The sequence below is a fragment of the Vibrio penaeicida genome (assembly GCF_030689305.1).
Classification (GTDB): domain Bacteria; phylum Pseudomonadota; class Gammaproteobacteria; order Enterobacterales; family Vibrionaceae; genus Vibrio; species Vibrio penaeicida_B.
In genome coordinates, this window is record NZ_JAUYVM010000004.1 from 57,672 (window position 1) to 115,342 (window position 57,671).

Consider the following 57,671-nt stretch of genomic DNA (forward strand, 5'->3'; position numbering starts at 1 on the left):
GAATAAACGGGTTGAAAATTTCTGCATGTCGGCTTGGGTCGATACCTATTCCTGTGTCTGAGACAGAAACTATTAGTGTAGGCTGCATATTTTCTGGTTGAGTGTTCAAGCTTACCTCAACGGTAATACTCCCTTTATCAGTAAACTTGAGAGCATTACTGGCTAAGTTTGTTAAAACTTGTCTAATTCTCCCGCTATCGCCTAACAGCCATACGGTATCGTCAATTGAATGTGTGCACTTGAACTCAACAGACTTATCATCGCAAAGTGGGGTGTACGTGTTTTCGATTTCGTTGATGAGCGCTAGCAAAGAGAAACTTTCTGGGGCTAACACCAGTAAACCGGCCTCGATTTTTGAAAAATCTAGCAAGTCATTCAGCAGTGACATCATATGAGAGCCAGAGTTTTGCAGAGTATCGAGGTATTCTTGTTGTACATCCGTCAGCTCTGTTTTGTTAATTAGCTGCGCAATGCCTAAAATGCCGTTCATTGGGGTTCGTATTTCATGGCTAATGCTCGCGAGAAAATGGGATTTGGCAGCATTCGCTTTTTCTGCTTTGTCTCTTGCGTCTTCTAATGAAGCTTGCAGACGCTGTTTATCCGATATATCCCTTTCAACTGCAATAAACCCTTCAATTACACCATGTTCATCCAATACTGGATTAATATCGATGTCTATCCAATAGGGCTCACCTGATTTGTTGTAGTTAAGAATTTCTTCTCGTATACCATTGTGGCTGCTTATTGCGTGTCGGATACGGCGCTTTGTCTCTGCATTGGTATCTTTGCCCTGGAGTAAACTCCCTGGTTTCTTCCCTACGACTTCTTCCGCTTCATATTGCGTTAGATGAGTAAATGCGTTGTTTACCCAGGTAATCTCTCCACTTACATCGGTGATGATTACGACATCTTTAGCGTACCTAGCCACTTTTGCTAATCGTCGTGACTCTTGTTCTTGAATCTTAAGCTGTTTAGAGGATTCAGCCAATTTCTGGCGAGAGAGTGCTAGCTCTTCAAATGGTTGAACAAGCAGTTTTCTCCCAAATAAATAAGCACCAATTAAACAAACAACAAACGCAATAAATGTCGTACTTACAAGGTTATATAGCAAAGAGCTCCTTTGTTGATTCTCAAGATCGGTATTGATGCCATACAACAACGTTAGACCGAACTGATTAACCGGAACTTCGAAAACGCGCCATGGGAAGGCTTGTGACGGGCGAGGGTTAACGTTTGTTTCCAGTTGCTGAAGCGCAATCCAACGCTGGCCGTCTTTCGTAAGACCAGAAAAGAAGTCTTTACTATTAAATTCAAACTCCACCATGAACACGCCTTCGACGGAGTTATTGTAAGTAATAGGGACATACATCCAGAAAAATTGCTTTTTGTTCTTTTGAACAAGAGAAACAATGAGCGAACCATTGTCGATAAGGATTTTATTAACGTAATCCAAAGAAAGTTGATCACGATACGAAAAATCTATCTCGTTGAACACGAGATCACTTGCTATATCGAACAACGCAACTTTTATCGAATCATTGAAAATACGTTCTTTCTTTATGTGGTCGAATATTTCTAGTATACTAACCGAGTTCCCCATGGCGGCATTGACCAAAGCCGGAGAAGAAGACAAGTGCTTAAAGGCTGTTTCCCTATCTTGAATGTATTGCAAAACATGCCGTTTAGCTGATTCCTGTTCAAGTTTGGTTGCTTCTGACTGAATTGATGTGAGTGCGACTCTACTTTGATGGTTAATTACAATACCGCCAATCCCTGCAAATAGCGCAGCGACAATTGTAATGAACAGTATAAATAGTTGTCTTGCCGATAAAGACTTAAGCAAACGCAAACTCCTCAATTCGCTTTATTGTTTTTGAATCACAGAAATGTTGTTTGTTTGATTGAACTTGGCCATGCACAAGTCTTCTAGCCCCAGAGCCTCGTGGGCATCTGGATTATCCGTTGAAAACACATGGAATGGCTTGTGATAGGTTTTGACTAACCCTTTTACGGGAATGTCGATATTCTCAAGCGCTAAACGAAGCATGGAGCGGTTGGTTTCCATATCATCACTAAGTGATATTTGAGACAAAGCCTGAATCAAAACCCTAGATAAATCGTAGCCATGAATGAACCCAGTGGGTGCATTTATATCGGTAGCCGATTGGATTTCTGATGGGAATAGCTGTATTGCTCGTTTGAGTACGTTGGATGAAAACGCTGTCTGCGATGATGATAAAAATGAAAAGCACGTTTGAATGACGTAAAGGTCTAAACGAGAGCGAACAGTATGAGGGGCTTTCTCTGCAAAATCGCCTCCTGTAATTCCCCAATGGCTCACAACTGGCAGCCTTTCCCCTAACGGAAACGAAGCCATTGCATTAACAATTTGAACGCCTTCAGAAGCATTAGAAACCATTAAAATGCAATCAGCATTCGCTCGTCTTATTTCTCGAATCTTAATTCGAGCACCAGATTCATTGATTCCCCAGTTAAACCAAGTCACGTTGGGTTCGGCTAACCCAAAGTTCTTTATAGCAACCGTCATGTTTCTTTGGTTTGATTTTCCCCATGGAGTTTCTTCCAGTAATAGGTGAGGGGCTTTGCACTTTCTGTTTTTTACAGCAAAGCTTGCCATCCTCTCACCTGCTTTTTTGTCGTCTACCGAGAGCCTAAATACCCAGTTTTCTTTACTCGGATAACGCGTAATGGGTGCACCAGCCGCCCAGGGTACAAGAATCAGTATTTTGCTTTTGTTTATGTACTCGCGATATTTGATCAATGGTGGCGAATGTAATCCGGCAAATAAGACCAATGCGTTGGGATCGTTAAGAAACTTCACCATGTTTTTTTTACTTCGGACAGAATTACCCTTGTGATCTAGCACAACGAAATTAACTTCGCGACCCTGAATGGTGTTGTCCACTTCTTGGAATGCCGTTTTAATGCCCTGTTCAATAGAACGTGCAGATTCAATGTAGTTGGAGCGATCTGCGTCAAGGTAAATGTTGATGGAAGATGCGCCAGCAGAAGAATAAAATGGTACGAAAAGTGTAGCGAAAAGACCCAATAATCTGTGTGAAAAATTCATATACCTAACCGTCTTATGTACATAAAAGTTTTGATTTTTCTTAGAGTATAGAAGCTATTCTGGCATCCATTTGGATATATACACCTGAATCAAACCCAGTTAGAGCTACACAGAATAAAAGCAGGTGCGCGAACACCTGCTTTTTTGGGGAGATTGAATGTGGTCTAACTGTATAAGTTCAGTTTAACGTAGGGGGAGTCGTCCTTTAATCCAGAATATCGCTATTTGCGTTGTGCTATTTCATAAGCACCCTCTGTGTAAACTGCTTACTCATTTCTTTACCGTAAATAGCGTTAAAAGGTTGAGTAGAGCGGCTGCGCATCTCTTGGGAGACGAGTGCTTGGCTGGCGTCTGAATTGGGGTGTTGTGGTGCAACGCCGAATTTCGCATTCAAGGCGGTCTGAGTCTCTGCACTGGTTAGCCAATGCAAGAAAAGTACAGACGCCGCTTTTCTTTGGCTGTTTTTGGCAATAGCGGCAAAATTAGCGCCACCTGACATACCAAATTTAGGGATGTAGAATTTCAGGCGTGAGGTTATTGCTCCTCGCCTTTGCAAACCAGCTAGGTGATCTTCCCATGCAGGAGCAAGAACAATCTCACCATCGTTGATTCGTGTTAGGCTGTCGGCGTTAGAAGCGGTAATCACCATGTTATCTTCATACTGATTGAACCAATCCCAAGTTTTACTCCATTTTTGAGTCACCGATGAACTGAGTTTTTTGCCTTTCGGTTCCCCAGAATAATTTCTTATCGCGGCTTCAATAAACCGGCCACCAGAACCACCGCCATTTGGGTCGTTCACGCCAAATGATTTCGAGTAGGTTTCCATGTATTGGCTCAGCTGCTCAAAGCTTTGAGGTAAGTCTTGTTCCTTGATACGTGAAGGATCGTACGCAATGCCGGTTTGGTTACCCCAGAATGTGACCGCGTAACCCTCTGAGTCAAACCCTTCACTTTCCGTGTTAAGGTTTGTAATCTCAGGTAATACATCCAGTTTTAAAAGCACTTTTTCTGGAGAGAAAATCTTAATATTCGAAGCCCCTAAAGCAATGACGTCAAGCTTTCCTTTTTCACGCTTACTTTCCGCAATCAGCTTGTTTCGGTTTCCGTCTAATGTGCCTTCAGGGATTCGAACTTTTATACCGTATTGATCTTCGAAGCCTTTTACAAACTCACGCCATCCAGGTTGCAGGTACCATACCGCAAAGCTAACCGTACCTTCTTTCTTTGCCTGATCTTCTATTTCTTTCCATGTCATCTTAGTGACGTCGTATGCAGATGCCGACGTCGCGACACAAGCCAGCATTCCAGCTAGTAGCGCTTTTAAGGGGGTAAATTTCAACATAATTTCCTCGTTTACTAAGCTTTGCCCGTGGATTGGGACAAGTAATTTCCTTTTAAAAGTTGCTCAATAATGAGCATAAGTATGACGTTAGGAATCACTAGAAATAGTGACACCACAGCCGCATCCGGACGGATGAATGAGTACCCCAGAAAGGAATACAAAATGGTTGGAACGGTAATAAAGTCGGGGGCACCCAATACGTAAGCCATATTGAATTCCTCAATACTGATCACCAGACAAAAGATGAGTGAAGCCAGCATGCTCGGTTTCAGCATCGGCATGAAGGCATGACGAAAGGTGGTAAAGCGGCTAGCTCCCATATCTGCACATGCATCGATAACATCTTGAGGTACGGCTCTAAACCCAGCGCTTAAAATACGAATTGCGTAGGGAAGAGCGAGCACCGTATGTGCGATAACAATGCTGACATAAGGTTCTGAAATACCCAGTTGGAGAAGCATTCCGCTGAAGAAAATAGCCAGTATCATTGAAGGCATAACCATTGGCAGTAACGTTAGAATCTCTGCCGTTTTCTTGCCTTTGAAATCCAACCGCCCAAACGCATAGGCTGTCGGTGTCGCGAGGCAAACCGTAAGAAACGCAACGGCGGGAGCGACGGTGTAACTGTTGATAAGAGCTTCTTCGAGAGAGGTGGTTTCCCAAATCTCAGACCATCGGGCAAAAGATAAAACTTGTGGTAAAATATCGGGGAAACTCCAGGGATGAGCAGGGTCGACCAAAGACCAAAGCACAGCCATTGCGAAAGGAATTCCGAGCCACAATACATTGACCACAACGAAAAAACCGATACTTAGATAGATGACCCATTTGTTGTTTTTAGTCATTACGAATCCCTCCCTTGAATGGTCGTAATAACGGAACGAGTCTTGGTTGCGAAAGGTTGGGTGACTAAGGTAATGACGACGGCGGAAATAACAGCAACAAGCATGATAACCATGGCGATAACAGCGGCTTTTTCCCATTCGTAGTACTGCGTCGCGGTAAAGTTCATCAGCATCGAGAGCGAGTAAGCGTTTCGTGAACCCGCGATGGAAGCAAAAGCGAAATCACCAAGGGCACCAATAAATATCAATATCAAAGACGCTTGCAATGCGGGAATGGTGAGCGGGAAAACGATCTGCCTAAATTTTGAAAAACGAGAGGCTCCCAAATCGTCTGCAGCGTGGAGAATGTCACTCCGAATACTATTAATAGCACCGCCCAATAAAATGAGTGCAAATGGGACGTTTTTCCAGATTTGCAATAGGATCACACTCCAACCAAACTTATCGTTTGTTAAGCGAAGTGGCTTATCGAGAAGACCTAAAGCCATCAGCCCTTCATTCAAAATGCCGTGATACGAGATGACATTTATAAGTAAGAACGCGGCGACTAACCCCGGTACAAACATTGGAGCACGCAACACACCGATAAGCAGTGGTTTTGCGGGTAATGGCTTACTTAACCACATGGCAATGGGGTAAGCGATTATGATCGCGCCCAAACTTCCTAGAGTAGAGGTGCGTAATGAATAAGCGAGAGAACGCAGTAAAATTGGATCGGAAATCATCTCTTGCCAAAAAGTAAACGTAAATGATGATTCACCTGTAAGGCTGACCATGCCGAAGCTTTGGGCGACAACGGCATAGAGAGCGCTGCCCATCAAGAACAGAATGACCCCTAAGCCTGGAATAAGAAGAACATAGGCTTTCACTGCTATACCTCCTCCAAAAAACGAATCGCGTTTCTAGGTAGTTGAAACGAGACTTTATCGCCAGCTTTGCAGGTCATTTTTTGATGGAGCTGAATTCGAATTTTTTGACCGCTAGGTTCGTCGGCTGCTCGTCCGAACAAGTCGGTGACATTTCCAAGGAAAGCAAGGTTCTCCACTTGAATTTGGAACTGGTTTTCGTCGTCGTTAAGTGCTGCATGAGCCGACTCAGGGCGCCAACAAATGTAAATGTTTTCTGAAATGGGCGAGGTGTCGGATTGAGTAATAAAGATGCCAAGTTCACACTCGACTCTGTATAAATTGTTGGTATCGGTATGAGAAACCTTGGCCGGAAGAATGTTTGCGGCTCCAATGAAGTCTGCTACAAATCGGTTTTTAGGTTGAAAATAGATTTGTTCAGGCGAGCCTATCTGTTCAATACAGCCTTTATTCAGCACTACGATTTTGTCGCTCATGGCCAACGCTTCAGCTTGATCATGCGTGACATAAACTGTCGTGAGGTTTTGCTCTTTCTGGAGCGATTTGATTTCAAAACGAACACTTTCACGAAGCTTCGCATCAAGGTTTGATAATGGTTCGTCAAACAAGATCACATCTGGGCGCATAACCATAGCTCGTGCTAGAGCAACGCGTTGTTGCTGACCACCGGAAAGTTGGGATGGCAGCTTATCCTTATGATCTTCAAGTCCGACTTGGGCGATTGCCTCAGCCAACCTTGTGCGTTGCTCCTCTATCGGCATCTTTTTCTGAACCAACCCAAAACAGATGTTGTGGGAAACACTCAAATGCGGAAAGAGGGCATAAGATTGAAAACACATTGCTGTGCTTCGTTTCTCGGGTGGTTGTTGGTCGACTTGGTGCCCGTTGATATGAATTTCGCCAGAATCTAAAGGCAGAAAACCACCAATCATTTTTAAAAGAGTGGTTTTTCCACACCCGCTTGGACCCAGAAGCGTAACAAACTCTCCGGCTTTTGCTTCAAATGAAATACTGTCTGAAGCAACAAAGTCTCCAAACTTTTTAGTTACATCCTTAATTTGCAACATCGGCTTTTTTCTTCCTTATTAAACTTGCCTACAAAGAATAATCCTAATCAATGAATCTGGAAAATATTGTGACGAGCTTCTATTTATTGGACAAATAAAGACTTCATGTCAACTTGAAATCTTGTATATACCTGATATTTAATATATTTTATTGATGATAAAATAATCAACAATAAGAGATTGAACATCAATCATAGATGGATTACAGTTTTATTAAACTTTTTAACAAAGAATAAGGTTGCTGTATGTCATTTAATTTCCATGTGGCTCATTTGGGAAAGGTCCTCGTTAATAGTCATAGGGGGTATTGCCATGTTTATCCAGAAAACACGCTTCCTGCATTTGAGGGAGCACTGCAAGAAGGAACGCATTCCATTGAGATAGACGTAGCGATGACCACAGACAATGAAATTGTTGTTATCCACGACCATAGTGTCGACCGCACCTCTAACGGGACGGGGTATGTTGAGCAAATGAGTTTTTCAGATTTAAGCACGCTCGATTTTGGAGGTTGGTTTGATCAATCGTTTGCCGGAACTAAAATTCCAACGCTTAGAGAATGTTTAGTGTGGGCAATGGATAGTGGGGTTGGATTGGTTGTTGAGGTTAAACAACGTAAGCGGCATAAGGAATTTATTAGCGAGCTAGATAAACTGCTAAAATCGTTGCCCGGTAGTATCGAACACATTCAGCTCCTTTCGTTCGACCACGTTCTACTCAATATCGCAAAAAGCTCGATAGTAAATTTGAACATTCAAGTGGTGACGTTGGCACGTTACAATGATCAGCTTGCAGCGGTTAAGGCATCTAATGCGGACTGTGTTTGTGTTGAGTACCCTCATGTTCATGTCGATGATCTACAGGCGTATAAGAACGAAGGGTTGTGTGTCAGAATGTTTTTGCCGACGATGAGTAACGGTTTATCTCCTACTGAACATTTCAATCAGCACTTTGGTTATGATGTTCATAATGAAATAATCGGTTGGTTACGCGACGGACTCATTGATATGATCAGCCATGATGACATAGCAATGCTGAAATCTTTGGTTTACGAAGCAGGGCTTGAACCCGTCTAAAATATCGAATGTTGAACATAGAGAATATAGTGTAACCGAGAAAGGTCAGCAGACACTCGCTCAATAAGCTCACGTGATTTATCAAGTAAAAGCAGTATATAGGAATCAGTATCGGAACATGTTGTCTCCAATTAAACCACTTCAACTTAGCCTAACAGAAGGGCAAAAAAAGGTTCTTGGCGTTGTTCGTCAACACGGTTCTTTGCCCAGAACAAAGATTGCCGAGTTAACAGGGTTTGGCACAGGCTCTGTGACGACTCTTTGTAAAGAGCTATTGAGCTTGCAGCTTATTCAAGAAAGTGAGCGAGTTAAGGGCGGGCGTGGGCAGCCAGCAAAGCCCGTTTCATTGTCGCCTTATGCGGCTTTTACGTTTGGTGTGGCTTTTCATATAGCAAAGATTGACTTAGCGCTTGCCAATTTTACTGGTGAGGTATTGGATCGTGTCGAAATTTTTTACGACGAATCTCAACCCGTAAAGGACACCATTGTTCTCATTGAGAAATCGATAGAGAAACTAACGGTAAAGCATAGATTAGTGAATGCTCGAATTCTGGGAATAGGGGTTTCGATGCCTGGTCCACATATGTCTGATGGCAAATGTGTGCACACCATCGATCAGATGAAACACTGGAGAAATGTTGATTTAGCGGCGTTATTCGGAGACCAGTTCGATTATCCGGTCTGGATCGATAACGATTGTAAGGTGGCAGCAGTCGGTGAATATTATTCCGGGCTTTGGGAAGATACAAAGCATTTGGTTTTGATAGAAATTGGTCACGGTATTGGCGGGGCTGTGATCATGGATGGAAAACTCTATTCAGGCAGGCACAACAATGCGGGTGAAATTGGAACATTTTTTAATCGGCGTGACAAATTGAGACCGTGCCTTCGAGAACTGATCATTGAACTTCAAGATGCAGGGTTAGATGTAGTGAAGTTGGAAGATATTCCCGACATCTCTCACCCAATTGTCGCGAATTGGATTAAACGTTCCGCGGAAAAGTTGATGCCCGCACTGTTGCTTACTTTGAGCTGGTTTGATCCAGAGTGCGTTGTTATTGGCGGCACCTCACCGAAGGCAATAAGCGATGCATTGATTAAAGAAATGGATTTAACTACTGAGTGGAACAGCCGCTTTGATTACCCCGTAGCGGAGATCGCGCCTTCTAGAGTTGGAAAGTACTTGTCTTCCTACGGGGCGAGTATGTATCCCGTATTTCAGACTCTTTCTTATCAAGCTTAGTGCTTTTCTTATCAAATTCAGTGCTTCCTTTTTCGAAAATAAAAAAGACCCAATGGCAATGCTATTGGGTCTTTCTTCTATGTTAGCTATTTAGCAATTATTCTTAATAAAATTGATTGCACTTCAATCGGTAAGGGAAAAGTATTTACGCTTTTGCCGTTTCCAAGTTTTCAGCTTTTTTCTCGTTATACATTTTGAGAAGGAAGTATACATTCACACAAGCGATAAATCCGTTGGTAACGACAACAGGCATAGCGTCGATCATTAGGCCATAGCTTGTGAAAAGTGCACATCCAATAAAGTTAAGTACTCGAAGCAATACGATGTCTTTCATCATTAGCGAGATCGCTACCATGATCGACGATGCGTAACCTAAAATTTCTACAGTGCTAAATTCCATTAATTGACCCTCATAGTCTCATCGGTGTTACAGCTACCAATTCTTCTCTTCATGAGATGGTGGGGGTTATCCTTGCCCCGAATGGTCATTTTGTTTAACTATAACAAGAGCTGAATAGGTCTGGAATACAAGGTGTTAAGGAAAGTGAAAGTAAGCGATTACGCAAACGTTAAACGTTAAAAATAAATGTTGTATACCGATTTTTGTTGAACGAATCAGTAAAACTTGATGCGGAGATTTTAAGAGGGAATGAAACAAAAACCCCTGCGTAGCAGGGGTTAGAAAGCGGTTTTGGATAAGCGAATCGGCTTATTTTTTACCTTGAGTTTGCTTATCTGCTTCTGTTAGCTCGCGGATCTTGCGGCTAATGTCGCGGCGGACTTTAGAGATTTCTGCGCTCTTAATGATGTGGTCATCAACGCGATCTTCATAATCAGCTTTCATGTTTTTGATGATAGCAACGATTTCATCAGGCTTCATTTCTGGCTTGATGTAGTCCAGTAGGTTTTCTAGTAGATCAACACGCTTAGTGTTATCACGAATTTTCTTATCGTTGTCCTGCAACTCACGCTTTAGTTTGTTTTTACGACGAGCTTGGTTAACGATTTCAAATACGTTGTTCATAGGATTTTTTCCCCAAAATCAAAACGAGTAACTTTTTTTGATTAAAACATAATGCAGGAACGCTTAACAGACTTTAGATCAATCCCTTGCATCTTATGATGAAAATTTAAACATACACTCTGAGAACAGTTGTGTTGAACTCCTGAACCGCTATATCATCTTCCTAAGTATTTAAACAATTACCGCGAAACTATGACACCTATAGATGAATGCGACACCAAAGAGAACTGCGCTTCCACAAGAACTAAGCTCAGTTCCTCGTATAAAACAGGTCGTCAGTTGCAAGAAATTACCGAGATAGAACTGAGCCGAAGTAAAATAGTTGTTCTATCTTTGGATGGCAAGCCACAACGAATTCCTTTGGTAACTAACCACTAGATAAGGGTTAGTATCAGGGGGTAGAACAAAAAGGAAGGTTGAATGAGCATTGAATTGAACGCTATTGAAGCTCGCGTGATTGGCTGCTTAATAGAAAAGGAAGTGACTACGCCAGATCATTACCCGCTTACTTTAAACAGCTTAACGTCTGCATGTAATCAAAAGAGCAATCGAGACCCTGTACTCTCATTATCTGAAGGTGATGTACAAAACGCATTGGACTCACTTATACAACGTAGGCTCGTGACCGACGAAAGCAGCTTTAACTCTCGTGCTGCGAAGTATCAGCATAGGTTCTGTAATACAGAATTTGGAAGCTTGAAGTTTACTGCGCAAGAAAAAGGGATAGTTTGCTGCATGCTACTCAGAGGAGCACAAACGCCAGGAGAACTTCGTACGCGCACAAACAGGCTTTGTACCTTTACGGATGTAAAAGAGACGGAGAGTGTACTGGAAGGGCTTGCTGCACGTGAAGAGGGTGCATTAGTTGTAAAACTGCCTCGTGAGCCAGGAAAACGTGAATCTCGCTATCAGCACTTATTCTGTGGTGAAGTTGATATCGAATCTCTTGCTACTACTTCAATCGAGTCTTCTGGCGACGCAACGAGAGTAGATGCGCTAGAAAGTGAAGTGGCTGAGCTTAAATTGGAAATTTCTGAGCTTAAGGATTCTCTTGCTCAGCTTCGAGCGCTAATGAATCAATGATAAGTGAAGACGCTTGGTTTGTTTACCTTGTAAGAGACAAAAACGCGTCTTTGTATTGTGGCGTAACCGATCATGTCATACGTCGGTTTCGCCAGCATCAACTGGGTAAAGGGGCAAAGTTTTTACGCGGAAAAATGCCCTTAACACTTGAGTGGTTCTATGTTGCAGACTCTAAAAGTGCGGCGTTAAAACTAGAGTACAAAATCAAGCAATTGCCAAAAGCACAGAAAGAAAAACTCGTTTCTGGTGAATCCCTTCTTACTTTTCTAAATTAACATTCTTTTACTTATCCGGTTCAACCTTTCTAAAAGGCGTTATAGATCACATTAAATAGCGGTCGTAACTCAAGTCATACATTACACTAATCTATTGAAAGAGAGATTATCTTCATATCATTTATGAAAATAGTTGAGCTATATAAATAATAATTGGAATAGATTATGAATAACAAAAATGCAGTGGTTTTTGGCTTATCTTTGTTGTCGCTGTCTGTCAGCGCAGCTAATCATGTCGCCGATGGACGTGGAAACGGTATGGGGAATACTGGGGTTGCCTCAGGGGAATACCTAGTGGCTCCATTCTACAATCCGGCGCTTTCTGCGGTCAGTGAAGATTCAGATGACTTTGCTTTGCTTATTCCCGCTGGTGGAGTGAAAGTACGGGATACCGATAACGCAATAGAACTCATAGATGACGTGCAAAATACCTTTGAAAAAGTACAGTCAGCACCTAGCACAGCTTTACTCCAAGAGCTAAACGGTCAACTAGATTCATTGTCTGGTCACAAGCCCCTTACCGCGTCTGGAAACCTCGGAGTGGCGGTAGCAATTCCTACTCAAGTTGTGTCTGTGAACCTATTTACTGCCGGTTACGTTGAAGTCATTGGGGTAACAAACGTAGCGTCGAAAGTCTCTGATGGTCTTACGGATACGACGCAGCGAGTTCAAAACACCGATGTAGATTTAGTTGCTTTTGGCTACACCGAAATAGGGGTAGCGTTAGCTAAGCAACTTAACGTTGGTGGTCAGCAGTTTTCTTTTGGTGTAACTCCTAAGTTTCAAAACCTGACTACTTACTCGCAAAACATTAATGTTAATGACTTCAAAATCAATGACTATGATGAAGGAGAAACAACAGAGTCAGCATTCAACTTAGATTTGGGCGCGGTATGGTTACTCGGTGACAATTTTAGAGGAGCGTTAGCCATTAAAGACGTTCTAAAACAATCAATAACTACTGAAACAAACTTTGTATACGAACTGTCTCCACAGATAACATTAGGGGGAGCTTTTGTTTCAGAGTTCTTTACATTAGCTGCAGACGCTGATCTGACGGCTCAAACGCGTTTTGTAGGAGTCGATGATGATACTCAGTTTGTCCGACTCGGAGCAGAAGCTAACGCTTGGGACTGGGCTCAATTACGATTAGGTTATGAGATTGATACCAAAAGTACTGTAGACAACTCTGTCACATTTGGGCTAGGTTTCAGTCCATTTGACGTGGTTAACATTGATCTCGCAGGTAGCTACGCAGGAAACAATCAGTTTGGCGCTTCAGGCAGTTTAGCTTTCACTTTCTAAATTTTACCTCTAGTCAGTGTCTCACCTGAAAGCCAGTTATAAAACAACATTGGAAATGTAGATTGAATGATCCAAGTTGTTTTATAACTGGCTTTTCTACTGAAAAACGACCAAGTGTGGTATTCATTTTTACAAAAATAATTGAAGTAATTTCTCCCATTTGCTCTCAAATCAGCAACTTTTAATATCAAAGTTTTGAATGAATAGGGAATGAAAAATCTATCCTAAGATTATTTTTCTCCATTTCCGTATTTATATTAAAGTAAATAACTCTTAATTATATACTCCTTTATATTTTATAAATAATAGATGCGTTTAACCTAAAATTAATATCTGATGATATAACTATCACTGTAATTGGATGAAGAATAATGAATTTATTTATTCGCATCTCTTTAATGTGTTTTATAACAATGAATATATATTTTGTGATTTTAAATAATACATCTATATATAACGTTTGTAACCTTATGATTAATATAGGGTTTGATTAAAATTCGCACGATTATGTTTCTCAAATGTAAAATATAAGTTTCTTATTCAGTTTTTCATTAACATAAGTGCATGATATTTGAGATAGTGATCTTGTTTTAGTGATAAACCAAACTTTGTAAGTAGATTTATTAGAAATGTTGCTTATTTTAAATAACAAGAAATAAAAACGTCATAGAATTCTATTAAATTAAAAATAAATCTGAATCTTTGAACGTATTAAATAGATTAAGAATAAATCTCATTGAGACGTTAAAAATAACGTCAGTTGGTTTTGACGTCTTGCGTCACGCTTGTTGTAAGAACGGAGTCATTAATGGAAAAACTCGCTTTGATCACTGGTTCCAAGGGAGGAATCGGGTCGGCTATTAGCACTCAATTGGTTAGTGAAGGTTATCGTATTATTGCGACTTACTACACTGGGAATTATCAATGTGCAAAAGAATGGTTCGATGAGAAGCAATTCACTGAAGAGCAAGTCTTGCTCTTTGAACTTGACGTAACGAACACTGCAGAATGCAGTGAAAGGCTTGAGAAACTTCTCGTAGAGCAAGGTACGCCAGATGTTGTTGTTAACAACGCTGGAATTACCAGAGATGGCGTCTTCAAAAAAATGTCGGCTGACAGTTGGTTTGAAGTTATCGATACCAATCTAAACAGCCTATTCAATGTTACCCAGCCTCTTTTTTCTGCAATGTGCGAAAAGGGTGGTGGGCGAATCATCAATATTTCCTCAGTAAACGGTCTAAAAGGTCAGTTCGGACAAGCCAACTACGCTGCTGCAAAAGCAGGGATGATTGGGTTTTCTAAATCACTGGCTGCCGAAGGTGCGCGTGCAGGTGTAACAGTTAATGTTGTTGCTCCTGGATACACGGCTACGCCTATGGTGACGGCTATTAGAGAAGACGTACTTGAGTCCATTAAGAGTGGAATCCCGATGAAGAGACTCGCAACGCCAGAAGAGATCGCAAAAGCGGTTAGCTATCTTGCAAGCGACGCAGCTGCCTACATTACCGGTGAAACATTGTCGGTGAATGGCGGTTTGTACATGAGTTAATTCAAAGTTACTAAGGATTCTACAATGGAAAAAGTTTATATCGTCGCGGCAAAGCGTACTGCCATTGGCGCGTTTGGCGGCACTCTGAAAAATACACCTGCTGGTGAACTGGGTGCAGTAGCAATCAAAGGGGCACTAGAAGCTGCCAATGTTCAACCTTCAGACATTGATGAAGTAATCGTTGGAAATGTAGTTGCTGCTGGTCAAGGCATGAGCATAGGGCGTCAAGCCGCCATTTTTGCTGGTGTGCCAGAAACCGTACCTGCATACACGGTTAACATGGTGTGTGGCAGTGGTATGAAAACGTTGATGGATGCGGCTTCTCATATCCGAAGTGGTGATGCAGAAGTGGTTGTTGCTGCGGGCGTTGAAGTCATGTCACAAATTCCTTTTGCTGCCCCAACAAGCTTACGCCAAGGGCACAAAATGGGTGATCTTAACTTCAAAGATCTGCTTGTTTCAGATGGCTTAACCGATGTTTTCAACCAATACCACATGGGTGTTACTGCTGAAAACATTGCTAAAGAAGTTGGTTTAACTCGTCAGGTTCAAGACGAATATGCGTTGTCGAGCCAACAAAAAGCCGTTGCTGCGATTGAGGCAGGGAAATTCAAGCAAGAAATCGTTCCTGTTGAAGTTAAGAACCGCCGTGAAACGATCACATTTGATACCGACGAATACCCAAAAGTGGATGCAAGCCTAGCTGGGTTGCAAAAACTACGACCTGCTTTCGATAGAGAAGGTACGGTAACCGCTGGTAATGCATCCGGTATTAACGACGGTGCGAGTGCATTGGTCGTTGCATCGGAGTCTGCTGTAAAGCGCTTAAACCTGACACCTCTATGCGAACTGGCTTCTTACGCACAGACAGGTCTAGATCCCAAAGTCATGGGGTTAGGACCGGTTAAAGCTGTGACATCAGCCCTAAGTAAAGCTGAACTTTCTATCTCAGATGTTGATGTGTTTGAGCTAAATGAAGCGTTTGCTGCTCAAGCTCTCGGCGTTGTTCATCAACTTGCTGAGCATCACGAAGTTGAAAAAGACGTGATTCTTTCAAAAGCAAACATGAATGGCGGCGCAATTGCACTAGGTCATCCTCTAGGGGCGTCTGGAAACCGAATCATTGTATCTCTAATCCATGAAATGGAACGTCAGGGCAGCAGCTCAGGTGTGGCATCGTTATGTATTGGCGGTGGAATGGGAACGGCTGTGGTACTTAAACGCAGTTAAAGACTGTTTTACTCATTGAGGTTACTACCTCAAATGAATTGAAATCGATTCACTCAATGGAAAATTGTTTATCAGGAGAGACACCATGTACACAGATATTTTTAAAGCATTCACTGACCAAACTGAAAAAACTTTTGAACCTTACACAAAGTTCAACAAACTAGTTGCAAAAAACGCTGAGGTAGTGACTGAGCTACACCTAAATGCCATTCGCGCATACAGCGAGCTTGGTCTTTCTCAGATGAAAGCAGCAAGTGAAGTAAGAGATGTAACTTCTTTGGCTTCTTTCAGCAACCAGCAGCTATCTGTACTTACTCGCCTTTCTCAGCAGCTAACAGAAGACAGCAATAAACTGCAGTCTATTGCCACTGAATTTAAAGATGATGTTGAGACTATTACTGCAGACAATCTGAAAGCTTCTACTCCAGCTTAAGATAATGGCGCCACCCTATTGGGTGGCGTTTTTTTGATCCGATGAAAGGGTTTTATCATGTTTCAAAACTTCTTATCGGACTACCTTGTTAAGCTCCAAGAGAGCAACCAGCAATGGTGGAAAGATCTTGAGCAAGGCAAGGCAGCCGTAAACACTCCTCTAAACAAGGCAATGCAAGAAATCAGCCTTGAAGACACCACCGAATTACTAGAAAAAGCCGCTCAACAACCAGCAGCAATGCTGGAAGTTCAGACCAAGTGGTGGGAGCAGCAACTGGAAATTTGGCAAAAAGTAGCACTCCAAGCCAACCAAGGTTCGGTTATAGAATCTGAAAAAGGCGACAAACGCTTTCAGGACAAAGCGTGGCAAGAAGACGCTTATTACAATTTCATTAAGCAATCTTACTTACTCTTCAGTCGTACCTATATGGACACGATTGACGCAGTTGAAGGATTAGACGAGAAAACCAAAGAAAGGTTGAATTTCTTTTCTCGTCAAACGATTAACGCAATGTCACCAAGCAACTTTATCGCAACTAATCCAGAGTTACTGAAACTGACGATGGAGAAGAATGGTGAAAACTTGGTAACAGGTCTTCAGCACTTCAGAGAAGATGTTGAAGCAAGTGCAGACATCCTTAAAATTCGCATGACCAATACCGATTCATTCCAAATCGGTGAGCATGTCGCTAATACCAAAGGGGAAGTGGTTTTCCAAAATGAGCTATTTGAGCTCATTCAATATCGCCCTCTTACTGAGCAAGTCAATGCGACACCGCTACTAATTGTTCCACCATTCATCAATAAATATTACATTCTTGACCTAAGAGAGAAAAACTCATTGGTTAAGTGGTTGCTTGAACAAGGCCACGCCGTTTTCATGATGTCTTGGCGCAATCCAGGTCCATCACAGGCAAACGTTGAGTTTGGTGATTATGTTACCGAGGGTGTCGTAAAAGCAGTCAATGCCATTGAATCTATTACAGGTCAGGAGCAAATTAATGCTGCTGGATATTGTATAGGTGGAACGGTATTGGCTTCTACAGTTGCATACTATGCTGCGAAAAGAATGAAAAAGCGCATCAAATCGGCGTCTTTCTTCACGACGCTATTAGACTTCTCACAACCAGGAGAAGTCGGTGCGTATATCAATGACACTGTAATTCGAGCGATTGAAGCCCAGAACAATCTACAAGGTTACATGGATGGGCGTTCATTGAGCGTGACATTCAGTCTATTGCGTGAAAACAGCCTATACTGGAACTACTACGTTGATAACTACCTGAAGGGCAATAGCCCAGTAGATTTCGATTTATTGTACTGGAACAGTGATAGTACAAATGTGGCGGCTAAAACACACAATTTCCTACTTCGTCAGCTTTATTTAGAGAACAAGCTTGTTAAAGATAAAGGCGTAAAAATTGGCGGTGTTTGGATTGATCTGAATAAAATCCGTATCCCAAGCTACTTTATCTCCACGAAAGATGATCATATTGCTTTGTGGCAAGGTACTTATCGTGGTGCGCTTAACACTGGCGGAAACAAGACGTTTGTACTTGGTGAGTCAGGTCACATAGCGGGTATTGTTAACCACCCCGACAAGAAAAAGTACGGGTATTGGACAAACGATAATCTTGATGACACCGCTGAAGAGTGGATGACAAATGCTGAACATCATGATGGTTCATGGTGGCTGCATTGGAACAAGTGGTTGTTGAGCTTTAACCCAGAAGAACAGCGCGAGCCATTTAGCATTGGTAATGAAGACTACCCAGTACTGGGACTCGCTCCTGGAAACTATGTAAAACAAACGCTGCCAGTGATTGAAGACATAGTAAAAGAGAAAGAAGCGGAAACCGCTTAATATCTCGAAAAAATAATACTAACAACACAGTTGGCTTAAAACAAAAACTCCCACAATAGTGGGAGTTTTCTTTTTAAGCCATAAAGGCTTCAGCAAGCAAAGGTTTCTATCAACTTACTTTTTTATCTTTTCCAAGTGATAGAAGCCATAAAGACACGGCAGCGACCCCTAGAAAACCCCCGATGATGATGACTGGCATTGCAGAATAGCCCAATACATGCCAGATAATTGATTCTAAATTACTCATCTAAATCTCCTTATTGCCAGCCTTCTACGCCGTGCATATCTGGTAATTTGTGCGCGATACCTTTATGGCAATCGACACATGTCTTTTCACCAGAAGCCAACGCCGTTGAGTGCTGGTTGGCACTTCTTGTGCTTTGCTCAGAGAAGTCCATAAATTCAAATTCGTGGCAATTTCGACATTCCAAAGAGTCGTTGTTCTTAAATCGAGACCACTCTCTTTCAGCAAGGTAAGCTCGGCGATCTTGAAACTTCTCTGGTGTGTCAATTGTCTTTAACACAAAGTGAGCAAACAACTCTTTAGATGCTTGAACCTTTCGGACAATTTTGTCACCCCAATCATGGGGGACATGACAATCAGAACAGATAGCACGAACACCAGAACGGTTAGAATAGTGAATAGTTTCTTGAATTTCAGCAACGATTGGTGCGTGACAACCAGAACAGAACTCTTCCGAGTTTGTAGCTTCCATACCCGTGTTGAACGCTCCCCAAAAGAGTAAACCACCTGCAAAACCCATAAAGAGTACAACCCCAACGGCTGCCTTACTAGGGCTTATCAATCTCTTCCAAAACGCTTTTAGTATTTTCATAATTCGCCTCTTATGGAGTGACTAATCACTTATTCAGTGAGTCGACACTCTTAAACTCGTTTTCTACAAGCGGCTTTGCGTTTGCTTGAGGAACATGACATTGCAAGCAGAAGTAACGTCTTGGTGACATGTCTGCCAACACGGCATCTTCGCGGTTTACGTAGTGGGTGACACTGACCTTCGTGGCACCCATTTCTTTTGCATTTTTCCAACTGTGGCAAGCGAGACATTTATTGGCGTTCAAAGACACTTCATAACCACGAATGTTATGAGGGATCAATGGTGGTTGATAAACATAGCTGCTTTCCAGAACTTGTTCCCTAGGGAACTTTTTAAAATCGTCTGCAGGGCGAGTTGTTTCCAATTCGCTTACACCGCGAAGGGATTCGACGCCCCCGATTCCACCTGGGTTTTCAAGTTCAGCAACCGCTGTTCCGCTTAATACTGCGCCCACCGACAGCAGTGTTAACATGAGTTTTTTCATTCTAAATCTCCGCCTTGTAGCTAAATTCTGATCAGACCGCCGCAATGGCGGTCAGTGTTATCTTTCGACTTTGCGTTACGCAATCTTGGTGATTTTCACCGGACATTTCTTAAAGTCGGTTTGCTTCGATAACGGATCAGTCGCGTCAAGAATCAGCTTATTAATTAGGATTCTAGCGTCGAAGAAAGGCACAAATATCAAGCCCTCTGGTGGACGATTTCGACCTCGGGTTTCTACCCGCACTCGAACTTCGCCGCGTTTGTTGGACATGAGAACCTCTTCGCCACGGCGAAGACCACGTGCTTTTGCGTCAGCAGGGTGGATGTAACAAACGGCATCAGGTGCTGCTTTGTAGAGTTCTGGTACTCGTCTTGTCATTGTGCCTGTGTGCCAATGCTCAAGAACTCGACCAGTACATAACCAAAGATCAAATTCAGAATCAGGTGCTTCAGGTGGAGCTTCGTACGGCGCAGAAATAATCAGTGCTTTACCGTCTGGCTTACCGTAGAAGTCCCAACCCGATCCTTTTTTCGCATATGGGTCGGAGCCTTCTTTATAACGCCATAACGTTTCTTTGCCATCGACGACAGGCCAGCGAAGACCACGAACTTGGTGATAAACATCATATGGTGCGAGGTCGTGACCGTGATCGCGCCCGAATTCCGCGTATTCTTCAAACAGACCTTTCTGTACATAGAAGCCGAAATGGTGCGCATCGTCATTTAACTCACGAGCTTCTTCTATTGGGTATTTATCTACCTGCCCATTAGCAAACAACATGTCATACATGGTTTTGCCTTTGTATTGAGGCGCTTGGGCTAGCATTTCTTCGGTCCAAACTTCTTCCATTTTGAAGCGCTTAGAGAATTCCATTACCTGCCAAAGGTCAGATTTTGCCTCGCCGACGGTGTCAACTTGTTGGTACCAAGCTTGAGTACGACGCTCTGCGTTTCCGTACGCGCCTTCTTTCTCAATCCACATAGCCGTAGGTAAGATGAGGTCAGCTGCTTGAGCCGTTGCCGTTGGGTAGGGGTCTGAACACACTATAAAATTGTCAGGATGGCGATATCCAGGAAGTCGCTCATTGTTGATGTTTGGACCCGCTTGCATGTTGTTATTACACATTACCCAATATGCATTTAGCTTACCGTCTTTTAGCATGCGATCTTGAAGAACTGCGTGGTAGCCGGGTTTTGGTGGAATAACGCCCGGAGGAATGTTCCAAATTTTTTCTGCGTATGCACGGTGCTTAGGATTTGCAACGACCATATCAGCCGGTAGGCGGTGAGAGAATGTACCTACTTCTCGAGCCGTACCACATGCAGAAGGTTGACCTGTTAGTGAGAATGGGCTGTTCCCCGGAGTAGAAATCTTGCCCGTAAGAAGGTGGATGTTGTAGATCAAGCTATTCATCCAAACGCCACGAGTATGTTGGTTCATTCCCATCGTCCAGAGTGACATCACTTTGGTGTCTGGGTCGGCGTATTGTTTCGCCAATTCGATAAGCTTCTCTTCAGAAACCCCCGACATTTCAGAAGCTTTTTCTACGGTATAAGGTGCGACAGATTTTTTGTATTCTTCAAAGGTAATAGAACTCATTTTCCCTGAATTAGGGTTTTGAGCTTTCATTTGTAGAGGATCGTCATCGCGCAATCCGTAACCGATGTCTGTCGTCGCTTGCTTGAAATTGGTGTGTTTGTTAACAAAATCCCAGTTAACAGCATCATTTTCGATAATGTAATGCGCAATAAAGTTGGCGATAGCAAGGTCGGATTGCGGTTCGAATATGTAGCCTTTATCGGCAAGTTCGAATGAACGGTGGTAGTAGGTAGAAAGGACGTTAACTTTGACGTGTGGAAAGCTCAAACGACGATCCGTAATGCGAGTCCAAAGTACTGGGTGCATTTCTGCCATGTTTGAACCCCACAGTACGAAAGAGTCTGCGTGTTCAAAGTCGTCATAACATCCCATTGGCTCATCAATACCGAATGAGCGCATGAACGCGCCAACGGCAGAAGCCATGCAGTGACGAGCATTTGGATCAATGTTGTTTGATCTCAGACCCGCTTTCATCATTTTGGCTGCCGCGTAACCTTCCATCACGGTCCATTGACCAGAACCAAACATTCCGACCCCAGAAGGTCCGCGTTTTTTTAGAGCATCTTTCCACTTTTCTGCCATGATATCGAATGCGGTATCCCAAGAAACAGGGGCAAAGTCACCGTCTTTGTGGAATTTTCCGTCTTTCATCCGCAGTAGAGGTTGAGTAAGACGATCCTTTCCGTACATGATTTTGGAAAGAAAGTAACCTTTGATGCAGTTAAGACCTTTGTTAACAGGCGCTTCAGGGTCACCTTGAGTTGCGACCACTTTGCCGCCCTGAGTTCCCACTAATACTGAACAACCCGTCCCACAAAAACGACAAGGTGCTTTGTCCCATGTGATTTTAGTTTGATCGGAGCTGGCAATCAGATTGGTGGCCGATGCAGGTAGCGTTACACCTGCGACGGCTGCTGCCGATGCTGCTGCATTTGCTTTCACAAACGCACGTCTTGTCATTTTCATACTTCACCCTCTAATTGGGAATGTTGCGTTCCAGTGTTTTCATCCTTGTCCTCTAGATCAGTTTCGATTTGGTGATAAACCAATACTGTACTCAGGACGTCCGGCAAGTTATTAATTGCGTCAATGGTGTCTGTGATGAAGCCTTGGTTTTCTGTTTCCAAAACCACCACAATTTTCCCTTCAGGGCTGTCTCCAAAAACTTCTGCGTTTTCAAACTCTTCAATTCGAGATTTTGTTCGTGACAGATGTTCTGGTGACACGTGCACCACTAAGCTGGAAATATGCACTTCATTTAGTGACATAGTTATCTCTCGTTATTTTGTATGCTCACATTGATGGATGAAGTTGGGCACACAGAAACGCACGCACCGCAGCCATTGCACTCATCAAGGTTTAATTCAGGTTGGGCGACTTTACCTACGGCGAGTTTGAATTGAATCGCCATGGTTTCGCATTGGTCACCGCAAGATCGACATTCGACATTTTTGGAGGCAAGGCAATCTTTATTAATGATTGCTTTGGCTTGCCATGCCATTTCATTCTGGCTAAGAAAAAGAGGTTCTGGACATGCGTCGGCGCATTGATAACAAAACGTACATTCACCAAGATCGAAATCAATGGTGGGAAATCCGCCACTGCCGTGTTTGATGATTTGTGTTTCGCATTCATTTACACACTTATTGCAGCGTGTACACTGATCGGTAAATTCGTTAGCGCCACTCAACCAAGGCAGCCGAGGGTGAGTCTCAGCTTCTTGCTTTCGTGAAAAAAAACGCCTGCGGAATTGATCAACCAAAACAACCTCTTATATAAGCCATTAAAATCTGTTAACAGATCTTCATTACTGCACATAAATAGTTTAGTTTTAGTCACAATTGATTAAATAACCCTAAAGGGGTAATCGGAGTCTAAACTGTTTTAGATCAATAAAAATATCAACAATTCAAGCGCTAATGGCTATGAGATGGATGGCAATTTGTTCAAAATAATTGGTTCACTAAGAAATCTACCGAGGTTATTGTTTTGAACTTGGAATCGAGACGAGAAAACAATTTTGTTTAACTTACCCAAAAAACCAGTAACAAGCACCGTCGCGCAAGCTTTGTTACTCATTCTATTGCTCTCGATAACGACGACGAGCTTTGCGATTCTTACTTTGGCTTCAAGCCTTAATGACGCAGAAGCTGTGAACGTTGCAGGTTCTATGCGAATGCAGAGCTATCGCCTCGCGTATGACATTCAAAGTGATTCACTTGATTTCAATTTGCACGTTGAACAATTTGAAAGTTCTTTGTTCTCACCTTCAATGTCGGCTCTTCGACACTGGACGGTTCCAGCCGATATTCAGCAAGAATATATGCTGATCATTCAAAGATGGCAGCAACTCAATACCTTGCTACATTCCCAACAGAACGATGTGTACTTAAGTCAGGTCGCCGATTTTGTACAGCAGATCGACGAATTTGTACTCGGGTTACAGGAATACTCTGAACAGAAGTTGATTACGTTATCGTGGATAGGTGGAGTGGGGTTAGGTGGCATCCTCATTATTTCTACGTTTGTAGTGCGTTACGTAAGAAGAGAAATAGTTAACCCACTAAACAGGTTAAGCCATGCGAGTTACGAGATTCAAAATAGGAACTTTGACGTGGCGCTTCATGTGTCTGGGGATAATGAACTCTCTAGGCTAACGGAAACATTTAACTCAATGGCCACTGAGTTAGGTCATCTCTATCGTGGCCTAGAAACTGCGGTGGAAGAGAAAACTCACCGACTGCGCCATGCCAATCAATCGTTGCAGGTGCTGTATCACTGTTCACAGGCACTTAACGTTTCTCGGATTACAAAAAGTCACATCGAGAAAGTCATAGATTTTATGTTCAGCTTAGAGGGTGTCGCCGCGGTAAAGTTGACATTAGGCGATCCACAGCAAAGCGAAGTGATTGAAAGAGGTATAGCTAAGCCAAATAACAAATGGAACCGCACATCGCTAGAATTGGATAATCAGGTATTGGGAGCACTAGAAACTCAGTTTATGCTGCCGTGTCCTGATCAAGAGTTGATAAACAGCATCATTCAAGTGCTCACCCAGGGTATCTATTACTCTCAGACTCAAAAACAAGAAGAATACCTCATTCTAATGGAAGAAAGGGCAACGATAGCGCGTGAACTTCATGATTCACTCGCTCAATCCTTATCTTATCTTAGGATTCAAGTAAGCTTGCTAAAGAGGATGCTTAACAGTGGATCAGATAAAAAACGAGCTGCACTACCGTCCATTATATCGGATATTGATAGTGGGCTGACGGGGGCTTATACCCAACTCAGAGAGTTGCTGAATACGTTTCGTCTTTCAATTAAGGATGCGAATTTTGATGAAGCGCTTATTCAAATGATCATTCCACTAAGAGATCAAACGGATTCTATTATTACTGTTAACAACCAAGTCGCTTCATTGAATCTTAAAGCCAATGAACAAATCCACGTACTTCAATTAGTTCGAGAGGCTGTTTTGAATGCAGTGAAGCATGCCAAGGCAAAACACATAGAAGTTAACTGCACAAAGTCTGACAACGAAATGCGAGTTGTAGTAGTAGACGATGGTATTGGCTTTGATGTTAATCATCAAAAGCTTAATCACTATGGGTTAAGCATTATGGAAGAAAGAGCGGGTAGGCTCAACGGGCGGTTAGAGATAGAAAGCAAACCAGAGAATGGTTGTAAAATACAATTAACTTATACAGTGAAAGAGGATCAAAATGACGATCTGTAATGTACTCATCGTTGACGACCATCCTTTGATGCGCAAAGGGATCGCTCAACTCCTGAGCTTTGAAGACGAATTTAGTGTCGTGGGTGAGGCAAGTAACGGTTCTGATGCACTTGCTATTGCTTTAAAAGTACAACCGGATTTGATTTTGCTTGATCTTAATATGAAGGGCATGTCGGGTCTAGATACTCTAAAAGCACTTAGGTCTGAAGACATAGAGGCTAGAATCGTGGTTTTAACGGTATCTGATAGCCCAAATGACATTGATGTTATGGTTAAAGCTGGTGCCGACGGTTATTTACTGAAAGATACTGAACCAGACGATTTGATTGCGCTGATTAAAGAATCCATGTCTGGCAGCCAAATTTACAGTGAAGAAGTTCGCAAATACTTAATAGAAAGAGGTGATAAACCTTCAGTGATGGACCTATTAACGGACCGTGAACAACAGATTCTGCAAGAAGTCGCTAAGGGTTTTCGTAATAAGCAAATAGCAGATAGTTTGTTTATTTCAGAGTCCACAGTGAAAGTTCATATGAAAAGCTTACTAAAAAAGCTAGAGGTGTCCTCCAGAACTGCGGCCACTATTCTCTATTTAGAGCATTTTGGTGATCCTAGGTAACAAAATACTAATGCAATATGATGCATTTTTTTCGAATCGTGCCAGACTTTACCATGAATTGCGTTAAGGATAAGCAGTCAGACTCATCCTAAGCAATTGCGATATAAATTCTTTTTTACATCAACTATATTATCGTGAGGCATCACGCAAATTGGTGATTAAGATATGAAATTGCAACATCTTTTGGTTGGCACCTTAAGTTTGGCTCTAACATCCGGCTTAAACGCAGCACAAGCTCTCAATGGCTATTGGGAATACAGTGATTATCTAAAAACATTTCCTGAACAGCAGGGGTTAGTGAGGAACTTTAGTGAGGTCGTTCGCTCAGAGCCAACTCCTCTGGCTGTAAGACAAACGAAACCAGTAACGATTTCCGTTATTTATCCTGGTGAACAAGTCTCTGATTATTGGCGACGTAACATCACTGCGTTTAGTAAACGCATGGATGAACTGGGTATTGATTACCAAGTCAACAAAGTATTTACGCGCCCTAATGTCGACATTAGGCAACAAAGTGCTTCGTTGATGGAGGCAATTCGCAATAAATCCGGGTATTTGATCTTTACGCTTGATACCGGTCGTCACCGAAAATTCATTGAACACGTTCTAAACAGTAATGATACAAAACTCATACTGCAAAACATTACCACACCACTTAAAGCATGGTCTCAAAACCAGCCCTTCATGTATGTAGGGTTTGACCACGCAACAGGTAGCCGCGCACTCGCAAGCCATTTTAAATCACGTTTTCCTCGCGGTAGTGACTATTCTGTACTCTTCTTTTCGCAAGGCTATATAAGTGCTGCACGCGGCGATACATTCATCGAAGCGATGAGTAACGAAGGTGAGGCGTATCAATTACGTTCGTCATTTTACACAAAAGCAAGTCGTCAAAGCGGGTACGAAGCAGCGAAAAATGCACTTAGTCAAGGCGATAACTTGTCCTTTATCTACGCGTGCTCTACCGATGTTGCGTTGGGTGCTACCGATGCAATTAAAGAGCTGGGTCGCAAAGATATCGTAATTAACGGCTGGGGTGGTGGAAGTGCAGAGCTTGAAGCGATACAAAAAGGTGAATTGAATGTTACCATTATGAGAATGAACGATGACACTGGTGTTGCGATGGCGGAAGCCATTAAAATGGACCTGGAGGATAAACCTGTCCCAACCGTTTATTCCGGAGATTTTGAGATAGTAACCAGTCAAGACAGTGAAGAAAGAATACAAGAATTAAAGCTTCGTGCTTTCAGATATTCTGACTAATGGAAAAGCTGAGCTAGGATGATTAAAAAACTTACGACTAAAAGGCGCTCGCTGGCGAACCTAATTGTTCGCCTGATCGTTATTATTTTTGGTGTTCTAACCATCGGTGTTATGGTTCAGAGTTACCACTTCTCATCCAGCATTATTAAGCAGGAGGTAGCTCGCAGTTCATCTCAAACGTCTAGCTTGTTGCAAAACTTACTTGATTATAAATTGGCAACATTGCAAAGCCACCAAGACAGTAATGCCCTTAACATTACACTTCAGAACAACTTAGCCGATATCCACTCAAATAAAATTGACTATTTCTTCCTAGATTTGGAACAAAATGACCCTCTGAACACACCAGATTTTCGGTTCATAACCACAGACAGAGGTGAAGTTGAATGGAATGATGGAAATGGTCTGTTCTATGGCTTAACAAAAGTTCATATGGAACGGATCTCGACTTCTATCAGCTTCGGGCGTGATTGGCATTACCTAAGCCAAGACACTGTATTAGGTGAAAGAAATTTATTGATTCGTCGAACCCCAATCATCAGCCTAGAAAATGGACAGGTACTGGGGCATTTGTATATATCCGTCGTTCTTAATCGAAATTTATCACTAATAGATCAACTTCAGGTCGCCTCCAATAGTGATGCTGTCATTATGATGATAGGCAATACAGCAATCGCTAGTACCATTCAACCCGAAGAGCCGCTGTACTCAGAAGTTTTGGAAGACTTAAACCAAGGCGATACGGGCTCCTCTGGTGGGCATCTATTTAATGCAACAAACCTGCTTATCAATGGGGAAGACACCCCAATATATATCTACACGATTCAAACTAACTCGAACATATTGACGCTAGAGGAAAACTACAAAGTTGGTCTAGCAATCAGTATGTTCACCATGTTTGCATTAGCGCTTTTGACGCGCCAAATTATTCAAAGACTCGTCTCTAATGAGCTAAAAAGCTTGATGGAGTACACACGTTCTGCTGGTGACAGAATCGAATCCTCTGAGTTTCAAGGTTCAAGTATTTATGAGTTTGACCATGTTGGGCATACGTTGGAAAAAACGTTTGAAGAGCTAAGAGAGAAAGACAAATCTTTTCAGGACTTATTCAATTTCTCACTTTCTCCGATCATCGTGTGGGACACAGAAGGCGGCGTACTTAGAATGAACCCTGCAGCTGAGAGGGCGCTCAATTCCAAATTAGGCTTAAGTGATAGTGATATTGATGATCGATTCAAGAGTTTCCAAAGTAAAGTCGCCTTTTATTTGAGAATGGTGATGACGGGTGAAACGTTAATGGGTGTCAATGTTCCTATAGATAATAAAATTTATCGATGGAACTTGTCTCCTCTCGAACTTGATAATGAAATCCACGCGATCATTGGACAAGGGCAAGATATCACGACCCTTATTGAGGCAGAAAAGCAGAGTAACTTAGCTCGAATTGAAGCCGAGCGAAGCGCTGTAGCGCGAGCAGATTTCTTAGCCAAAATGAGTCACGAAATTCGTACGCCTCTCAATGGTATATTAGGTATCACTCAAATCCTTCAAGGCACACTTGCGAAGGAAGAAAATAAAGAAAAAGTCGATATTCTTTACCAAAGTGGTGAACACCTTCTCACCGTACTTAATGACATTCTTGATTTTTCGAAGATAGAGCAGGGCAAGCTGAACATAGAATTTAATGAATTTGTGTTCGAAGACTTAGTTAAATCACTAGAAACAATCTATACGCCTCTCTGTTTTAATAAAGGCCTATCTTTTGAAATTCAGAATCAGATACCTGCTAAACAAGTCATTCGGACAGATCAAGTTCGATTAAATCAGATTCTATTTAACTTGCTAAGTAACGCCGTTAAATTTACCACTACTGGTGGCGTTGTGGTGCGCTTCGTACTAGAGAGCCCAGAGCCAGGGAAAGAAGTCTTGAATTTTGAGGTGCGTGATTCTGGTATCGGGATTACAGAGAGCAGTTTGGAAACGATGTTTGAACCTTTTGTTCAAGCCGAATCAACGACAACACGTGAATATGGTGGAAGTGGCTTAGGTCTAGCAATCGTTAAAAACTTACTCGATTTAATGGGTGGGTCGATTAAAGTGACGAGCTTGCTAGGTGAAGGGGCGTCTTTCTGCATTAAGCTGCCAGTTACACCCGTCAGTAGCATCCAGTCTGAAGAAGTAGAGGCTTCAAACCCAGATCCATCATCGTTATTTGATACTCAAATTAGAGTCCTATTGGTAGAAGATAATAAGAGTAATGCTTTTATAGCTAAAGTCTTCTGTCAAAAATATGGAATGGATGTTGATTGGGCGGAAGATGGCTTGATTGCCATGGAGAAAGTCAAAACGAATGAATATGATTTGATCTTGATGGACAACCAAATGCCAAACTTAGATGGGGTTGAAGCTACGCGTCGTATGCGTCAAGAGATGGGGATCATGACCCCTATTTATGCCTGTACTGCGGACGCTTTTGAGTCAACAAAAAATGCATTTCTTAATGCGGGAGCCAACTTCGTTATTGTTAAGCCGCTTAAAGAGAAATCTCTCTATAATGCATTTAATCATTTTAAAACCAATGATTTATTGTCAAGTGAAACCCCTAAATCTGCGACGGGCTCTTAATAAAAAGACTGCTTACAAATCTATTATTATAAAAAGCAGTTAACTTGGCCTTGTATCTGATACATTGATCAAAATAATAAAAAATTGTCTGGATTATATTTAGACACCTTTAGATACTTCTCTAACGAAGTATCGAGCGTTTGGAAAAATCATAACCTGCGGCTAAGACAGGAAAGAACTCCAAACGTATTTTTATATATAAAAACGTTGGTCAGGGAAGACAATATGAACAGGCTCGTCAAACCGAGCATCATAAGTCAGGAAAATGTATTAGTCCTGCTGGTGCCCGCAATTCTGTATTACTCGCTAGTGCATTTATTCGGAATGTTCTGGTGCATCTTAATTTTATCTGCTTACGGATGTTTCGTTTCTATTTACTCGACTCGAAAGAGCATTGTTGCTTTCTTTTTTGCTCTGTTTGGGCTAATAGAATGGATGGTGTCGTTACATGTTCCTGTAACGCTTTTAGAATCGTTTCCACAATTTTCATTAATGGCCAGTGCGTTGCAAATTGGTTTGATAATGTTGGTATTTTCGTTTCTTCGTTTTCCGTTACCCATGCTACTTGCAGAAGCCACTTACGATCATTTGAAGGCATTAAACCGCCAGTTTCCTGATGAATACCTGAGGATGTGGCAAAAAATCAGTGCGATGTGGATAACGAGCTTTGCAGCAAAAGCGGCGCTGTTTTATTTTACGCTTTCCGCACCAGCAGAGCAGGTCCATTTGATGGGGATTCTACTTGGCTGGCCTCTTTATTGTATGTTGATCTTGGTAAGCATTATTTTTGTGAATGCTAAAGTTCTGAGCTTCTATAGGGAATCCCTAATAGCGGAAGGCAATCGAACCCATATCAATGGGCATTTTTTCTAGATGACTAGGCTGTACGTCTTATCACTTCAAAACAGCTAAGTTCAACAAAGCTAAGTTCAATAAAGCTAGATTCAATAAAGCTAGATTCAAAAAAGCCGCTTAACTCTGATGAGTTAGGCGGTTTTTTAAATGCATTTTTGATATGTACTTTTTGAAGTGGGCTTAAGTCTTCGAAGTCGAATTAGCGTGACAGCTTACTGTGTGCTTTTGTGAAGTGTCCTGAACAGAAGGCACCAACAATCGATAACTCTCCGGCCAAACAAAGTGATGCACATACTTCTGCAAGTGCTCTCGCTTTGCCAGAACCACTCAACCCCATAATATCGAGACAGGCTTTTTGTGATGGAAGCCCTGTGCCACCACCAACGGTTCCAAGCATTAGATTTGGAAGCGTTACGCTAGCATACAAGTCGCCATCATCTTTTATCGTCATACGAGACATACCAACGGCAGATTCAGCGACACACGCTGCATCCTGCCCACAGGCGATATAAAGTGCAGCAAGAGCATTGGCAAAATGAGCGTTAACGCCAATAGAGCCGCTTAAGAGTGCACCAGAGGTGGTTATTTGACCGAATTTGACCATGTCTTCCGGTGTTGTGTGCAAGAACTCCTTGACCAATTTTCGTGGAATATGCACTTCCGCAGAGACTTTCTTCCCTCGCACGCTTCGCATAGTGTGAGCGTTGGCCTTTTTGTCCCCGGATAGGTTGCCATCAAGAATGGCGTGATTAGGCGTAATTGGGGAATGTTTTAAGATAAACTCAAAAACAGCATTCGTCGCTATGGTCACCATGTTCTGACCTGATGCATCACCTGTAAGAAATTCAAATACCAAAAATACCTGGTTACTTTCGATAGTGATACTGATGTCTTTCAGTTTTCCGTGTCGAGTAGTGGATTCCGCCAGCGTTTTAAAAGTCTCGTATTGGCTGGTTGCCCACCCAACAAATTGACCGGCCATGGCAAGGCTTTCAAACATGAATGCTGGCGTGCGGGTAACCCCTTCATTGATTAACATGGCAGATGCACCGCCCGATGCAGTAATCAATTGGCACCCTCTATGGTAAGACGCAACAAGCGCGGCTTCCGTGGTAGCAAGTGGAACAAGAAAATCCTCGTTAGCAAATAACCCATTAACACGCAACGGACCCGCGACGCCCAATGGAACTTTGACGGAACCGATAAAGTTCTCAATATTCTTGCTGTACGCTTTTCTTTGCTTGTGCGTGCTTGAGTCGAGCAATGCATCACGCACGTCTGGTTTTCCTATACTATTCCAACGGCTTTCAATAGCTTTGTCTGTTAGGAAAGGCGAACGCGGCAGTGCGAGGACTGGCGGGCTATTATCTGGAGCAAGCTTTGTATCTATTTGTCCTAAAGAACACTGTTCTTGAATGGAGTAATGCTCTGTACTTTCTAGTGCATTCAGTTTTGGCATGAGTGAAGTATGTAATTATATTTTGTTAAAGATTTTACCCGTGAAGGCAGATAAAACAAGAAAGAGTCATCGAAACTTACAATATCAAAGTCGGATTATAAGGGTTTATTGACCATCTACCGATTAACTTTGTGCGAGTTTTATACGTTTTGTGTTCAACCAAGCAGTGTAAACCGCAGCAAAAATATTTAGAAGGTTGGGTGTAATCAGTTGAATTAAAAAGAGGCGCGAGCTGCGCCTCTTGATGTTTAACTGCTAACAATTTTGTTACTCACCAGTTTTTAGCTTCAATACATTAGCCAATTCTGTTAAGAGTTTTTGCGTATCATCACTGAGGCGATTTATTTCATTGGTGGATTCAGAAGACCTAGAAGCCAACTGCCTTACTTCATCTGCAACGACCGCAAACCCACGCCCATGTTCGCCTGCGCGCGCTGCTTCAATGGCGGCATTTAAAGCGAGTAGGTTGGTTTGATCTGATATGCCATCGATGACCTTGGCGATTTCTGAGATTTCATTACTTGATGTCCCAACACGATCCATGATTTCTTTCATGCCGTTACGCTGTTTAACTTCTGAAGAAATATCTTTGATAAATGCCGTGTAAATGGTTTTACCATCAAGGCTGACTTTGGAAAGAGAAAGCAGCCCCCACGCTTCTTTTCCATCCGGTCGGTTAATCGGAACTTCACGGCTTGTACCAACAATTTTATTTTCACCAGTATTGATGTTGCGCTGAATGAAACCATCGTGATTCGCCTGAAGCTCCACTGGAACCAGCATTTTAACGTTTTTACCTATAACGTCTTCCGGCTTGTATCCCCATAGTGCTTCTGCAGCTTTGTTAAAGAAACTAACCGTTCCACGTTCATCAATGGTAATGACTGCATCAAGTGCTTGAGACAGGGTTTGATTGATGGTTTCTTTTGCAGTGCGTTCTTCCGTAATGTCTCGCACAAACGCGGTGTAAGCGATTTCACCACCTACTTCGATTTTGGAAAGGGAGAAGCTAACCCATATTTCCATGCCATCTTTTCGTTCCATTAAAAGTTCTCGGCTAGAGCCGACAATTTTATCTTTACCCGTGCGTCGGTTTGTATTTACGTATTCATCATGACGTGGTTGATGAATCTTTGGTACGAGCATCTTTACGTTTTTTCCAATAACTTCTGCGCTTTTGTAACCCCACAAAGTTTCTGCTGAAGGGTTGAAAAAGGTCACGATATTGTCTTTGTCGATGGTGACAACCGCATCAATGGCTTGATAAAGCACTTGTTCCATCTGTTCTTTGGCGGCTTTTTCTTGAGTAATGTCGCGCGCAAACGCGGTGTATCCAACTTCACCATTTAATTCAATTCTTGATAGAGAGAGGTTTGCCCAAATTCGTCGACCATCTTTTGTTTCGATTTCAACGTCTCGGCTGGTACCGACGATCTTATCGATGCGGGTATCTCGGTTGGCATTCACGAGTGAGTCGTGCTTGTCTCTAAGTTCTCGTGGAACAAGCATTTTTACATTTTTTCCAAGTACCTCTTCTTGTGTATAACCCCACAAGCGCTCGGCAGCTGGATTTAGGTATGTGATGCAGTTTTGCCCGTCTATAGAAACAACAGCGTTGACCGACTGAGCAAGGACTTGCTCTATACGTTGTTGCGCGTTAACTTCTTCTGAAATGTCTTTAACAAAAGCAGAGTAGCCAATTCCATCTGGTAACTTGGTTTTAGAGAGCGCTAAGCTCACCCAAACCTTGCTGCCATCTTTTCTTATCAGCTCTAGCTTTCTTGATGTACCAACAATGACATTTTGCCCTGTCGTTCGATTTTTATTTACGTAATCGTCATGGTCAGGTTGAAATTGTTGTGGTACCAGCATCTTAACATTTTTGCCGATAACTTCTTTTTCTGAGTATCCCCACAGCTTTTCGGCTGCATGATTAAAATAGAAAACCTTATTATTTTTATCTATGGAAACAATGGCATCCAGTGCATTGTCGATAATCTGGTTACTTACGTTTCCACTGTTTTGGCTCTTTCCATTTAAAATTGAAAATAGTCCCATTGCTCGATCCCAATCTTAGTTGTCGACGTTGTGCTGCCAGTATTTATTATTTTATTTGAGTCTAGACGGCTATTCTCAGTTGTTCCAATTTAGAACAATTTTTTCATTATAGAGCCCAAAACACTTACCAAACGTTGTGCTTATACCTAGTACAGTTTGACGGCTAAAAGTTAGAGATATGAATAGATGCGATTGTCTTGTTAATATATCCAAGTAATCTGAGATCTTTTGCGTTGTTTCAACGTAATCGGACATAAACAGCATTTGATAGGTGGAGGAAAGGATGACAAGAATACATTTATTTAGGCATGGGCAAACACAATGGAATCTTGAGCAAAAACTGCAAGGGCATGAAGATTCCCCCTTAACAGAATTAGGAATTGAACAAGCTCAATTAGCGAAACCCAAATTAGACAATGTTCAGGTAGACTCTGTATGGGCTTCTACAAGCGGTCGAGCGGTTCACACTGCGAGCTTACTGACTGGTCTCGATACTAATCTAATCAAAACTATGGAAGGTCTACGAGAGATAAATCTTGGCAGTTGGGAAGGGCAAACCACAGAACACGTCAATACAAATGATAATGAAAGATATACCGCCTTCTGGAATCGCCCTGATCTTTATGAATCGGATACAGGTGAATCGTTTGAGCAGGTAAAGGTTAGAGGGTTACAAGCCCTTGAGGATATTGCGACAGAATGTCCCAATCAAACTCTTGTAATTGTCTCCCATGCTGGTTGGATAAAAACGATAGTTACGGCTTTGTTGGATATGGCACCAAAAGATATTTGGCAAGAACCGTTTGCCCATAACTTGAGTAAATCTATTTTGTGCTTTGAGAGTGGCAAGTGGCGCGTGGAGAAATTCTGCGATATTACTTGGAACAAGTGACGAAATTGCACTGCTTTCAGGCAGATAGCTAAGTGAGCAATATTGTACAATTTTAACCAGCTCATTGCCGTTAACTTATCTAGTTCTAGTAAGCACTATAATCCGTATCTTAATTTGATAGGGTAGTAACAGGGATCGTTATGCCAGCAAAGCGTTCAAAAAAAGCGAAAGAAATAGCGAATTACAACATCGCTCAGGAATTGGGTGGCTTGGAGCTGCTCGACGCTTGCTTTGAAAAGCAAAACTTTTCTTGTCATAGCCACGAAGGCTATACGGTTGGTGTTATCGAAACAGGTGCTCAACGATTCTACCGCGGCAGTGGGTATCATATTGCACCAAGCGACAGCATTATATTGGTTAACGCCGATGAACTTCATAATGGACATTCAGCGAGTGAAGGCGGTTGGTCTTATCAAGCCATGTATCCTTTACCGGAACATTTTGAGTTGATCGGTCAACCTCTATGCGGTGCTCCGTTTTTCCCTGATCCAGTGGTTTACGATCCACTATTAGCCAATCAGTTTCGGTCACTGTTTTCGGTTTTAAAACGTAGCCGTAATCGGCTAACTCGCGAAACTTGTCTGTATCAAACATTACTCGCCTTGGTACTTCGTCACGGGAAGACTTGCCCAGACTCAAAATTGCCAGGTGTTGCAAAGAACAATATGCAAATCGCCAAAGAGTTTTTGGATGACTTACCGCAGGCAAACGTCTCGTTAGAAGAATTAGCCTCTATGGCACATTTAAGCACGTATCATTTCGCTCGCGAGTTTAAAAAGGCTTATGGGATACCGCCACATGCCTATCAGTTGCAGGCTAGGCTAAGAGTGGCGAAAAAATGGTTACGTGCTGGGATGAAAGTGGCCGACATTGCAAATGATTTAGGCTTTCACGACCAAAGTCATTTTCACCGACATTTTAAATCAGCTTTAGGGGTGACACCCATGCAGTATGCCAAAGCTGCTTAACGTCATCGGATCTGAGTTAACATCAACTCTCGTTTTTAGAAACTGTCGCAACAAAAACCCTCCGCATTTATAGAGATAAGTACATTAGGAATATCAATGATATCAGAATCCCGATCCAAACTGTTTATTCAAGGCTCCTTAAAGATGATGCCACTGAGCATTGCTGTGGTGCCTTGGGGTATATTGGCTGGCTCATTTGCGATAGACAGTGGTTTAACCGCGTTAGAAGGGCAAGCCTTTTCTCTTATTTTGTTTGCAGGAGCGGCCCAGTTGGTTGCAATGGGCATGATAAAAGCAGGGGCAACACTAGGTGCTCTTGTGTTAACGGTGTTCTTCATTACATCTCGCCACTTTCTATACAGTGTTGCCATGCGAGACAAAATCAGCCCGTTACCTTTCAAATGGCGGTTTGTATTAGGGTTTCTGTTAACGGATGAATTGTTTGCGTTTTGTGGAAACCAGACGCCAAATCAATTTAAACCGTGGTATGCATTTGGGGCAGGATTTAGTTTTTATCTTATTTGGAATCTAGCAACACTGGTGGGCATTATCGCAGGCGCGACGATTCCAAATTTAAGTGAGCTCGGGTTGGAGTTTGCCGTCGCAGCGACGTTTATTGGGATTGTTGTCCCTACTATAAAAAACACTGCGGTTTTGGTTTCGGTTATTGTGGCTCTAGTGTTCTCCGTGTTATTTGCTTGGCAACAAGTCGAAGGAGGCTTGGTGATTGCGAGTATTTTGGCCATGCTAAGTGGTTATTTTTGTGAAAGGTTTAAAGGCAAGGCATGATCTATCTTTATATATTTGCAATGGCATCCGTGGTTTTCTTTAGTCGCTACCTCTTTTTAGAACCCAAGTTGCCACTTAGATTAAACCACCAATTTCATCGCTTACTCAGCTACGCAAGCCCAGCTGTGCTTACCGCTATTCTTTCGCCGATAGTATTTGCACCAGAAGGCGAGCTCCAAGTATCTCTTTCTAGCCCTTATATTTGGGCAGCCTTGTTATCTTGTTTTATCGCATGGAAAACAAAAAATGTGCTTACCACAACGTTAGTCGGTGTTTGTGTTTTTCTAATTCTGAAGCATTTCCTATTTTAAGAACTCTTGCTCTAACCATTTCCGCAGAGATTTCACGCTTTCAGATCTTAGACTTGAAGGGTGGCATGCATAGAAAAACGTATTTGTTGGATGCGTTACGCTATTGCCGATTTGAGCGAGCAATCCATGTTGAAGGTCGTCTGCCACAAAGAGTTTATGCGTAACCAGAACTCCGAGTTTTCTCCGGCATGCATGAATGGCCTGAACGGAAGTGCTAAATGTGAGGTTGTTTTCTTTTTTTGGCTGCGAAATATTTTGGTTACTTGCCCAAAATTTCCAGTCGTCTTTTCTTCTATCGTTAGACACGAATATGGCAGGAATATGGTTAAGTAAATCGGTTACGTCTTGTGGGGATTGAGTGGAATAAGCCAGTGCGATGTCTGGGTGCGCAATCATAACGAGTTCATCATCGAGTAACTTATGACAAAAGTAGTCTTGCCAGTGCTTTTCTTGACCTTGAATAATGGCAAGGTCGACCCCTTCTTTTTGCAAATCAAACGTACTATTGAGGTTCGATATCCTCGCATCAAGCAGCGCATTGGCTTCTTGAAAAGATTCAACTCGTGGTATCCACCAATGTAATGCGAGAGACGCTACCATGTTTATGGTTAGCCGACCATCATCAGGGGATGTTTTTAGTTTTTCAGTAGCATCAGCAATTTCTTCAAAGGCGGGTGAGACCTGTTGATAGTATTTTTGACCTTGCTCACTTAACGTTACCGCTCTTCCAACTCGAATAAATAGAGCTACATCCAAATAGTTTTCCAAGGATTTTATCGCTTGGCTCACCGCTGAATGGCTGACATTAAGGTAGTCGGCTGCCTGAGTCATGCTCTCGTAGCGAGCAACGGCAATAAACGTATAAATTGATTTAAATGGTGGCATGGTAAAACCTAGCCTCATCGTTCTTTTGATTGGGTATATGTAAGTTTAACTTACAAGTGACGTAAGATTAAATCGTTATTCCTATCTCTTGTTGAGTTTTAAAATGCACTCAAACAGGAGATATTTATGAAGTTATCTAAACCTATTGTTTTTATGCTCGCGTCTACTTTTAGCCTTTCTTTGAATGGTGTGTTTTCAAAATTTCTTACAGAAAGCTTTAGTGTCCAGTTACTCAGTACGCTCAGGTTTCTCTTTCCCGCTATTATATTGTTCTTGATGATGTTCTTGAGTCGGTTTGTGTTACCACATCGAAAAATGTGGACATCTTTGCTTATTCGATCCTTTTGTATTGCAGCATGTCAGCTGTGTTTCCTTATGTCGATGCAATCATTGACTCTGGTGGAATCCGTGGTGCTTTTCAGCACTGGTCCACTTTTCATTCCAGTTTTAGAGCGCCTCATTTTTAAAGTGAAATTTTCGGCTATTAACATCGTACGTTTGGTGGTTATGTTAGCGGGTGTTATTGCTCTGGCTGGCGATCTTTCTAACTTCAGTTTCAAATGGGAACTGTTGCTAGGGCTTGGGGCAGGGGTACTAGGTGCGGGATCTCAGTTGGCTTTGTTTCGCGCAACCAAGGGAACGATGACAGCGATTTCTCTCAATGCTTGGTCTTTCCTCCTTGCCTTTCTCATGTTGCTACCTCTAACGTTTGTTGTTGAGCCGAGTGACGCGGACAAGTTGATTTTGTCGATGCCAGAAGAACATGAATTTATCTGGATGATGTTAGGCGTGCTGGCACTACTGATTGTTAACACGCAGGTTTTTCGAGCCAAAGCCTACCAACTGGTTGATACAGGCTCACAGTTAGCGCCACTTATATACACCAATTTGATTTTCACTTGTATCTGGCAGGTGACTTTGTTCGACGAAATGTTGGATGAACACAAAATTGTAGGGGTGCTCTTGATTGTCTTGGCTAGCGCTTTAAATACGCTAAAGGAGCTGGTGTTAAAGTTGAATAGCTCGTTTAAGTTGATCTGTTCATTAAAGCTAATTTGTGTATTGAAAACGACGTTATTGACTCATTGGGTTTCGTTGCTAAAAAGTGTACGCGCCACTTACCATATGTATTTGAAAGCGGCGCATAGAATGGACCTACAGTAAAGAGAGGGCTTAGGTCGCCCTCATAAAAGCTTAAGATTTAATTTTGGTTGAGTTGTTTGCTGGATTTGAATTAGCTAACGCACTCGGATCTGAGCCTTCAGATTTATAAGCCAATTTAGAAAGGTGTATCAGAACCTCCGTCATATGCGCGTTGATATCAACCTCAACAATTTGTTCTTCTTGCAAGTAAGCTTTAGCGTATTTCATATAAACCCCTTGCTGTAAAAACAACAAATATAACTCAGTGTCGATATGACCAGATGTGGCAAGCTTCGTCATAATAGAGAGTGATTCTTTTAAGCTTTTTGCCTTTTTGTATGGTCGGTCACTCGCTGTCAGCGCTTCAAAAATATCAGCTATTGCCATTGCTCGCGCTGGCACTGAGAGCTCTCCTGCATTTAGGCCACGAGGGTAGCCAGTTCCATCCATTCTTTCATGGTGCCCACCTGCAATTTCAGGAACGTTCTGCAGATATTCTGGATAAGGCAATCGATCGAGCATGTCGATAGTTTGGATAATGTGGTCATTTATGATGAATCTTTCTTCGTCTGTTAACGTTCCCGCTCGGATAGACAAGTTGTAAAGTTCACCGCGGTTATAATGATATTCACCTGGTGTGAGCGTGAAGTTTTCCTTCCACATCTTTTTCGGGTTGAATCCTTGTGCCCAAGGAATGCAATGGACTTGTTTATCTGACAATATCGATTCCATTATGGGCAACGCTGACGCTGGGTCGCAACGCTTTTTTTCCAACCAAGAAATACCAAGCCTATCACTGATGGTTCTCTTCCACTGACGTTTGCTTATCTCTTTAATGCGGGCGAGTTTTTCATCATTCATGTACTCGCTTCCAACATTGCATTCAGCTATGAATTCAAAATCCTGATCCAGCGCTTGTAGTTCTTCATCCAGCTCTTTCTTAAGCTGTGCTTTGTCTAGCCCTGCGCTAATGCCTTTCCAATATTGTGTGTGAGCGGTTTGTTTAAGCAATTCGAATCGCATACGAACTTCATGAATTCGGTCGTAAATGGTTTCGAGTTTGGTTGCCTTATCAACCACATACTCTGGTGTGATTATCTTACCGCAGTCGTGTAGCCAAGCACCTAGGTGTAATTCTTCCCACTCTTTTTCAGACATTGAGAAGTCGGCAAAACGTCCTTTATCGTCAACAACAGCTTGTGTGAGCATTTCAGCAAGCGCCGGAACACGTTGACAGTGCTTACCAGTGTAAGGCGATTTGGTATCGATCGCGGATGCTAAAAGTTCGATGAAAGCATTTAACATGTCTTTTTGTTGTTGAATTTGATCGATGTTTTCTTTTGCAATCGCAGCAAAGGAGAGCAACTCTCGTAAGAAATCGTGCTTTTCCTTTTGCGCTTCTGTTACTGGTCGTTCGTAGCCAAGTGTCAGAATACCTACCAAACTTTTGTCGCGATTAAGTAACGGAAACAGGTAAAGATCCGAGTTATAGAAATACACCATATAAGGCTTCATTACAGGGTCATCTTTGGACAAATGAACTATTTTACCTTCTCTAAGTTTCTTGCAAACGTCTGGTGCATTATCCAATAAAAGATTGATATTAATCTTTAAGGGGATAATGGCTTGGTTAACGCTTTCATCAAATTTTTTCGTCGATTTGTTCCATACGGAAAGGACGATAGTTTCCGCTTTAGTAACAATGTAACTTTGATAGGTGATGTTTTTCGCGAGCAATGAGAAGTCTCGGTTACTGGCTGTTTCATGGAGCAATTTGAGCAAATCATGGAGTGTATGCTCCATAAGTTCGACAGATTGGGTGAGGTCATTCACTTCTTTAATTAAGCTTTTTGGGTAGCGTGTCTTAGTGAATTCAAACCGACGTATATTGTCTGTCTGCTTATACAAATTGTGCAATGGGCTAGCGATACGCTTTGCTATGTACCAAACGATGATAAAACACCCTAGCAACATCAGTACAGCCACTGAGACTTGCTTATCTCGCATTGAATACAGGTTGGCGAGCAGCGCGTCTTGTGGAGTTGCTTCAGCAAGCCATAAGTTAACGTTATCGGTTAGCTCTACAGGCGTTAAAGTGACAGACCAATCGATACCTTCATGTGTCATCGTATGGTATTGATAGCCCAGCGTGGTACGAAGGTTTAGATCAGAAAAAACCGTGTTCTCGAGTTGAACGCTTAAATGTGAATTATTTGTCGCACTCGGTGGGGTTTTCATATGATGCGATGCCAAGGGTCTCAACGCACTGTCAAAAAGCAGCAATTGGCTTTTTGAATCATAAGCAAGTTCACTGATGCTGTTATTAAGACCACCTAATGAAAAATCGGCAGCAACAACAAATTCTAAGTTTGCTGTTTTTCGAACAAAAGTGACGCCGATATCTTTTAACCAGTAGAAATAGTAGGGTTCCGTTAAGTGGATTTGCCCGTCATCGGAAGCGTGGCTATACCAAGGGCGATTACGCGGGTCGTACTGGTTATCGTAACGGATAGACGCGGACACCACTTGGCTATCACCATCCAAGAACATGGATTCATTTCTACCTTCAACGTTTGTAGTGCGAAACAATATTTCGCTGCCGGAAGGCGCGTTGAATTGCTTCGCGGTTTTAGGATTATATAAAGGTCGGTATAACGTAAAATCACCGTTTTCAGAGCCATAGTAAAGCGCGACTAAACTCATATTTCTTTGGAAGATCATTTCCAGCGAATCTAGCCATCCCCCTTTTTCAACGGAGTCGCGTTGGTGGCGAATGAAACTACTCATCGCCATAAAATCTAACGTCGTTAAAACGGGCGCAACTTGTTCCCTAAATAACGTTTCCAGTTTTACACTGTTTTCATTACTCAATTCTTTAGCAGAGCCTTGCAACAATTCTTGGGAGTGGTAATAGCTTATTGCGATTAAAACACTTCCAATAATGGTAGCGAGTGCCATAAAGAGACTAGTAATATGAATGCTAAGAGGATAGCGGTGCTTGATCATACTTTTTCACCATGCAGCAAACTGACAAAATGCGATGTAAAACTGAGCCAATAGTGCAAGGGCTCAGGTGAGTATATAGTTGAGCTGTATCGTCTCTATTATTTTTTAAGGTGTTGTAACTGATACCAAATAAGTATCGTAGAGGTTGTTTTATATGCAAGCTTAAGAAATAGTTGTTTATGCATATATGTTGGAATGTTTGAGCTAGATCTCTTCGTGCTTTCGGAAACGATGTCACACAATGACGCATTTTGTTAGGCATCTGGATTCAACTTAAAGAACTGGTATGATTTTCCCCACATCATTAACGAGTTACCTATATTAGCGAGTTACCCATAAATGAAGCTACTTGTCGATACACATACGCATACCTACGCCAGTGGGCACGCCTATAGCACGCTTATCGAAAATGCTAAATCTGCCAAAGAGCGTGGCTTAGCGATGTTTTGCACAACCGATCATTCAGAGTCTATGCCCGGCGCGCCACATTACTGGTTTTTCAGTAATCAGCGTGTGCTTCCACGGTTTATTGAAGGCGTTGCCATTATTCGCGGTGTAGAGTCGAATATTATGAACAGGGAAGGGGAAATTGATATCCCGCTCTCCGTTGATAAAAACTTAGATTGGGTAATTGCAAGTTTTCATGAAGCTGTTTTTAAGCCTATTGATAAGGCTACACACACTGAAGCGCTTATCAATATCATCGTATCGGGAAGGGTAGATGCCCTAGGACATTTGGGTAACCCTAACTACGATTTTGATTTTGAAGCTGTTATTCAGTGTGCGGTAGAAAATAATGTAGCCATAGAAATCAACAATACTTCCTTAAAAGGGAACAGCCGTGCTGGCAGCGTGGAGCGATGTGCTGAAATTGCCAGCATTGCGAAGAAAAAAGACGCATTTATCACTACTGGTTCTGATGCGCATTTTTGTTTGGATGTCGGGAATCTCGATTTAGCGGCAGAGTTAATTGACCGTTCCGGAATTTCTGAAGAGAAAGTGATAACACACTCTCCAGAGCAGTTTCTGCAATTTCTTGCGCTACGTGGAAGAAAAATAATTAACGATTATTCAATGTTTTACTGATTAAATACTCAGCTTTGTTCATAAAACTATCAAAAAGTGACTTTTTTCGCGCCAATTAATTTATACTGTACAGCTCTCTGTTAGTCGGTTGGGGGTAGAGATGCTACCATTGCACATTGCTCGGGCAGTACAAGATCGTAAATTGTTTTGGCTCTTAAGTACGATATTAATCTTGGTGATTTGCCTTGCGGTCATTTTTACATTTCCCGAGGCTATCGTTACCACTGGCTTAGCACTATTTTTAACCTTATTCGCCTTCCTTCAACTGGTTCATTTTCACGTTATTTCAACCAGTAAGAAATTGGTCGAACTTGAAAAGCAACTTGCGGACTCTGAAAATGAAAACGTCTCACTGCGTGAGCTAAACCAAGTTCTCAATGATCGAACTAACCGATATCAAACCCTTCTGAATAGCATTCCAGATCTAGCGTGGATAAAAGATACTGAAGGCCGCTTTCTCGCCGTAAACGCGGAATTTCAACGAGCCTTTGGCGTTAACTACGAAGCGCTAATTGGCAAAACAGATTTCGACCTATCGCGCTATGAAGATGCGGTTCAATACCGTGAAGACGACGAAGAAGTCATGAAGTCTCTTTCTCCAATTCGGCACGAGTTTTTAGCAACGTCGGTGGATGGCACGCGCTCTTGGATCGAACTCATTAAAGTTCCCGTTGTTAAGGAAGGCAACGTCGTAGGCACAGCTGGTACTGCCAGAGATATTAGCGAAAGAAAACAAGCCGAAGAAAAGCTCGCCTTTCTCGCACATTACGACATGTTAACCCTCGTAAAAAACCGTTATTCATTAGAGAACGATTTAGATGAACTTATCGCGTCAGGCTCTCGTTTTACTGTCGCGTTTGTCGATTTGGACAACTTCAAAATTGTGAACGATTCGATTGGGCATGCCGCAGGAGATTCCGCTTTGAAAGCCGCTGCCAATCAGTTAAAACAAGCCATTGGAGAGCGAGGAGAAGTTTATCGCCACAGTGGAGATGAATTTGTGGTGGTGGTGAAAGAAGACTTTGACCATGAAAAAACTCAAGTGCTAGGTCGTCATTTGTTGGATCAGGTTGGTATGACATTTCAGGTAGACAACTATGAGTTTAATTTTTCCGCGTCTATAGGGCTGGCGGTTTATCCCGCCCACGGTGATACGTCTACAGAATTGCTGCGCAATGCAGACATAGCCATGTACCAAGCAAAAATATCAGGTAAGCGCCGAGCTCAGGTGTTCTCATCCCGTTTTGAGGGGATGACACTCAAGCACTGGACGATGGAAAAACGACTGCGCCGCGCGATTGACAACCAAGAGTTGTTTTTACGCTATCAGCCAATGATCGACAGTGATACAGGCGAAATCAAAGCAATGGAAGCGTTGATACGCTGGCAAGATCCTGAGAAAGGGGAAATTGGACCCGCGGATTTTATCCCTTTTGCTGAACAGTCTGGTTTGATTTCAGAAATCGGCTTGTATGTCATCAAGGTTGTTTTGAATCAATTGGTTGATTGGAAAGAAAAGGGCATCGACTGCAAACCCATTTCCGTCAATGTTTCAGGCATTCAATTTTACCATCATAACCTGCTTTGCGAAGTGGAATCCCTGCTCAAAGAAACAGGTGTTCCTGCAAACCTTTTGGAATTGGAACTGACCGAATCCATATTGATGAAAGACGAAGATCGTTTGATCAGCACACTTCAAAAGTTTCGAGAATTGGGTTTAAGCCTAAGTGTCGACGACTTTGGAACAGGTTATTCAAACCTCGCTTACTTGTCGCATTATCCCATTAGTAAACTGAAAGTAGACCGCTCGTTTGTGACCCAAATACACATGCACAAAGACAAGCAAATAATCACTCGTACCATTATTGAATTGGCTAAAAACTTAGGAATGGATGTCATTGCAGAAGGGGTAGAAAACACCTCGGAACTGGCTCAAGTGAGAGAGCTGGGTTGCAGCAACATTCAAGGGTTTTTATACGCCAAACCATTGCTTTTGGAAGAGATAGAAGAATTATTGCTCACAAATTACAAATTCTTACCATGATCAGTGTGATCGCTGTTGAGTAAGCACTCTGTACCTTTGAAAGTTTTATAAATACAAGATACCCTGCCTGCCAATAGATAAGGAAGGGTTATGAACCGCCGTTCTCCAATGAACAAAAGCATGCTATTTGCCTGCGCCCTAAGTTGGGTGCTGGTAACGCTTATGCCTGTTATCAATGCACATGGCAGCAATGCCGGTGTATGGGCGATGCTTTGTACGGTTAACGGCTTCGAACTGGTTCAAGTGGAAGAAGGACAAGAGGTTAAAACCCACAGTGGTAAGCCTTGTCCTTTTAGCCATTATTCCACCTTTCATCACAGCCATCTTCCAACTACACCGATCTTCCAACTTTTAAGTTTTGCTATTGAAAGCCAATACGTTTTTTTGGCTCTAAACGTGCGTTATCAATGGCAAATACCTCGTGCTCCACCCATTTCTATTTCCTGAACAAACACACTTAATACAAAAATAACAAGCACTCGTATGCCTGTGTTTTTGGTTCTTGTCATGCTTAGCTCAAGAAAAGCTTAGAACCTAATAAAAACACGGCGGAACGGAGTGTCTTTAGCTTTTATAAAGGAAATTATTATGTTGGGAAGCACTCAAACCGCTCAACCAAAGGACTTTGCACGTTCAAAGTACCTCTACTTTCTTACTTGGAGATGGCATTTTTACGCAGGGTTATTTGTCATCCCGTTTATGTTGATGCTGTCTTTGACTGGCATTGTCATGCTATTTGATGACGAATTAGAAAGCATTCGCCACGGCGAGATTCTGGTCGTGGAACCGGCCGACTCACGTATAGCTGTATCTGAGCAACTCGCTTTGGTTAAGCAAGAATATGACAACGCGACGGTGACTCAGTTCATTCCAGCGGCATCGGATACCGCGCCAAATCGCTTTAACGTGAGATTGGATAGCGGTTCCAACCGCCTTATTCTGGTCAACCCATACAATGGGGATATCTTGGGTGAGATTAACCGAGACGACAGCTGGTACGCTCTGGCTAACGAGATACACAGCACTTTGTTAGCTGGTGATGTGGGCAGCTATCTGATTGAAATCTCGGCTAGCCTATCCATCGTTCTTTTAGTCACAGGAATATACCTTTGGCTACCATCTGATAACGCTTCAAGAGCAGGGTTTCTGAAAATCCGTTCACAAAGTGGTGTACGGATTTTCATGCGAGATCTTCACGCCAATCTTGGCGGTGTGCTGTCTCTTGTTTTACTTTTCTTTTTGGTTTCTGGGCTTGCTTGGGCTGGCGTATGGGGTGGTAAGTTCGTACAACCTTGGAGCAGTTTCCCAGCACAAAAATGGGCAGATGTACCACTATCAGATAAAACACACGCAAGCCTAAACCATGGTGTTGAAGAAGAAGTGCCTTGGGGATTAGAGAAAACACCGTTACCAGAGTCGACAGGGCACGAGCATCATGGTGACCACGGAGATCATCAAAATGATAATCCAGCTCAGTTTGCCTCGACAGTTTCGATTGATGAAGTCGTCACAACCGCCAGCAAGTTAGGGCTGACAACGTACAAACTAAACTTACCGAAAAGCGAGACAGGGGTATTTACGCTAGGTGCCAATACCATGAGTGGAGACATTACCGACCCAACTCAAGATCGCACCACTCACATTGATCAGTACTCGGGTGCGATTCTGGCGGATGTCACCTGGGACGATTACAGCTGGATGGCGAAGTTCATGGCAGCGGGTATTGCTCTTCACACTGGTGAAGTGAGCATTATCAACAAGCTATTGAATGTGTTTTTCTGTATAGCTTTTATCGCGGTTTGTGTAACAGGCGTGATTATGTGGTGGAAACGCCGCCCAGCGGGTAAGAAAAAACTGGGTGCGCCACCGACATTTGAAAAAAGCGGAATTTGGAAGTTGGGCGCAGCAACTATGGTATTGGTCGGGTTCGCCTTTCCACTGGCTGGCGCAACCATCGTCACCGTACTGATTTTGGATGCATTACTTATGAAAGCCACACCAAAATTGCATAATTGGTTTGCGTAACGCATAGGTTATAAATCGCCTTAGCGAAGTAGCAAACCATACCAAATTGAGTGACCCATACGCATATGGGGTAGCTTAATCGACGAACCAAACGCTCGATGCACTTCATCGGGCGTTTTGTTTTTCAGGCCATTCGAGTAATAAAAGTTTGTTCTTCATCCACAAAAGCCACAAACCCGCCATGATATATAAACACCCGACCACGTCCTTCAACTAAGCAGGCAAGCTGAGGGTTCAAATCTTCTTCGTTATCTTGGCTTTGAAATGTGCCAGTGTCGGTGATCACACCGTTGAATGTAGGCAAATATCCATAACTACGCTTGGCTTGGGCAATCAGGTTCAATTCGCTGGTGGTAGAGAAATAAGAGGGGATCGCCCCCGCTTCTTCGATAAACATAGTTCTCAGTTCTTCAAAAGCTGTAATTACCAGCCAGTCGATACCGTTAACATGATGGATAAACATAGAGTTTCTCAGAAATTTTAATGTGGAGATTCTATCACTATCAGGGGCTGAACATAGTAGAAATTTAGTCGCTAAAGGCGGTTACTCTGTGACATTTTCGAACATTCGATAGGTCACCTGATTCACGTTATTTGTGATTATACGTATTGCTTATTTAAAGCTCCCTTGGGAGCTTTTTAGTGTCACGATGTTGCCAATTCCTGTTTCACGAAATCAATAAAACTCGAGACTTTGGCTGACATGTGTTTGCGGCTTGGGTAAATCAAATACATGTTAATTTGTACTTTGGGGTAATCACTGAACAATTCGACCAGTTCGCCTGTTTCTAGCTCATTGCCTAGGTTAAATGTAGGCATTCTAGTAATACCGAGCCCCTCTTTACACATGGCTAATTCAAGTTGTGGGCTGTTTGTTAGAAGTTTGCTCTTTACTCTGACTGACTTTTTGGTTCCGTCTTTCTCCCAATAGGTCCATTGAGAGGGATTTTTAATCAAGCTATAACAGATCGCTTTGTGATCTTTTAATTCAGAAGGGTGGATAGGTGTACCACATCGGGCTAAATAGGTCGGGGAAGCAAAGGTGACGCTATCACTGGTCATTACTTTCTGGCTGATTAATGTTGAATCTTCAAGCTGGCTGGATGTACCTCGAATGGAAATATCAATGCCCTCTGCAATCATGTCGACTTTGTGATCACTTAAGTCGATATCCAAATCGACATTTGGGTATTGCTCTGAATACTTCGCCAAAACAGGCTTAATCCGAGACAAGCCAAAGGTGACGGGGCAGCTAATTTTAAGCGTACCTCTTGGTGTCGCGTTTTTCCCACTCAGTGTTTCTCCCAATTCCTCCACATCTAAGATCAACTGCTGGCAACGGTCGTAGTACAACTCTCCCTCAGGCGTTAAGCTTAGTGTTCTGGTAGTTCGGTGTAGCAGTCGGGCGCTAAGCCTTTCTTCTAGCTTGTTGATTTCTTTGCTGATGTAAGACGTAGAATGCCCTGTGGTTTCCGCTGCTTTGGTGAAACTGCCTTTCGATACCACTTCGGCGAAAATAACCATGCCATCAAGTAATTGAGTGTTGGTAGCCATGATCTTCCCTAAATTATGTTATTAAGAGTTATATGGAAATAATGATTTTACAACGACGTTATTAATCTTCAAATAGAATCAATGTAAAGTATCTATCAATCGATACAAAACAGAATCATAAAAAGCGGTAGATTGAATTAAAAGCCACGTCTGTCGTTTAACAAAATTAGGAAGGTATAAATATGAAAATTATCGCATTTGCAGCAACCAGTAGCCGCGAGTCTATCAACAAGCAGCTTGTGACTTATGCATCCAGCCTAATTGATGGCGCTGACGTTGAGGTGTTGGATATCAACGATTATGAGATGCCTCTGTTTAGTACAGACAGAGAGAAAGAACTGGGGCAGCCGGCAGAAGCGAAAGCATTTTATGAAAAGCTGGGTAGTGCCGATGCCATTGTCATTTCATTCGCTGAACATAATGGCTCATACACCGCGGCATACAAAAACCTGTTCGACTGGACATCTCGCGTCGATATGAAGTTATTCCAGAATACGCCTGTTGTCGTTTTGGCAACGTCACCTGGTCCGGGTGGTGCTAAAAATGTACTCGCCACTGCCGTAGGTGCAAACCCTCACTTTGGTGGCTCTGTTATTGGTGATTTTTCACTACCAAGCTTTTTCGATAACTTCGACATGGAGCAAGGCAAGGTAAAAGATGAGGTGCTCAATACTGCGTTGGTTGAATTGATGGCAAAGGTGCAATCGAATTAGGAACAGGAGCTAGTCACTTGCAAGCTTTTCCACGATGTAGTCGATGAATACGCGCAGCCTTGCAGGCATGTATTTGGTTTGCGCGTATTGCATGGCAACGGCACCATGGTAGTTACTTTTCAGTGTCCAGTCTGATAAGACCTCAACGACGCTCCCATCATTTAGCGCCTCTTTCACCACAAAATCATGGAAGATTCCTATCCCTAAACCGCTATTTACACCTGCCAGTCGCATTTGGGAGTGGTTAACGGCGTAACGACCGGATACGGCGACAGCAAAGAACTCATCATCTTTTAAAAAATCCCAGATGTGGTCGCTGTCGGTCTCTGCAAGATAAAGGCAATCATGATCTGTAAGATCGGTAGGGTGATTTGGGGTGCCTTTTCTTGATAAATACTCAGGGCTCGCACACAGGACCAGATTGGTTTTGCGTATTTCTTTTAGAACTTGGTTCTCATGAGGCTTATCGGTGAGACGAAACGCGATATCAATATTTTGACTCAAATCGATATCACCATCGACCGCCCTTAGCTTCAACTGTATATCTGGGTAGGTTTCAAGAAAAGGCAAAATGTGCGATTGCAAAACAGAGTTTAAATAGGCTTCTGGCGCAGCGACTGTAATGCTACCCGCTAACTCTGTGTGATCTGCTTCGGATATATCTATCGCTTGCTGTGCGGCGTTCACCATTACGACACTCTGCTCATACACTTTTTTACCCGCTTCCGTAATCACCAATGAACGCGTAGTTCGTTCAAACAGTTTTACAGCCAGCGCCTGCTCTAGCCGCGTAATCAGTTTACTCAATGCAGAAGGGGTCACATTCAGTTTCTTCGAAGCTGCGGTAAAGCTTCCTTCGTTTACGACTAAAATAAAAGCAGCGAGATCGGGCAGCAAAGCAATGAGTTTTTGATTAAGCATGTCGCGACGTGTTCCTTATTTGTGCCTGTGAGTCACTAATGGTTTTCCATCGTAAGGGATAATAGTCGCTAATGAGTTCAATTAAAATAAAAACCACTGTGCGCAGTACAACAATAACTATGAAGGAATGAGAACATGTCTTCTGCATTTTATCAGCAAATCCAAACCCAAATTGAAGAAGTAAAAAACGAAGGGTTGTATAAATCTGAAAGAATCATTACTTCTGCTCAAAAAGCAGCGGTTTCTATCTCGACTGGTGAAGAAGTACTTAACTTCTGCGCTAATAACTATCTTGGTCTTGCTAACCACCCAGATCTTATCGAAGCAGCGAAAGGCGGCATGGATGAGCATGGTTTTGGTATGGCTTCTGTTCGCTTTATCTGCGGAACGCAAAACTCTCATAAAGAACTAGAACAAAAACTATCAACGTTCCTAGGCAAAGAAGACACGATTCTTTACACCTCTTGTTTTGATGCCAATGCCGGGCTCTTTGAAACCATTCTTGGTAAAGAAGACGCGATCATTTCCGATGCATTGAACCACGCTTCCATTATCGATGGTGTTCGCCTATGTAAAGCGATGCGTTTCCGCTACGCAAACAACAACATGTATGAGCTAGAACAGCAGCTTATCGCAGCGAAAGAAGCGGGTGCTCGTCATACGCTTATTGTTACTGATGGCGTGTTCTCTATGGACGGCGTGGTGGCTAACCTGCCTGCTATTTGTGATCTTGCAGATAAATATGAAGCGTTGGTGATGGTTGATGATTCTCACGCCGTCGGCTTCATGGGCGAAAATGGTGCGGGTACGCACGAGTTCCATAATGTTGTTGATCGCATTGACATCATTACAGGCACCTTAGGTAAAGCGATGGGTGGTGCGTCAGGTGGTTACACATCGGGTAAAAAAGAAGTGATTGACTGGTTGCGTCAACGTTCTCGCCCGTACTTGTTCTCTAATTCTGTCGCGCCTGCGATTGTTTCAGCGTCTATCCGTGTTTTGGATCTTCTTGCCGAATCTGGCGACTTACGCACTCAACTTTGGGAAAATTCGGCGCATTTCCGCGCGCGTATGGAAGCGGCTGGTTTTACAATGGGCGGCGCAGATCATGCCATTATTCCAATCATGCTGGGTGATGCAAAGGTTGCGGCTGAATTTGCAGAGCGCGCTTTAGAAAAAGGCATTTATGTTGTCGGATTCTCATTCCCTGTTGTGCCAAAAGGGCAAGCACGTATTCGTACACAAATGTCGGCAGCGCATTCACGCGAGCAACTAGATAGAGCAATTGATGCCTTCATTGAAGTAGGCCGTGACATGGAGATCATCAAATAATGAAAATCAAAGCACTTGCTAAGTTAAAAGCAGAAGAAGGCATCTGGATGACCGAGGTGGAGAAACCTCAGATCGGTCATAACGATATTCTTATCAAAATCAAAAAGACATCTATCTGTGGTACAGATGTTCATATTTACAACTGGGATGAGTGGTCGCAAAAAACGATTCCTGTGCCTATGGTTGTTGGGCATGAGTATGTGGGTGAAGTGGTCGAAATCGGCCAAGAAGTTCGCGGCTTTGAAATAGGCGATCGCGTTTCAGGTGAAGGTCACATTACTTGTGGTCACTGCCGTAACTGCCGTGGTGGTCGCACGCACTTGTGTCGCAACACAGAAGGTGTGGGTGTAAACCGTACGGGCAGTTTTTCGGAATACCTTGTATTGCCTGCGTTCAATGCCTTCAAAATCCCAGATGAAATCTCAGATGAATTAGCTTCAATCTTTGACCCGTTTGGTAACGCAGTACACACAGCACTTTCTTTCGATTTAGTGGGTGAAGATGTACTGATTACTGGTGCGGGTCCTATTGGCATTATGGCAGCGGCAGTGGCAAAGCATGTAGGTGCTCGCCATGTGGTGATTACAGACGTGAACGAATATCGTCTCGACTTAGCTCGCAAAATGGGCGTGACACGAGCGGTAAACGTAGCTGAAGAAAAGCTTGAAGACGTGATGCAAGAACTGGGCATGACAGAAGGGTTTGATGTCGGGCTTGAAATGTCTGGTGTACAAGCTGCATTCAGCACAATGCTTCAAACAATGAACCACGGTGGTCGTATTGCACTTTTGGGCATTCCACCATCGAACATGGCTATCGATTGGAACCAAGTCATATTTAAAGGCTTGGTGATCAAAGGTATCTATGGTCGTGAAATGTTCGAAACATGGTACAAGATGGCAAGCTTGATCCAATCTGGATTAGACTTGACTCCGATTATCACGCACCACTATAAAATCGATGATTTCCAGAAAGGGTTCGACATTATGCGTTCGGGCATGTCTGGCAAGGTTATCCTTGATTGGGAATAAACGTTCTCACAGTTCCAAAAAAATGGCAGCTTCGGCAGCCATTTTTTATATCTAGATTGATATAATCCCTCATGAATATTGCTCTAAACATTAGGTAGTTACGTCTACTCTATTTAGGTAAGAGATTATGAAAATCAACATAACGGGTAATGCCGGTTCAGGAAAAACGACGCTCGCAAAAGCGTTAGGTGAGGCTTTGGACCTGCCCGTTGCTAGCTTGGACGGGGTAGTTTGGAAAGAAGGCTGGGTAACGGCTTCAAAAGAAGAAAGAACTCGTGGTGAACAAGGATTGATTCAACCTAAGAGCTGGATAATTGAAGGGGTATCTAAATCGGTTAGGGAAAATGCCGATTTTATAGTTTTTCTAGATATTCCACGCCATATTTGTTTGCTTCGCTGTCTAAAAAGAAATCTTCCATACCTCTTCAAATCCCGACCAGAACTACCAGACAACTGCCCAGAGATTCTTATTCTACCGAGCTTGCTCAAGCTGATATGGCTGTTTCCTAAACGAGCTAGGAACGTGATTTTACAGTCTATTGATAAACAAAATGGTATCGTTATCGATGAATCAACCAAGGTGGATGAGCTCGTCGCGAAGATTACTCTTGAAGTTGCGGCTAAGAGAAAAAAAATATCCGCCTTCTTAGAAGGCGGTTTTGCTTTATAACCCCCTAGAAGGGGGCGTCCGCGCTATCAGTTCTTCAATAACTGCAGTTGTTGCTCATACTCTATGTCTTGTTTGTCTTGATGTCGTACATATCGTCGAATGACTTCTTCATTCACACCGACCGTATCTACAAAATACCCTCTAGCCCAAAAATGATTTCCCCATAGTTTCTTACGTATATGTGGAAATTTATTGAAGAGTCTAATTGCTGTTCGACCCTTTAATACCCCTAACAAACTTGAGAGTGATAACTTGGGAGGAACAATGACAACGAGATGAACATGATCTGGTTGAACATTTAATTCTAAAACCTCGCAGTCTTTCATATTGCACAAGATATAGATTGAACGATAAAGCTCCTTTCCAACCTTATCTTTCAAGATCTTATATCGGTACTTTGGAGTCCAAACTATATGGTATTTGCAACGCCAATAGACATGTGATGAACTTCTGTAATCGCCCATGTGGTTGTTTCCTCTTACTTGTGGTGAATAAGAGGTTACTTCTAACATGGGCACTTCTTCAGGCTATAGCCTCAAGGAGCAATCACCACCGCCCTAGGCGGTGGTTTTGAGGAGCCAATAAAACAAGCGGTTTTGAAACAAACAGCTCTGAAACGCAACTAAGTTCCGAACAGACGTAATTATATGGATATTGAATACACACTAGGTCTCTTGTCTTTTGTCACCTCAATGATGGCGGGTGTCATTGGTTTTGGGGGAGGGATGTTACTGATCGCCATATTGCCTACGTTTCTGCCACCCAGTCAGATCATCCCCATACATGGTATTACTCAGTTAGCGAGCAACTCTTCAAGAATGCTCTTCTCTTTAAAAGACGTACAGTGGGCGTTACTTCCCAAATTTTTAATGGGATCACTGGTCGGCGTAGCGCTGTTTGGGTACTTGTTATCGAATATATCGATGGAGTATGTTCCGGTTGGAATCGGGCTCTATATTCTACTCAATCTTTGGAGCCAACGATTTTCGAAGTTTATTAGCCGATACGAAAGTTATTACCTGATTGGAATGATCCAAACAGGGCTGGGTTTGATTGTTGGGGCTACAGGGCCTTTGTCTCTTTCCGTATTAACAAAAGAACTAAAATCAAAAGATCACATAATCGCCACCAGCTCCATGTTCATGACCATCAGCCATCTAGCCAAAATCCCGGTATTTATGGTGATAGGTACCTCTCTTTTCGGTTCTGTTCAACTTCTTATTTACATGGTGATTGGCTCTATTCTTGGTTCATTTGTGGGGACAAAGTTAAGAATAGCGGCGAAGAACGAAAAGCTTATTATTTGGATCAAAATTTTGCTCACCGCCATGGCAATCAAAATAGTCGTCGTTGCTTTCCTAACGCTAATATAAGTACACAATTACGATTGACATATTCCCCCTGATTAATGCAACATCAATTGCATACATACTTCTAGCGTAAGCTACGAATAACTCAAGAGAATTTCATGGAAGTATCGCTCAAAAATATAGGTCTGAAATCCCGCCATATTCTGGAAAACCTCTTTCCTCTTTATATCTACGACATGTCTGAATACATGGGGTGGAACCCCAATCAAGATGGTTTATATACTTACAATAATTCTAATTTTGATGTTTATTGGAATAAAAAAGATCACACACCGTATTTTATCTGTGTTGATGGTGACATTGCAGGGTTTGTGCTGGTTCGAAAGTATCCAACAAAAGTGAGTGTCTACGATATTGAACAGTTTTTCGTTTTGCGAAAATACAAAAGAAAAGGCGTCGGTAAAAAGGCTATCGCACAAGTTTTGAAACACTACCCAGGTGAATGGCAGATAAGAGTGCTGATTGAAAATTTAGGCGCATTGGCGTTTTGGGAAGCGGCAATTACGAATGCGATAGGGCGTAAATACACATTAGATAAAAACATCGACGTAGATAAAGAAATGCACTTCATACGGTTCAACGTTCAAATATAGGTAACAAATAGAAAACAGACGAATTCGGTTGGTACCTCCTACGGTCGAGATTGCACCTAAAATGCTCGAAGCGGTAATTGAAAGCAAAAAAGAACTCGAAGAATATCTTCCTTGGGTGCAGTACGCCTTAACTCTCGAGCAAGCGACGAAAAGCGCGCGAGAGGCGGTAGAAAAGTATGAGAACTTTGTTGGTGACGTTCGTTACAGCATTATTTGCAAGGAATCAGGAATACTGCTTGGTGCGATAGGATTGATCATTAAAGATCAGTCTGTGCCTTTTTATGAAATAGGGTATTGGTTGAGAACCTCTGCTGCGGGCAAAGGTATAATGACAGAAGCCGTTGCGCTACTTGAAACTTATGCTTTTGAAGAACTAGGTGCAAACCGCATTGAAATTAAAGCTGCAGAGTCAAACCAACGCAGTTGGATGGTCGCGAAACGATGTGGCTATCAACTTGAAGCTACAATGAAAAATACGCGCAGACTTAGAAACGGAAATTTGGATAACACCGTAATATACGCAAAAACTTTGTCGTAACAGGACAAGAGCGGTGAGACACGTTGGCATTGAAACGAGGGAATGAATATGAAAACGGCTTTGATAACTGGTGGCTCAAAAGGCATTGGTTTAGAGATGGTACTTCGATACGTTGAGCAAGGCTTTCAAGTGATAACTTGCTCAAGAAATAAAAGCGGTTGGGATGAATCCTTGCGTCAGTACCCAATTCTCGAAGCCGTCGATTACCATGTTACCGATATTTCAGATGAAGCAGCATTAAAAACGTTGTTTGGACATGTGGCTCAGCGTTACGGCAAACTCGACATTGCTGTGAATAATGCGTCGCCAGCGATAGGGTCTCTTGGGCAATTCCACACCGTCGACTCCGAAAAGCTAAAAGACACGCTGAATCACGATTTTTGGGCACAAGCACTCTGTTTACAAAGCGAGCTCAATTTAATGTCAGAAGGCGCAGCAATAGTGAATGTGAGTTCTATAAATGGGTTAAGACCAACGCCTAACGCTTCAATGTACAGCGCGGCTAAACATGCGATTGAGGGGTTAACGCGTTCTTTAGCGATTGAAAATATTGAGCGCGGAATACGCATCAATGCCGTCGCCCCTGGTGTCACTTGGACCCCTCGGTGGGAGGAAAGAGCGAAAACAGACCCCAATATCAGAGAGAGTGTATCTCAAGCTGTTCCCATGAAACGATTCGCCAAAACGGAAGAAGTCGCCGATGCGATAGAGTTTCTGCTCTCCGATAAGGCAAGTTATATTGTCGGGCACACACTCGTTGTGGATGGCGGCATTACGCTAAGTTAGTAGTGAGTTAAAGAGTTATATAAGGTATATTTTGAAGATTGTTGTATAGCATTGGTGAGTGCGATCGAGATTAATTGATTTAACAGTCAATCCATATACGATCACAGCTTTATAAACTGTTTCAAAGCCGAGCCAAGTGCTCGGTTTTTTACTTCCACACAAAGTATGCGATCAAATCCCCATCAAATTCATAACAGCTGCTTAATAATGGAGAAAAACAAATATAAGGAAGTAAGCAATGTTGTTATTGATTTTAGGTATTTTCATATGGAGCGTGATCCATTACGTCCCGTCACTCACCCCGCAGGTAAAAGTTAACCTTATCGAGAAGGTCGGTCCTAACGGTTACAAAGGCATTTTTTCATTGGTGGTTATCGCTGGATTACTGATGATCATATTCGGCTGGCGTAGTACCGTACCGAATTACTTGTACGTCCTTGGTCCGGAATTTCGTGGGTTAACCATGTTACTCATGCTGGTGGGTTTTATTCTGTTTGGCGCTGCTCAAGGAAAAACTCGATTGAAGCAGTACATTCGTCACCCTCAATTGATGAGTGTGATCGTTTGGTCTGTGGCGCACTTACTTAGCAATGGAGAGCAGCGTTCTGTTGTTTTGTTTGGTGGATTAGCACTTTGGGCAGTCATCCAAATCATGCTTATCAATCGAAGAGAGGGCGAGTGGGTTAAGCCAGCTATTCCCCCTGTCTCACAAGAAATAAAAACGCACGCAATCAGTTTGGTTCTCTACTTTATTACTGCTTTTTTCCTACACGTTTACTTAACGGGTATCCCTCTTAAATAATGTAAAAAATCGTGTTGACGCTCTCTCAATACAGGAATACTATCCGCCTGTATTGGGGAGTAGTCTACTAAGAACTCTTAGTTTGTATGTCGTCATCCCGTTAAGCGTTCGCTTTTCCGGCATACAAAAGTATAAGCCCTTACCAGCTTTCACTCTGACGAGACCAACGCATTCATTTGCCAGAATTGTCTTAATCATTTTATTTGGTTAAGCAGGTTTTGGTTGGTTTGCGAGGGTGCACGTCTATAAGCCGTCTCTTCGCAATTAACTGTGTTGTGAAATGAGGTGTTTAATGAGTCCTTTTGCTTATTTTGCATTTGGTGCGCTGACTTTAATGTTGGTGTGTGTTGATATTTGGCAAACTCGTGGCGGTAATATTA

55 protein-coding genes (2 of these 55 cut by a window edge) are annotated in these 57,671 nt (G+C 42.6%); 33 read left to right on the forward strand and 22 right to left on the reverse strand.

Annotated features, from left to right (window positions below; translation table 11 throughout):
- The 6 genes from Q8W40_RS08340 to Q8W40_RS08365 all read right to left on the reverse strand — a co-directional run.
- A protein-coding gene (locus tag Q8W40_RS08340; RefSeq protein ID WP_305396732.1) for a PAS domain-containing hybrid sensor histidine kinase/response regulator crosses the window boundary here: on the reverse strand, positions 1-1,843 show its 5' portion. Its footprint begins 584 nt before the window's first position; 1,843 of the gene's 2,427 nt are visible here — the first part of the coding sequence; the start codon lies at positions 1,841-1,843; its stop codon lies beyond the left edge, outside the window.
- Between the two features lie 21 nt (positions 1,844-1,864).
- Positions 1,865-3,091, reverse strand: coding sequence for an ABC transporter substrate-binding protein (locus Q8W40_RS08345; RefSeq protein WP_305396733.1), 1,227 nt, complete (start codon positions 3,089-3,091; stop codon positions 1,865-1,867).
- A gap of 235 nt (positions 3,092-3,326) precedes the next feature.
- Complete coding sequence (locus Q8W40_RS08350; protein WP_305396734.1) at positions 3,327-4,436, reverse strand: ABC transporter substrate-binding protein; 1,110 nt, start codon at positions 4,434-4,436, stop codon at positions 3,327-3,329.
- A gap of 14 nt (positions 4,437-4,450) precedes the next feature.
- Positions 4,451-5,281: an ABC transporter permease gene (locus Q8W40_RS08355; protein WP_305396735.1), complete on the reverse strand. Its 831-nt coding sequence runs from the start codon at positions 5,279-5,281 to the stop codon at positions 4,451-4,453.
- On the reverse strand, positions 5,281-6,150 hold the full coding sequence (locus tag Q8W40_RS08360) for an ABC transporter permease (RefSeq protein ID WP_305396736.1): 870 nt from the start codon (positions 6,148-6,150) through the stop codon (positions 5,281-5,283). Before Q8W40_RS08360 ends, Q8W40_RS08355 begins: the two co-directional genes overlap by 1 nt.
- A 2-nt stretch (positions 6,151-6,152) precedes the next feature.
- The gene (locus Q8W40_RS08365) at positions 6,153-7,214 is read right to left on the reverse strand and encodes an ABC transporter ATP-binding protein (protein WP_305396737.1); all 1,062 of its coding nucleotides are present in this window, start codon (positions 7,212-7,214) and stop codon (positions 6,153-6,155) included.
- 245 nt (positions 7,215-7,459) lie between these two features.
- Between Q8W40_RS08365 and Q8W40_RS08370 the strand changes: the two genes are divergently transcribed.
- Positions 7,460-8,290: a glycerophosphodiester phosphodiesterase gene (locus Q8W40_RS08370; protein ID WP_305396738.1), complete on the forward strand. Its 831-nt coding sequence runs from the start codon at positions 7,460-7,462 to the stop codon at positions 8,288-8,290.
- Between the two features lie 118 nt (positions 8,291-8,408).
- Entirely contained in the window at positions 8,409-9,533 is a 1,125-nt protein-coding gene (locus tag Q8W40_RS08375; RefSeq protein WP_305396739.1) for an ROK family protein, read from the forward strand.
- 145 nt (positions 9,534-9,678) lie between these two features.
- Here the strand turns inward: Q8W40_RS08375 and Q8W40_RS08380 are convergent, their stop codons facing one another.
- Both Q8W40_RS08380 and Q8W40_RS08385 read right to left on the reverse strand, forming a co-directional pair.
- On the reverse strand, positions 9,679-9,933 hold the full coding sequence (locus Q8W40_RS08380; RefSeq protein WP_101113961.1) for a YgjV family protein: 255 nt from the start codon (positions 9,931-9,933) through the stop codon (positions 9,679-9,681).
- Between the two features lie 309 nt (positions 9,934-10,242).
- Positions 10,243-10,557 carry a DUF496 family protein gene (locus tag Q8W40_RS08385; RefSeq protein ID WP_101113960.1) on the reverse strand — a complete coding sequence of 105 codons (315 nt, stop codon included), beginning with the start codon at positions 10,555-10,557 and terminating at the stop codon, positions 10,243-10,245.
- Between the two features lie 420 nt (positions 10,558-10,977).
- Here Q8W40_RS08385 and Q8W40_RS08390 point away from each other — a divergent pair, with 420 nt between their 5' ends.
- The 7 genes from Q8W40_RS08390 to phaC all read left to right on the forward strand — a co-directional run bounded on the left by Q8W40_RS08390 (position 10,978) and on the right by phaC (position 18,295).
- Positions 10,978-11,640 carry a YceH family protein gene (locus tag Q8W40_RS08390; RefSeq protein ID WP_305396740.1) on the forward strand — a complete coding sequence of 221 codons (663 nt, stop codon included), beginning with the start codon at positions 10,978-10,980 and terminating at the stop codon, positions 11,638-11,640.
- Entirely contained in the window at positions 11,637-11,915 is a 279-nt protein-coding gene (locus tag Q8W40_RS08395; protein WP_305396741.1) for a GIY-YIG nuclease family protein, read from the forward strand. Before Q8W40_RS08390 ends, Q8W40_RS08395 begins: the two co-directional genes overlap by 4 nt.
- A 165-nt stretch (positions 11,916-12,080) precedes the next feature.
- Positions 12,081-13,220, forward strand: a complete 1,140-nt coding sequence (locus Q8W40_RS08400) for a conjugal transfer protein TraF (protein ID WP_305396742.1) — start codon at positions 12,081-12,083, stop codon at positions 13,218-13,220.
- Between the two features lie 808 nt (positions 13,221-14,028).
- Positions 14,029-14,769, forward strand: coding sequence for an SDR family oxidoreductase (locus Q8W40_RS08405; RefSeq protein WP_101113955.1), 741 nt, complete (start codon positions 14,029-14,031; stop codon positions 14,767-14,769).
- Positions 14,770-14,793: 24 nt separating this feature from the next.
- Positions 14,794-15,999 carry an acetyl-CoA C-acetyltransferase gene (locus Q8W40_RS08410; protein WP_305396743.1) on the forward strand — a complete coding sequence of 402 codons (1,206 nt, stop codon included), beginning with the start codon at positions 14,794-14,796 and terminating at the stop codon, positions 15,997-15,999.
- A gap of 85 nt (positions 16,000-16,084) precedes the next feature.
- A complete protein-coding gene (locus tag Q8W40_RS08415) occupies positions 16,085-16,432 on the forward strand; it encodes a phasin family protein (RefSeq protein ID WP_101113953.1) in 348 nt (115 codons plus the stop codon).
- A gap of 57 nt (positions 16,433-16,489) precedes the next feature.
- The gene (phaC, locus tag Q8W40_RS08420; protein ID WP_305396744.1) at positions 16,490-18,295 is read left to right on the forward strand and encodes a class I poly(R)-hydroxyalkanoic acid synthase; all 1,806 of its coding nucleotides are present in this window, start codon (positions 16,490-16,492) and stop codon (positions 18,293-18,295) included.
- Positions 18,296-18,404: 109 nt separating this feature from the next.
- On the opposite strand, the gene Q8W40_RS08425 is transcribed toward phaC, so the two are convergent.
- The 6 genes from Q8W40_RS08425 to napF all read right to left on the reverse strand — a co-directional run bounded on the left by Q8W40_RS08425 (position 18,405) and on the right by napF (position 22,976).
- Entirely contained in the window at positions 18,405-18,542 is a 138-nt protein-coding gene (locus Q8W40_RS08425; protein WP_305396745.1) for a TIGR02808 family protein, read from the reverse strand.
- 10 nt (positions 18,543-18,552) lie between these two features.
- The gene (locus Q8W40_RS08430; RefSeq protein ID WP_101113950.1) at positions 18,553-19,131 is read right to left on the reverse strand and encodes a NapC/NirT family cytochrome c; all 579 of its coding nucleotides are present in this window, start codon (positions 19,129-19,131) and stop codon (positions 18,553-18,555) included.
- 25 nt (positions 19,132-19,156) lie between these two features.
- Positions 19,157-19,615, reverse strand: a complete 459-nt coding sequence (locus Q8W40_RS08435; protein WP_101113949.1) for a nitrate reductase cytochrome c-type subunit — start codon at positions 19,613-19,615, stop codon at positions 19,157-19,159.
- 75 nt (positions 19,616-19,690) lie between these two features.
- A complete protein-coding gene (gene napA, locus Q8W40_RS08440) occupies positions 19,691-22,180 on the reverse strand; it encodes a periplasmic nitrate reductase subunit alpha (protein WP_305396746.1) in 2,490 nt (829 codons plus the stop codon).
- The gene (locus tag Q8W40_RS08445) at positions 22,177-22,482 is read right to left on the reverse strand and encodes a chaperone NapD (RefSeq protein WP_305396747.1); all 306 of its coding nucleotides are present in this window, start codon (positions 22,480-22,482) and stop codon (positions 22,177-22,179) included. The genes napA and Q8W40_RS08445 overlap by 4 nt, the downstream gene beginning before the upstream one ends.
- A gap of 2 nt (positions 22,483-22,484) precedes the next feature.
- Positions 22,485-22,976 carry a ferredoxin-type protein NapF gene (gene napF, locus Q8W40_RS08450; RefSeq protein ID WP_305396748.1) on the reverse strand — a complete coding sequence of 164 codons (492 nt, stop codon included), beginning with the start codon at positions 22,974-22,976 and terminating at the stop codon, positions 22,485-22,487.
- Between the two features lie 258 nt (positions 22,977-23,234).
- On the opposite strand from napF, the gene narQ reads away from it, so the two are divergent.
- The 5 genes from narQ (at position 23,235) to Q8W40_RS08475 (ending at position 30,333) form a co-directional block, all read left to right on the forward strand.
- Positions 23,235-24,953 carry a nitrate/nitrite two-component system sensor histidine kinase NarQ gene (gene narQ, locus Q8W40_RS08455; RefSeq protein WP_305396749.1) on the forward strand — a complete coding sequence of 573 codons (1,719 nt, stop codon included), beginning with the start codon at positions 23,235-23,237 and terminating at the stop codon, positions 24,951-24,953.
- A complete protein-coding gene (locus tag Q8W40_RS08460; protein WP_305396750.1) occupies positions 24,940-25,572 on the forward strand; it encodes a response regulator in 633 nt (210 codons plus the stop codon). The genes narQ and Q8W40_RS08460 overlap by 14 nt, the downstream gene beginning before the upstream one ends.
- 165 nt (positions 25,573-25,737) lie before the next feature.
- Positions 25,738-26,835, forward strand: coding sequence for an autoinducer 2-binding periplasmic protein LuxP (locus Q8W40_RS08465; protein ID WP_305396751.1), 1,098 nt, complete (start codon positions 25,738-25,740; stop codon positions 26,833-26,835).
- A gap of 18 nt (positions 26,836-26,853) precedes the next feature.
- Positions 26,854-29,460: a LuxQ periplasmic sensor domain-containing protein gene (locus Q8W40_RS08470; RefSeq protein WP_305396752.1), complete on the forward strand. Its 2,607-nt coding sequence runs from the start codon at positions 26,854-26,856 to the stop codon at positions 29,458-29,460.
- A 225-nt stretch (positions 29,461-29,685) separates the two neighbouring features.
- On the forward strand, positions 29,686-30,333 hold the full coding sequence (locus tag Q8W40_RS08475) for a hypothetical protein (RefSeq protein WP_305396753.1): 648 nt from the start codon (positions 29,686-29,688) through the stop codon (positions 30,331-30,333).
- A gap of 181 nt (positions 30,334-30,514) precedes the next feature.
- Here the strand turns inward: Q8W40_RS08475 and Q8W40_RS08480 are convergent, their stop codons facing one another.
- Both Q8W40_RS08480 and Q8W40_RS08485 read right to left on the reverse strand, forming a co-directional pair.
- Positions 30,515-31,774, reverse strand: coding sequence for a hydroxymethylglutaryl-CoA reductase (locus Q8W40_RS08480; RefSeq protein ID WP_305396754.1), 1,260 nt, complete (start codon positions 31,772-31,774; stop codon positions 30,515-30,517).
- 267 nt (positions 31,775-32,041) lie between these two features.
- Positions 32,042-33,832, reverse strand: a complete 1,791-nt coding sequence (locus Q8W40_RS08485; protein ID WP_305396755.1) for a PAS domain S-box protein — start codon at positions 33,830-33,832, stop codon at positions 32,042-32,044.
- Between the two features lie 283 nt (positions 33,833-34,115).
- Between Q8W40_RS08485 and Q8W40_RS08490 the strand changes: the two genes are divergently transcribed.
- The 4 genes from Q8W40_RS08490 (at position 34,116) to Q8W40_RS08505 (ending at position 36,792) form a co-directional block, all read left to right on the forward strand.
- Positions 34,116-34,724 carry a histidine phosphatase family protein gene (locus Q8W40_RS08490; RefSeq protein ID WP_305396756.1) on the forward strand — a complete coding sequence of 203 codons (609 nt, stop codon included), beginning with the start codon at positions 34,116-34,118 and terminating at the stop codon, positions 34,722-34,724.
- Between the two features lie 140 nt (positions 34,725-34,864).
- The gene (locus tag Q8W40_RS08495; RefSeq protein WP_305396757.1) at positions 34,865-35,692 is read left to right on the forward strand and encodes a helix-turn-helix transcriptional regulator; all 828 of its coding nucleotides are present in this window, start codon (positions 34,865-34,867) and stop codon (positions 35,690-35,692) included.
- Between the two features lie 96 nt (positions 35,693-35,788).
- Positions 35,789-36,481 (forward strand): AzlC family ABC transporter permease, encoded by a 693-nt coding sequence (locus Q8W40_RS08500; RefSeq protein ID WP_305396758.1) that lies wholly within the window; start codon positions 35,789-35,791, stop codon positions 36,479-36,481.
- Positions 36,478-36,792, forward strand: coding sequence for an AzlD domain-containing protein (locus Q8W40_RS08505; protein ID WP_101113935.1), 315 nt, complete (start codon positions 36,478-36,480; stop codon positions 36,790-36,792). The genes Q8W40_RS08500 and Q8W40_RS08505 overlap by 4 nt, the downstream gene beginning before the upstream one ends.
- On the opposite strand, the gene Q8W40_RS08510 is transcribed toward Q8W40_RS08505, so the two are convergent.
- A complete protein-coding gene (locus tag Q8W40_RS08510; RefSeq protein ID WP_305396759.1) occupies positions 36,784-37,677 on the reverse strand; it encodes a LysR substrate-binding domain-containing protein in 894 nt (297 codons plus the stop codon). The two genes, Q8W40_RS08505 and Q8W40_RS08510, sit on opposite strands and share 9 nt — an antisense overlap.
- Positions 37,678-37,803: 126 nt before the next feature.
- On the opposite strand from Q8W40_RS08510, the gene Q8W40_RS08515 reads away from it, so the two are divergent.
- Entirely contained in the window at positions 37,804-38,841 is a 1,038-nt protein-coding gene (locus tag Q8W40_RS08515; protein WP_305396761.1) for a DMT family transporter, read from the forward strand.
- Between the two features lie 30 nt (positions 38,842-38,871).
- On the opposite strand, the gene Q8W40_RS08520 is transcribed toward Q8W40_RS08515, so the two are convergent.
- Positions 38,872-41,826 carry an HD domain-containing phosphohydrolase gene (locus Q8W40_RS08520; protein ID WP_305396762.1) on the reverse strand — a complete coding sequence of 985 codons (2,955 nt, stop codon included), beginning with the start codon at positions 41,824-41,826 and terminating at the stop codon, positions 38,872-38,874.
- A 339-nt stretch (positions 41,827-42,165) separates the two neighbouring features.
- Here Q8W40_RS08520 and Q8W40_RS08525 point away from each other — a divergent pair, with 339 nt between their 5' ends.
- The 4 genes from Q8W40_RS08525 (at position 42,166) to Q8W40_RS08540 (ending at position 46,981) form a co-directional block, all read left to right on the forward strand.
- The gene (locus Q8W40_RS08525; RefSeq protein ID WP_305396763.1) at positions 42,166-42,912 is read left to right on the forward strand and encodes a phosphatase; all 747 of its coding nucleotides are present in this window, start codon (positions 42,166-42,168) and stop codon (positions 42,910-42,912) included.
- 100 nt (positions 42,913-43,012) lie between these two features.
- Positions 43,013-44,956 carry a putative bifunctional diguanylate cyclase/phosphodiesterase gene (locus tag Q8W40_RS08530; protein ID WP_305396764.1) on the forward strand — a complete coding sequence of 648 codons (1,944 nt, stop codon included), beginning with the start codon at positions 43,013-43,015 and terminating at the stop codon, positions 44,954-44,956.
- A 90-nt stretch (positions 44,957-45,046) separates the two neighbouring features.
- Positions 45,047-45,403, forward strand: coding sequence for a hypothetical protein (locus tag Q8W40_RS08535; protein WP_305396765.1), 357 nt, complete (start codon positions 45,047-45,049; stop codon positions 45,401-45,403).
- A 141-nt stretch (positions 45,404-45,544) separates the two neighbouring features.
- A complete protein-coding gene (locus Q8W40_RS08540; RefSeq protein ID WP_305396766.1) occupies positions 45,545-46,981 on the forward strand; it encodes a PepSY-associated TM helix domain-containing protein in 1,437 nt (478 codons plus the stop codon).
- 124 nt (positions 46,982-47,105) lie between these two features.
- On the opposite strand, the gene Q8W40_RS08545 is transcribed toward Q8W40_RS08540, so the two are convergent.
- Both Q8W40_RS08545 and Q8W40_RS08550 read right to left on the reverse strand, forming a co-directional pair.
- On the reverse strand, positions 47,106-47,444 hold the full coding sequence (locus Q8W40_RS08545; RefSeq protein ID WP_305396767.1) for a cytosolic protein: 339 nt from the start codon (positions 47,442-47,444) through the stop codon (positions 47,106-47,108).
- 182 nt (positions 47,445-47,626) lie between these two features.
- The gene (locus Q8W40_RS08550; protein ID WP_305396768.1) at positions 47,627-48,535 is read right to left on the reverse strand and encodes a LysR family transcriptional regulator; all 909 of its coding nucleotides are present in this window, start codon (positions 48,533-48,535) and stop codon (positions 47,627-47,629) included.
- A 182-nt stretch (positions 48,536-48,717) separates the two neighbouring features.
- Between Q8W40_RS08550 and Q8W40_RS08555 the strand changes: the two genes are divergently transcribed.
- A complete protein-coding gene (locus Q8W40_RS08555) occupies positions 48,718-49,248 on the forward strand; it encodes an NADPH-dependent FMN reductase (RefSeq protein ID WP_305396769.1) in 531 nt (176 codons plus the stop codon).
- Positions 49,249-49,257: 9 nt separating this feature from the next.
- Here the strand turns inward: Q8W40_RS08555 and Q8W40_RS08560 are convergent, their stop codons facing one another.
- Positions 49,258-50,169 carry a LysR family transcriptional regulator gene (locus tag Q8W40_RS08560; RefSeq protein WP_305396770.1) on the reverse strand — a complete coding sequence of 304 codons (912 nt, stop codon included), beginning with the start codon at positions 50,167-50,169 and terminating at the stop codon, positions 49,258-49,260.
- Positions 50,170-50,304: 135 nt separating this feature from the next.
- On the opposite strand from Q8W40_RS08560, the gene Q8W40_RS08565 reads away from it, so the two are divergent.
- The 3 genes from Q8W40_RS08565 to Q8W40_RS08575 all read left to right on the forward strand — a co-directional run bounded on the left by Q8W40_RS08565 (position 50,305) and on the right by Q8W40_RS08575 (position 53,202).
- A complete protein-coding gene (locus Q8W40_RS08565) occupies positions 50,305-51,501 on the forward strand; it encodes a glycine C-acetyltransferase (RefSeq protein ID WP_305396771.1) in 1,197 nt (398 codons plus the stop codon).
- On the forward strand, positions 51,501-52,532 hold the full coding sequence (gene tdh / locus Q8W40_RS08570; RefSeq protein ID WP_305396772.1) for an L-threonine 3-dehydrogenase: 1,032 nt from the start codon (positions 51,501-51,503) through the stop codon (positions 52,530-52,532). The genes Q8W40_RS08565 and tdh overlap by 1 nt, the downstream gene beginning before the upstream one ends.
- Positions 52,533-52,659: 127 nt before the next feature.
- Positions 52,660-53,202 carry a hypothetical protein gene (locus tag Q8W40_RS08575; protein WP_305396773.1) on the forward strand — a complete coding sequence of 181 codons (543 nt, stop codon included), beginning with the start codon at positions 52,660-52,662 and terminating at the stop codon, positions 53,200-53,202.
- 26 nt (positions 53,203-53,228) lie between these two features.
- On the opposite strand, the gene tnpA is transcribed toward Q8W40_RS08575, so the two are convergent.
- Positions 53,229-53,666: an IS200/IS605 family transposase gene (tnpA, locus tag Q8W40_RS08580; RefSeq protein WP_305396957.1), complete on the reverse strand. Its 438-nt coding sequence runs from the start codon at positions 53,664-53,666 to the stop codon at positions 53,229-53,231.
- 183 nt (positions 53,667-53,849) lie between these two features.
- Here tnpA and Q8W40_RS08585 point away from each other — a divergent pair, with 183 nt between their 5' ends.
- The 6 genes from Q8W40_RS08585 to Q8W40_RS08610 all read left to right on the forward strand — a co-directional run.
- Positions 53,850-54,575, forward strand: coding sequence for a sulfite exporter TauE/SafE family protein (locus Q8W40_RS08585; protein WP_305396774.1), 726 nt, complete (start codon positions 53,850-53,852; stop codon positions 54,573-54,575).
- A 95-nt stretch (positions 54,576-54,670) separates the two neighbouring features.
- The gene (locus Q8W40_RS08590; protein ID WP_305396775.1) at positions 54,671-55,165 is read left to right on the forward strand and encodes a GNAT family N-acetyltransferase; all 495 of its coding nucleotides are present in this window, start codon (positions 54,671-54,673) and stop codon (positions 55,163-55,165) included.
- 28 nt (positions 55,166-55,193) lie between these two features.
- A complete protein-coding gene (locus Q8W40_RS08595) occupies positions 55,194-55,703 on the forward strand; it encodes a GNAT family N-acetyltransferase (RefSeq protein ID WP_370693373.1) in 510 nt (169 codons plus the stop codon).
- A 48-nt stretch (positions 55,704-55,751) separates the two neighbouring features.
- Positions 55,752-56,489 carry an SDR family NAD(P)-dependent oxidoreductase gene (locus Q8W40_RS08600; RefSeq protein WP_305396776.1) on the forward strand — a complete coding sequence of 246 codons (738 nt, stop codon included), beginning with the start codon at positions 55,752-55,754 and terminating at the stop codon, positions 56,487-56,489.
- Positions 56,490-56,727: 238 nt separating this feature from the next.
- The gene (locus tag Q8W40_RS08605; RefSeq protein WP_305396777.1) at positions 56,728-57,291 is read left to right on the forward strand and encodes an NnrU family protein; all 564 of its coding nucleotides are present in this window, start codon (positions 56,728-56,730) and stop codon (positions 57,289-57,291) included.
- A 292-nt stretch (positions 57,292-57,583) separates the two neighbouring features.
- Positions 57,584-57,671, forward strand: partial view of a TerC/Alx family metal homeostasis membrane protein gene (locus tag Q8W40_RS08610; protein WP_305396778.1) — the start only. 869 nt of this gene lie beyond the right edge of the window; the window shows 88 of its 957 coding nt (coding positions 1-88); the start codon lies at positions 57,584-57,586; its stop codon lies beyond the right edge, outside the window.

Bases quoted from the DNA above. Each gene is read 5' to 3' on its own strand.
- Q8W40_RS08510 (WP_305396759.1), bottom strand. From the start codon at position 37,677: ATGCCACCATTTAAATCAATTTATACGTTTATTGCCGTTGCTCGCTAC.
- Q8W40_RS08410 (WP_305396743.1), top strand. From the start codon at position 14,794: ATGGAAAAAGTTTATATCGTCGCGGCAAAGCGTACTGCCATTGGCGCG.
- Q8W40_RS08560 (WP_305396770.1), bottom strand. From the start codon at position 50,169: ATGCTTAATCAAAAACTCATTGCTTTGCTGCCCGATCTCGCTGCTTTT.
- Q8W40_RS08505 (WP_101113935.1), top strand. From the start codon at position 36,478: ATGATCTATCTTTATATATTTGCAATGGCATCCGTGGTTTTCTTTAGT.
- Q8W40_RS08445 (WP_305396747.1), bottom strand. From the start codon at position 22,482: ATGTCACTAAATGAAGTGCATATTTCCAGCTTAGTGGTGCACGTGTCA.
- tnpA (WP_305396957.1), bottom strand. From the start codon at position 53,666: ATGGGCGATTACAGAAGTTCATCACATGTCTATTGGCGTTGCAAATAC.
- Q8W40_RS08495 (WP_305396757.1), top strand. From the start codon at position 34,865: ATGCCAGCAAAGCGTTCAAAAAAAGCGAAAGAAATAGCGAATTACAAC.
- Q8W40_RS08475 (WP_305396753.1), top strand. From the start codon at position 29,686: ATGAACAGGCTCGTCAAACCGAGCATCATAAGTCAGGAAAATGTATTA.
- Q8W40_RS08390 (WP_305396740.1), top strand. From the start codon at position 10,978: ATGAGCATTGAATTGAACGCTATTGAAGCTCGCGTGATTGGCTGCTTA.
- Q8W40_RS08350 (WP_305396734.1), bottom strand. From the start codon at position 4,436: ATGTTGAAATTTACCCCCTTAAAAGCGCTACTAGCTGGAATGCTGGCT.
- Q8W40_RS08585 (WP_305396774.1), top strand. From the start codon at position 53,850: ATGGATATTGAATACACACTAGGTCTCTTGTCTTTTGTCACCTCAATG.
- Q8W40_RS08380 (WP_101113961.1), bottom strand. From the start codon at position 9,933: ATGGAATTTAGCACTGTAGAAATTTTAGGTTACGCATCGTCGATCATG.
- tdh (WP_305396772.1), top strand. From the start codon at position 51,501: ATGAAAATCAAAGCACTTGCTAAGTTAAAAGCAGAAGAAGGCATCTGG.
- phaC (WP_305396744.1), top strand. From the start codon at position 16,490: ATGTTTCAAAACTTCTTATCGGACTACCTTGTTAAGCTCCAAGAGAGC.
- Q8W40_RS08425 (WP_305396745.1), bottom strand. From the start codon at position 18,542: ATGAGTAATTTAGAATCAATTATCTGGCATGTATTGGGCTATTCTGCA.
- Q8W40_RS08575 (WP_305396773.1), top strand. From the start codon at position 52,660: ATGAAAATCAACATAACGGGTAATGCCGGTTCAGGAAAAACGACGCTC.
- Q8W40_RS08605 (WP_305396777.1), top strand. From the start codon at position 56,728: ATGTTGTTATTGATTTTAGGTATTTTCATATGGAGCGTGATCCATTAC.
- Q8W40_RS08530 (WP_305396764.1), top strand. From the start codon at position 43,013: ATGCTACCATTGCACATTGCTCGGGCAGTACAAGATCGTAAATTGTTT.
- Q8W40_RS08355 (WP_305396735.1), bottom strand. From the start codon at position 5,281: ATGACTAAAAACAACAAATGGGTCATCTATCTAAGTATCGGTTTTTTC.
- Q8W40_RS08545 (WP_305396767.1), bottom strand. From the start codon at position 47,444: ATGTTTATCCATCATGTTAACGGTATCGACTGGCTGGTAATTACAGCT.
- Q8W40_RS08480 (WP_305396754.1), bottom strand. From the start codon at position 31,774: ATGCCAAAACTGAATGCACTAGAAAGTACAGAGCATTACTCCATTCAA.
- Q8W40_RS08435 (WP_101113949.1), bottom strand. From the start codon at position 19,615: ATGAAAAAACTCATGTTAACACTGCTGTCGGTGGGCGCAGTATTAAGC.
- napA (WP_305396746.1), bottom strand. From the start codon at position 22,180: ATGAAAATGACAAGACGTGCGTTTGTGAAAGCAAATGCAGCAGCATCG.
- Q8W40_RS08525 (WP_305396763.1), top strand. From the start codon at position 42,166: ATGAAGCTACTTGTCGATACACATACGCATACCTACGCCAGTGGGCAC.
- Q8W40_RS08470 (WP_305396752.1), top strand. From the start codon at position 26,854: ATGATTAAAAAACTTACGACTAAAAGGCGCTCGCTGGCGAACCTAATT.
- Q8W40_RS08485 (WP_305396755.1), bottom strand. From the start codon at position 33,832: ATGGGACTATTTTCAATTTTAAATGGAAAGAGCCAAAACAGTGGAAAC.
- Q8W40_RS08515 (WP_305396761.1), top strand. From the start codon at position 37,804: ATGAAGTTATCTAAACCTATTGTTTTTATGCTCGCGTCTACTTTTAGC.
- Q8W40_RS08465 (WP_305396751.1), top strand. From the start codon at position 25,738: ATGAAATTGCAACATCTTTTGGTTGGCACCTTAAGTTTGGCTCTAACA.
- Q8W40_RS08555 (WP_305396769.1), top strand. From the start codon at position 48,718: ATGAAAATTATCGCATTTGCAGCAACCAGTAGCCGCGAGTCTATCAAC.
- Q8W40_RS08535 (WP_305396765.1), top strand. From the start codon at position 45,047: ATGAACCGCCGTTCTCCAATGAACAAAAGCATGCTATTTGCCTGCGCC.
- Q8W40_RS08600 (WP_305396776.1), top strand. From the start codon at position 55,752: ATGAAAACGGCTTTGATAACTGGTGGCTCAAAAGGCATTGGTTTAGAG.
- Q8W40_RS08395 (WP_305396741.1), top strand. From the start codon at position 11,637: ATGATAAGTGAAGACGCTTGGTTTGTTTACCTTGTAAGAGACAAAAAC.
- Q8W40_RS08590 (WP_305396775.1), top strand. From the start codon at position 54,671: ATGGAAGTATCGCTCAAAAATATAGGTCTGAAATCCCGCCATATTCTG.
- Q8W40_RS08460 (WP_305396750.1), top strand. From the start codon at position 24,940: ATGACGATCTGTAATGTACTCATCGTTGACGACCATCCTTTGATGCGC.
- Q8W40_RS08365 (WP_305396737.1), bottom strand. From the start codon at position 7,214: ATGTTGCAAATTAAGGATGTAACTAAAAAGTTTGGAGACTTTGTTGCT.
- Q8W40_RS08415 (WP_101113953.1), top strand. From the start codon at position 16,085: ATGTACACAGATATTTTTAAAGCATTCACTGACCAAACTGAAAAAACT.
- Q8W40_RS08400 (WP_305396742.1), top strand. From the start codon at position 12,081: ATGAATAACAAAAATGCAGTGGTTTTTGGCTTATCTTTGTTGTCGCTG.
- Q8W40_RS08405 (WP_101113955.1), top strand. From the start codon at position 14,029: ATGGAAAAACTCGCTTTGATCACTGGTTCCAAGGGAGGAATCGGGTCG.
- Q8W40_RS08345 (WP_305396733.1), bottom strand. From the start codon at position 3,091: ATGAATTTTTCACACAGATTATTGGGTCTTTTCGCTACACTTTTCGTA.
- Q8W40_RS08500 (WP_305396758.1), top strand. From the start codon at position 35,789: ATGATATCAGAATCCCGATCCAAACTGTTTATTCAAGGCTCCTTAAAG.
- Q8W40_RS08550 (WP_305396768.1), bottom strand. From the start codon at position 48,535: ATGGCTACCAACACTCAATTACTTGATGGCATGGTTATTTTCGCCGAA.
- Q8W40_RS08490 (WP_305396756.1), top strand. From the start codon at position 34,116: ATGACAAGAATACATTTATTTAGGCATGGGCAAACACAATGGAATCTT.
- Q8W40_RS08385 (WP_101113960.1), bottom strand. From the start codon at position 10,557: ATGAACAACGTATTTGAAATCGTTAACCAAGCTCGTCGTAAAAACAAA.
- Q8W40_RS08375 (WP_305396739.1), top strand. From the start codon at position 8,409: ATGTTGTCTCCAATTAAACCACTTCAACTTAGCCTAACAGAAGGGCAA.
- Q8W40_RS08540 (WP_305396766.1), top strand. From the start codon at position 45,545: ATGTTGGGAAGCACTCAAACCGCTCAACCAAAGGACTTTGCACGTTCA.
- Q8W40_RS08430 (WP_101113950.1), bottom strand. From the start codon at position 19,131: ATGAAAATACTAAAAGCGTTTTGGAAGAGATTGATAAGCCCTAGTAAG.
- Q8W40_RS08565 (WP_305396771.1), top strand. From the start codon at position 50,305: ATGTCTTCTGCATTTTATCAGCAAATCCAAACCCAAATTGAAGAAGTA.
- Q8W40_RS08520 (WP_305396762.1), bottom strand. From the start codon at position 41,826: ATGATCAAGCACCGCTATCCTCTTAGCATTCATATTACTAGTCTCTTT.
- Q8W40_RS08370 (WP_305396738.1), top strand. From the start codon at position 7,460: ATGTCATTTAATTTCCATGTGGCTCATTTGGGAAAGGTCCTCGTTAAT.